A 57,671-nucleotide genomic window follows, 5' to 3' on the forward strand; every position below is an offset into this window, starting at 1 on the left:
CATCAACCGCCAGCAGCAGCAGTCCGGCAATCTGGCCCTGTTCATCGTGGTAGGGCTGCACCGATAAGTCGTAGCAATGTTCCGGGCCACAGGCCAAGGCTTTGGCCAGATACTGTTCACCATCACTATAGATACGCGGCAGCACATCGAGCAATACAGCAGGTAGCGCCCCAGGGTGGTCGGCAACGCGCTGGCCCAGTGGCCCCTGCCCCACCAACTCACGCATCCGGTCGTTGACGAAAGCGTACCGCAACTCAGGCCCCGACAGGGTAGCAACCCCTGCGGGCAGCTGATGCAGCATCTGCTCAAATGGAAGAGTAGGTATCAAGCAATGGTGGCAAGTGCCCCCGCCAGCCCTGAAGCCAGCATGAGCCGATAAAACATAGGACTTGGCATCCTAAGCGCGCGCAGGCGGGAGCTTAGTTTGACGAAGCCAGCTTGTGCGAATACGGCTGCGACGGATCGGGCCCGAATACGGCGAGCCGCACCAGTTCCAGCAGCATGGCATCGGCAATGGGCAACGACTCGGGCGCAGGTGGTACGTAGTGCGGCATCAAAAACCCCTGCAGCTTTTGGAAACTGGCAGCGGCCAGCGGATGAAAGGCCATTGACCACTCTGCAAAGCTGCGGGCAGCAATGGGCCGGTCTATCAGCTTGCGCACATGCGAGTGGCGGCCATCCGAAGCAATACGCTCAAATAAGCTGTCAACAATAGCCTCCTCGCCCTCAAACAACTGGGCAATGTTGCCATGACTGTAAAATAACACCCCCGTGATGCCGTGGCGGGCATTGTCGTGGCGGCTTTGGTCAAGCAGGTGCTGTAGTTCACTGTCGGTTAGCGCATGCACTGCGCGGCTCATGTACACGATATGCTTCATGCTGCTAAAATAGTATGCTCCTGACTTTATTGTTGAGCTCCTATTATCTTTAACCTATAGAATCCAGACCAGGTTTCAGCTGGGTGTTAGTAAGCTCCTGCCATGGAGCGCAGCACTCCAGCAAGGCCGCAGCCGCTCTTCGGTTGGCGAACAGCTTACTTGGTCAGCTGCATGTTGGTTGATCCTATAGCCGGATACTGAACGCCAGCGGCTCGAATACCAGTTCATTGGTGTACGTATTCACTACCAGACGTACGCCAACTTCCAGTGGGGTACGCAGCCGCAGCACGTTAAACAGCGCTGCCACGTCAAGCCCTGCATTGCGGTAGTTGCCTGCCCTCGATACGCCGGTACTGCGGCCCTGCGCCACATCCAGAAACCCAGTGGCCCTCAGCCGCTGCACATACAGCAGCCGCCCCACCGACCAGTGCGGAAACGCCAGCGGCAGATAGTAGTCCAGCGAAGCGGCACGCAGCCTATCGAAGCTCACGTAGTTTTCGCCGCGCGGGAAGCTGACAGCCGAAGCAAACTGATACTGCCGCTGCTGCTGGCTTTGGTAGCCGGCGCGCAACCGCAAGCTGTGGTGCTTGCCCAGGCCGGGCACGTACACACTACCCTGCGCGCCCCACTGCTGCGCCGCCAGTCCGGCTCCAAATGGCGTGGCGCGCGAGGTGAGCAGCAGCGTGGCACCCCAGCGCGGCGCCACGTCGCGGGCACTCATCTTGAGCTGGCGCACGTAGCTGAGCGTGGTTTGCAGCGCATGCACGGGCTGGTCGGGGCCGGGCTCGGAGCGGAACCGCACCGGCAGATCGTAGCCGCTGACCTGCTCCAGCAGATAGTAGCTGCTCAAGCTCAGCGCCGACAGGTATTTCGAGCGGGTGAGGGTGAGCGGCAGCCGAAGGCCGGCCGTGAGGCGCGTGGTCTGCCACCGGTCGGCGCGGAGGCTGTCGAGCGGCTGGTTCCGAGCTCGGTCGATGTAGCGTGCAGCGTTGCGGCCGCCGTGGCTGATTTCGGCATCGAACACCGGATACTTACCCTGGTAGCTAAGCCCGCCGAATACGGCGCCGGTGCGCTCGTTCTGGTCGTAGCTGACGCCGGCTAAGGCCTGGGTGGTGCTCAACAAATCCTGCGAACGAAGCCCCAGGCTGACGCTGTTGCCGGTGGGGCTTTGCACCACGCCCCAGCTGAACACATTAAAGGCATGCCGCAGCACCGAGTAAGGCCGCACCGGGTAGCGCGCCGCTGAATCTTGGCGGGAGGCAACTCCCAACAACGGAACTATGGTAGCTGCCCCCGGCTCCTGCGCCGCCAGTGCGGCAACGTAAGGCTGGCCGGCATCGGCGGCTTCGGGCGGTACGGCCGGCACAGGGCGCCAGGTGGCCGGCTGCAGTGGCATCTGCACAATACGCGCCCCGGTGGCCCGGAAATCATGAAACGCCAGCTGCTGCCCGTCCGGCGACACGGCGGCCTGATAGGCGCCGAGCGGCCGCGAAGTCACTTGGAAAACCTGGCCGGTGGTGGTATGCACCGCATATACATTATCAATTCCCGACTGCGGCGAATTGTAGAGCACATAGTCGGACCAGGGCTGGGGGTTGGTCAGGTTGATATTGGCGACGGGCAGCAGCGCCCGCACTGCGCCGGTAGTCAGGCTGAATTCTTCCAGGGTTTTGCCAGCCGGTTTCAGCGTGACGGCCACAATACGTTGCCCATCAGCCGTGAAGCGGGGCTGTAAGTATAGGTCGTTCTGAGGGTTGGGCAGGGTTTGAAGCACGGTGCCGGTGCGGGCATCAAGCAGGTGCAGGGCGTGGTGATAGGCAGAGTCGGTTTCCACGGCTACCAGCCGGGTGCCATCGGGCGAGAGGGCGGCGGCCGTGTAGCGGTGGTGGCGGCCCAGGCGGGAGAGTTTGCCGGAAGCCAGGTCCAGCACTTTCAGCTCGGAATAAATGCGCTGGCCCCAGCGGGCATCGGGCTGGAGTTCGGGCCACACCGCTTTGCCGCCGCCCACGCTCAGCTGCTCGGGCAAATTCAGCAAACCAGGCACAAACAGCTTCTGTTCCTGGCCTTTCCGGCTTAGCAGCACCAGTTGCGCAATGTCGCCGAGGCCACTTTTCAGGGCCAGCACCGTGCTGTCGTTGAGGTACTGCGGGTACTGATATTCGGTGAGCACCTTGCCTTGATATTGACCGGCCAGCTCCCGCGCTTCAGTAGGCTGCAGGGCGCGCTGCTGAGCGCGCCACACAGAATCCAGCTCCTGCATGGTGCGCTGGTAGAGCTGCTCTACGCGCAGGCCAGTGGTGCGCTTCAGGCCTTGGGAAAACGAAAACGGGTAGAACGGAAACCGATAGTAGGCGGTCAGGGCCCGGTCCCAAACGTCGGGGCCGTAGTGGGTTTTAGCGTACGACGTGAGGTAGTAGCCCAGTATGTACCAATTAGGCACCTGGTCACGCAGGGAGCCATTTACGGCCTTTTGGTAGCTATAGCGGCGGTCAGCAAGCAGGTTGGCACGCAGGCCGGCTCCAAACTCCGGCATCCGGCCCCGGCCGCTGCGCGTCAGGGCGGTTTCAATACCCACGGCATCACCCTCGAAAAACCATTGCGGCACGCCCACGGCCGCCACACCCAGGGCACCATCCCCGAGCAGCGGCCCCAGCACACGCCCAATTCCCTGGCGGCCTTTCTCGAACTGCACCACGTGGCGGTATTCGTGCACCACCAGCCCATCCAGCCAATCGACGGTGCCCAGGCCCATGCCCTGCTGCGGGGTGCTGAAAAACTCGGCGTGGCGCGGCAGAAACGTAACGAAGCCGTTGCTGACGCTGGTGCGCGTCTGCATTACCACGGCAATAGGCCGCGGGCTGACCCCCAGCGTGGCCGAGCCCGGGCCGTGTATCTGCTCCAGCCGGCGGGCCGTACGCTGGGCAGCTTCCTGGAAGCCCAGCGGGTACAGCACCCGAAAATGCGGCGTACGCACTTCCTGCCAGCGCAGGGCTGGTGGGTTCTGGTCGAGAATGGGCAGGCTTTGGGCATAGCCGGCCAGGGCCGGAGCAGCCAAAAGGGCCGCAATAAAGAAGACAGAGCGCATAGCGGAAAGATAGAATGTAATGCCCCTAACTGCGGCATCAATTCCAAGCATTCCCGGCACCCTAGTCTTGCCACAGCAGACTTACTTTACCCTATCAACTAGGTTATAGAACAGCAAAACCCTTCCCGAAACGCGGAAAGGGCTTTGGAGGCAGGCTTTAGCTGTCAAACAGCTACTTGGTCAGCTTGATGGCTACTACGCGTGGGCCACTAACCGTGAACTTGCACTCATTGAAATCGGGTGGGGCCAGAGTAGGGCGCACGTTATTGGAAAAAGCAAACGGCTCAGTTGGGATGCCCACAAAGTTTTTATCCAGCTTGTCGTTGTTGTTCATATCCTGCGTGATGGCCACGGCCCACTCCCCATTTGGCAAGTCTACGGGCAGCGTAATCTGGTTATGGCCGGCGGGCAGCACCACTTTCTTGAACACGTAGCCTTGCGGCTTCAGAAACTGGTCGCGCAGGTTGTAGAAATACAGCTTCACAACCGACTGCGTGGAGGCCAGTGCCGAAACAACCACTGTAATTGAGGAAGTACCTACCGGGTTTCCGGCCGAAGCCGGAGCGGCAGCCAGCAACCCACTGGCAGCAAACAGGATAGCGCGCGTCGAAATTATCATAGACCAGGCAGGACACTTGTGAAACAATGCAGGCCCAACACGCAGCACTTCTAAAAAAGTGCCACAACCAGTATTCCGGTCAGTTGCGCGCAAGGGGCCATCAATATAGCCAGAAACCCTGGGTTTGCGTGCCTATGCCTGCGCTATATGTCCCATCCTTCCAGATCTTCAGCTTGCGCCGCGTGGCAAATTTCGTCGAAGAGCATTTCTATCTGATACGGGTCGGTATTAGGATTGAGCACCCAGTTGCTGAGTGCGTGGCAGTATACTTTCAGCATTTCCACCTGGCCAATTCTGCCGACCACTTCTTTATGAAATTTGCGCATACGCGCTGCCATTTCTTCCCGCACCCGCGGGTTGAAGGAAGCACTGCCAGCAGGGAAATGAGCGTCATTAAGATTTGACATAAAGGCTATTTTTTTGAATAAAATCACGATACGTCAACAGTAAGGAAGAGGTTGGCAGCAACTCGTGTACAAACATGATTTGCATCTATTGGCAACAGTTTTGTGCCGAATCGAGGTGGTATAGCAGCCTGCTGCAACCATGCATTTTCATTCTGCTTGTGCTATTTGCTGGAACGCGTCATCCATTCCTTGTTGTTGAGCTTTCACCTGACAAGTCCGGTAGGGATGCAACTACGTATAGTAGCCCGTTCTTTTCCTTTCTCCACTGTTTTGCTATGCTTCCATTTCTGAAAAAGAATCCATACCTGCTGGGTTTGCTACTGCTCACAATGGCCTGCTCTCAGCAGCGCCCTGCTGATGCTCAGGCCCTGAGTCGTTCCACGGCCGGCGGCCTGCCCACGGCCGCTCAGGCCAAAGGCTTGGCTGTAGCTACATTTGCGGGCGGCTGCTTCTGGTGCACCGAAGAAGTGTTCGAAGAACTGAAAGGGGTGCAGTACGTGGTGTCGGGCTATGCCGGAGGCAAAGAGGCCAACCCCACCTACGAGCAGGTAGGCAGTGGCCGCACCGACCACGCCGAGAGCTTCCAGGTGTACTACAACCCCGCACAGATCAGCTACCAGCAGCTGCTCGACGTGTTTTTCCTGGCCGCCCACGACCCCACAACCCTCAACCGCCAGGGCCCCGATGCTGGCGCGCAGTACCGCTCAGTAGCCTTCTTCCGCACCCCGCAGGAAAAGCAGCTTATTGAGACCACCATCAAACGGGTGAATGCCTCCAAGCACTACGCCAGCCCTATTGTGACGCAGGTGACGCCTTTCACCAAGTTCTGGCCGGCCGAAGACTACCACCAAGGTTACTTCCGTCTCCACGGCGACAATCCGTATGTGCAGTCGGTGTCGGTGCCTAAGGTGCAGAAGTTTCGCAAGGCTTTCCCACAGCTTCTGAAAAACCCACTGTAAGCAGGGTCCCAGCCAATCGCCCCTGTCGGCAGCGGCCATGTACCTCGTGCGTGGCCGCTGCCTGGTTTAAAGCAGTGTCCAGGCCAGCCATAGCCAAACCACTATGTTCTGTAAGTCGCTGTATCTTGCACCACCGCTCCGCTTGCTCTTCCCACACCTATGCTCTGGTCTGATATCACTGAAACTGCTGCTGCCCGAACCCTGATGCGGGATCTGCAGCCAGTGCCTATGCTGGATGCCTTGCCGCATCTGGCGTGGCTTTCCACCCCCGATGGCACCGTTATTCACTGCAACCGGCGGTGGCACAGCTACACAGGCGCCCCGGCCGATGCCCTGGCTGATGGAGGATTTGTGGACTATCTGCACCCCGACGACCGTGCCGAAGCAGCTGATGCCCAGTTGCGCCACCTGCCCAGCGGCAAAACCATGGAACTGCACCTGCGCTGGCGTGGCCACGATGGCCGCTACCGCTGGTACCTCGACCGGGTAGTGCCCCTGTATGGCGATGATACCAGACTGCTGGGCTGGCTGGGCACTTCTACAGACATTGATGAGCAAAAGCGGGCCGAAATTCAGGAGCGCCGGGGCCGGGAGCTGTTTGAGTTGATGGCCCGCGCCACCAACGACCTGATGTGGGACTGGGACATGACCTCGGGCCGGATGTGGTATAGTGAGGCCTTCTGGCAGATGGTAGGCTACCCGCCCCGCCCCGATACCGAAACGGTGGCGTTCTGGCTGAGCCTGATCCATCCCGACGACTTGGAGCGGGTACAGAACGGCGTGCAGGACGACCTGACCACCAGCGCCAAGCTGTTGGAGTCCGAGTTTCGTCTGCGCCGCTCTGATGGCCACTACCTGACCATCCAGGACCGCGCCTGCGTGATTCATGACGCGGCGGGCCTGCCAGTGAGGATGGTGGGAGCCATGCGCGACGTAACCGAGGAAGCAGCACTGCGCGAGTAGTGGCGTATGAGTTGACATCGAACGTCATGCAGCGCAAAGCGAAGCATCTCGCTAGTATAGTGATTGTACCACACTAGCGAGATGCTTCGCTTTGGGCTGCATGACGTTCTATTATATTACAGCTCATATTCTACCCTGCATGCCGTTTTCTCTACCTGCTTCCAAGCTACCCGACATCGGGACCAGCATTTTCTCCGTGATGACGCAGCTGGCCCAGGAGTGCGGGGCCATCAATCTGGCGCAGGGCTTCCCCGATTACGACCCGCCGCTGGCGTTGCAGCAGGCGCTGGCCCGCCACGCCACCCTGCCAGGCCACCATCAGTACGCCCCCATGCCAGGCTTGCCGCGCCTGCGCGAAGCAATTGCCCGCAAAACAGCCCGTGTCTATGGCATAGATGCGCCCGATCCGGCCACGGAAATTACGGTTACGTGTGGAGCTACGGAGGCCTTATATGCGGTGCTGGCTGCAGTGGTGCATCCCGGCGACGAAGTGCTGGTGCTGGAGCCTGCCTACGACCTCTACGGCCCGGCCATTCGGCTGCAGGGCGGCGTGCCGGTATACGTGCCGCTGCCTGCCCCCCACTTTCGCCCCGATTGGGAACAGGTGCGGGTAGCTCTCTCGCCGCGCACGCGGCTGGTTATGCTCAACTCGCCCCACAACCCCAGCGGTGCTGTACTAACTGCTGCCGATCTGGATGCGCTGGCTGCTATTCTGCGCGACACCGGCACGATGCTGCTCAGCGACGAGGTGTATGAACATATGGTGTTTGATGGGGAACTGCACCGCAGCGCCCTACAACATCCGGAATTGCGGGAGCGGGCATTTGTGCTGTCGTCGTTCGGCAAAACGTATCACGCCACTGGCTGGAAAATGGGCTACTGCATTGCGCCGCCAGCCCTCACGGCCGAAGTGCGCCGGGTGCATCAGTTCCTGACCTTTGCCGTGAGCACGCCCACCCAACACGCCCTGGCCGATGTGCTGGAATCCGGCACCCCCCACGATCAGCACCTGCCCGGCTTTTATCAGCACAAGCGCAACCTGTTTCGGGAGCTGCTGGCTGGTTCGCGCTTCGACCTGCTGCCGGTGGCCGGCGGGTACTTTCAGCTGGCCCGTTACGGCCGTATCTCTACGCTGCCTGATGTCGAATTCGCCCGGCATCTTACGCGGGAGGCAGGTGTAGCCGTGGTACCTGTGTCGGCCTTCTACCACAACAGCCACGATGAAGGCCTGATTCGCTTCTGCTTTGCCAAACAGGATGCTACGCTACAGGCTGCCGCTGAGCGGCTGTGTGCGTTGTAAAAAGAGCAGCCTAGAATACTATCCGGCTTCCCGCCACCTACAATCTGGCAAGTGAATTTTTACGTATGTAAAGAAGAATGGCATGTTAATTATGCAAGGATATATTAGATAAAGCAAAGTATTTACTATATATTTCATATTATGTGTTTGGTGTTATATATGCAAAACCACACCTGATATCTGGCCTGCCGTACTGCTTCCTACTACACCTTTATTGCACCGTTTCTCATGGCCGATCTGACCGTTTCTTTTATCCAGACCTCTTTGCAATGGCATGACCCGGCAGCAAACTGGAAAGAGCTTCAACGCCATATCGATGAAATATCGGTATCCACTGACCTGATAGTGCTACCGGAGATGTTTACAACAGGCTTCAGCATGGACGCCGAACATCTGGCAGAGAGTATGGATGGCCCTACCGTGGCTTGGATGCGCCAGGTGGCTGCAGCTCGCAACGCCATTATTACGGGCAGTATTATTGTCCGCGACGAGGCAAGCCACTACTACAACCGCCTGCTGTGGGTGCGGCCCGACGGCACCCTCAGCTACTACAATAAACGGCACTTGTTTTCGATGGCTGGCGAGCACACCGTGTATTCGGCCGGCAACGAGCGCCTGATTGAAGAGTGGCGCGGCTGGCGCATCTGTCCGTTGGTATGCTACGATCTGCGCTTTCCGGTCTGGAGCCGCAACCCGATGCACGAACCCTACGACCTGCTGCTATATGTGGCTAATTGGCCCGCTGCCCGCCGTACAGCCTGGATGACGCTGCTACGGGCCCGTGCTATGGAAAACCTGGCTTACACCATGGGTGTGAACTGCGTGGGCATCGACGGCAATAGCCTGGCCTACGCCGGCGACTCGGCCTTGCTGGATATGCGTGGCGAGTATTTGGTAGAAGTCGGCAACCAGGAAACCGGTATTACCCGCACACTGCGCCGCGCTGATCTGCAAGCTTTCCGGGAGCGTTTTCCGGCTCTGCAGGACGCAGACCCTTTTGAGTTGCTGCAACCGTCAGCCGAAATAATTCGGCGCTGAATTGTCTTCTGAAAAGGCTGGGCGCAATAACAGCATAGCTGCTCGGTGCTGGCTGCAAAAACGAATGACATTCTGCGTATCCAATTGAAGCAGGCTTCGTGCCTATAAGAGAAGAGCATAAGTTTGCAGCCAGGCCAGCTTGCTTCGCCAAACCTGTGATGACAACTCATCTATTCAGTTACCACCAGCCGTTGCACGCCCGCTTGGCCAGCAGGCGTCTCACAGCGCACCACATACACACCAGCGGCCAATCCGCGCAAATCCAGCTGATGGCGGCGGCTGGGCATGACCATAGCGCGTACCACACGGCCCGTAAGGTCGAGCAGCGTGAGGCGGGCCGCGTAAGTGGTTTCAACAACAGTGGACGCCGTAGCCGGGTTAGGATACACGCGTAGTGGCAGAGCCTGCGCCGCGGCAGTCCGGGCGCTCAGCACCCGGTTGCGGGTGGCGGCTGCCAGCACGCCCCCGGCCTCCATCCCGATAAATAGTTCGGGGCTGCCGTCGGCATTTACGTCGGCGGTAGCCAGGGCAAAATGGTTGGGAGTGTGCGCGCCAAGGTAGCCATCATCGTAACGGCCCTGGGTGGCGTTGTAGAACAGGCTGGACCGGTCGAGAAAAGTGTTGGACTGACTCCGCAGATTAGCAAACAGCCGCACCTGGCCGCTGGCATCAGCTGTCAGCAGATCGGGCGTACCATCGCCATCGAAGTCGGCTACTACCGGCGAAAGGTTGATGGGGCGCGCACCAGCAGCCGTACGAATCTGGCCGTAATCGGCATTTGCCAGCACAAAAGCTGTTTCGGGTGTGTTGCTGCCGTTGTGGCGGTAGTAGCGCAGCGCCTGGCCGGGCATATCGGCGCGCGTGGAGTTGGTAGCGTAGAGCAGGTCGAGGAAACCGTCGTTGTCTACATCAAAGAAGCAGGCGTTATCGTCGAGGGCATTGGGCAGGCCGCTGATCAGGCGTAGGTCGTTGGTATCGAAGCTGGCAGGCTGCCCGGCGAGGGCACGGTTGGGGTAGTAGCCCAAAAATGCCCGCCGCCCAACGGCCGCATAGCCTGCACACACCAGATCAGGCCGGCCGTCGCGGTTGAGGTCGGCCACTGTCGGCCGTAATGCCCCGAATTTGCGCGCCGACAAGTTCAGATAATCTTCGGTGATGAGCTGATACACAGGCCGGGCGGTGGTGCCGGTGTTGCGGTAGTGCGCCACCGAAGCTACCAGCGGGCTCGTCGGCGTCAGGCGTTTCACACCAGCCACCAGCAAGTCCAGCCGGCCATCAGCATCTACATCCAGAAAAGCGGGGGCTGCCTGCGAGCTGACTTCCAGCATGTCCTGCTGCAGAAAACCGGCCGAACGCGGCTGTAGGTTGTAGGCTGGGCCAGTGCCGGCGTTTTCATACAGCAACACCGTGCGGCGCGTATCCACACTGTCGAGATTATCGAAAAGATTGGGAGCCGCCAACAAGTCGGGGCGGCCGTCGAAGGTCACATCCACTGCATAGCCAGCCGGGAAAAATGGAATCCGGATGGCCGTTGCCGCCGTGGGAAAATTGGCATTGGCCGTGGTCATGCGGGCCAGTTGGGGCGTGCCTTCATTCAGGGTTGCTACCAGTTCCGGGCAGTAGTCGCGCCCCATCAGGGCATCCTGGTCACCGTCGCCGTCGAGGTCGAGCACTGTAAAGCTGCTGCTGGATGAGTGCTGCGGCCGGGCCTCACGGCATAGCACCGGCGTAGCGCTGAATACATAAGAGCCACACTCACTCAGGCAGTTGCGAATATTTCCCCAGGCATCGGAAGCCTGCCCGAATGCCAGCCCCCCACAGGCGTCGGTGGCCGTATTCTGATACTGATAAATGGTGCGAAAATTCTCCCAGCTGGCCACTAGAATGTCGAGGCGGCCGTCGCCATCCAGGTCGGTAATGGCGGGCATGTTCGTCCCGACGTTGATATTAACAGTGCTACTGCTCCCGGGCAGTGTGGCCCGAACCTGGGACGTAATCAGCTGAAAAGCCGGCAGCCCGGCAGCGCCGGCCACGTTGCGGAACACGCGGATATCGGCGCCGTTTTCGGCGGCTGTGAACAGGTCGGGGCGGCCGTCGCAGTCGTAGTCGCGCAGCAAGGCCCAGTTGCGCAGGCCGGCCGGAAACAGCGTGGCCAGTTCGGGCGCGTGCTGCCAGCGGCGGGTGCCACCGGGCGCGGCAGCGCTGCGGTAGGTAAGCACCCGACGGGTGCGCCGATCAAATGCAAACAGGTCCTGCTGGCCATCCGCATCGAGGTCGATACTTGAAAACTGAGGCGAATCGAGTCCTCCGGCCCAGGCGTTGCGCAGCGTGTCGGGGCCCTGCACTACCTTTGCTACCTCTCGAAACTCAAAGCCAAAAGCCGTATTTTGCGCAATTGCCCGGCTAACTGAACCAGCCCAGGCAAAGCCCGTTAGGGTGAAAGCAGCGAGAATAAACCGTCGGAACATAGAAATACGTTTTTCTTGTAAGACACGAAAAGTAAGCTCCAAGTTACCACAAACCCCATGCAAGATATTGAGGCGCTCTACGACCGGTTTCGCGCCTGCACTGCCGTCAGCACCGACTCGCGGCAGCCGCAGAACGGAACATTGTTTTTCGCCCTGAATGGCCCCAGCTTCCGCGGTGCCGGCTTTGCGCCCGGTGCCATAGCGCAGGGTGCCCGCCATGCCGTCACGGACGACGCCACCCTGGCTGAGCAGGACCCCGAACACTACACTTATGCCCCCGACCCGCTATTGGCGCTGCAGGCATTGGCGCGCCACCACCGCCGCCAGCTTATTATTCCGGTGCTGGCCATCACGGGCTCAAACGGCAAAACCACCACCAAGGAGCTGGTGCACGCCGTGCTGAGCACCCGCTACAGCGTGCAGTACACGCGCGGCAACCTCAACAACCACATCGGCGTGCCGCTTACGCTGCTCAGCATCCGCAGCGGCGAGCATGAGCTGGCCATTGTGGAAATGGGCGCCAACCATCAGGGTGAAATTGAGCTGCTTTGCCAGTTGGCGGAACCCACGCATGGCCTCATCACTAATATTGGCAAGGCTCACTTGGAAGGCTTTGGTGGGCAGGATGGTATTCTGAAGGGCAAAACGGAATTGTTTCGGTTTCTGGCCTCAGTGGGGGGCACGGCTTTCATCAACACGCTCGACCACCGCCTGGCCGGCCTCACCGACCTCGTACCGCAGCACGTTACGTATCCTGGCCCTGCAGACACTTATCCGGCCACTATGCTTAGTGCAGCCCCACAGGTGGTACTCCGGCTCGCCGACGGAACCGTAGCCGAGGCCCATATCACCGGCGACTACAACTTCCCGAATCTGGCCGCTGCTGCCGCAGTCGGAGCATATTTTGAAGTTTCCACACAGGAAGTGGCTACCGCGCTGGCCGCCTATGCTCCTGCCAACAACCGCTCGCAAATGGTGCAAACCGGCCGCAACGAGGTGGTGCTGGATGCCTACAATGCCAATCCGAGCAGCATGGCTGCCGCCCTGCGCAGCTTTGCCACCCGGCCTGGCGTCTCGAATGCCGCCAAAGTGGCTATCCTGGGGGATATGTTTGAGTTAGGCGACGAAAGCCCAGGTGAACACCAGGTGTTGGGCCATTTGCTGGCCGAACTGCCTTTGGGAACCGTTGTGCTTATCGGCCCCGATATGGCCCGGGCCGCCGCCGTCGATCCGTCGTTCCGGTACTTTGCTTCCAAGCCCGAAGCTGCTGCCTGGCTGCAACAGCAGTCTTTGCAGGGCCGTCAGATACTTATTAAGGGTTCCCGCGGCATGGGCCTGGAGAGTTTGTTGAATTTGGTCTGAATCGCAGATTTTAGCGACAGTTCGTGTACCAGCCACTCCGTTGCGCTGATTGTGTGTGCAAACAAAAGAGGCTTGCCGTTTGGCAAGCCTTTTTTGTCTTCAAGCGTTTAGTCTTCACTTAAGTCCGACCAATCCTTCAAATCCGCATTCTAGAAAGGGCTCTGAAACTCAGCTAATGTGGGCAGCACCTGGTCTTTGGCAGAGATAGTAGGGTTCTGCACGCCCCAGTCGATGCCCAGCGCGGGGTCGTTCCAGAGCAACCCACCCTCCGACTCCGGCGCGTAGTAATTGGTGCACTTGTAGAGAAACAGTGTATTGTCTTCGAGAGCCGTAAAGCCATGCGCAAACCCAACTGGCACATACAGCATATTGAAACGCTGCGAGTCCAGCTCTACCGACAAATGCTGGCCATAGGTGGGCGAGTCGCGGCGGATGTCCACTACCACATCGAGGGCGCGGCCGGCAGCTACCCGCACCAGCTTGCCCTGGGCAAAAGGAGGCTTCTGGAAGTGCAGGCCCCGCACCACGCCCCGGTCGGAGCGCGACTGATTGTCTTGCACCCATTGGCCACTAATGCCGGCTTCAGCCAGCCTCCGCTCACTGAATGACTCAAAGAATGCGCCCCGTATATCCCCGAATACGCGCGGCAGAATTTCCACTACTCCGGGAATGTCAAAGTACTTAAACTCCATATAACTACGCTTAATCTGATAACGGGGCAGGTTTTAGGGCGCAAGTTAGGCAGATTTTGCGGCCCCTGAATCGTTATATCCTTTCTGGTTTGCCACGGCCGCTACTTCGCGCAGGTATTTGTCGAGCACAATTCGCTCATCAAATTTGGTTTCGGCGAGCTGGCGGCCGGCGCGGCCCATCTGCTCTAGTTCGGCGGCGGGCAGGCGCAGAATCTGCAGCATTTTGGCGGCCAGGTCGGCGGCGTTGCGCACCTCGCAGAGCAGGCCGTTCTGGCCGTCCACCACGGTTTCGCGGCAGCCAGGCACGTCGGTCGTAACAATGGGTTTGGCCATGGCGGCGGCTTCGAGCAGGGTTTTGGGCGTGCCTTCGCGGTAGCTGGGCAGCACCACGCAGTCGGCTCCCTGTATCTGGGCGGCCACGTTATCGGAGGTGCCCAGGTACTCGACGTGGCCGGCCTGCAGCCACTGCTCAAACACCACCCGCTTCACGCCCACGCCACCGCTTTCGTCTACGCCACCCAGCAGCTGCACCCGCGTGCCGGGCACGGCCTCGCGCACCAGTCGGGCCGCCTCGAAATATTCCTCCACGCCTTTCTCATAGAGCACGCGCGCAATCATCAGAAACACGAACGGCGTGTTGCGCTGGAACGTGGCAGCGGGCTGGAACTTGTCGGTGGCCACGCCGGAGCCGGGTAGCAGGTCGGTAATGGCGGGGCGCACCAGCTGGTGCTGCAGGAACAGCTGCCGGTCGTCGTCGTTCTGGAAAAACACCTTGCGCGGAAACTTGAACGCAAAGCGGTAGAGGCCCAGCGCCACTTGGCTCACCAGGTTTTTCACGATGAACACCGTGCCCAGCCCGCTTACGTTGTTCACGCTCGGGATGCCGGCCAGTTTGGCGGCCAGCGTGCCGTAGATATTAGGCTTGATGGTGTAGTGCAGCACTACATCCGGCTTTTCGCGCTTATAAATGGTGTAGAAGCGGCGCGTGAGCTGGGCATCCTTTACGGGGTTGGTTCCTTTGTTCTCCATCAGGATGGGCACGTAGCGGCAGCCCAACTCGGTTTCGAGGCGCTCGGAATAGGCATCGGGCGGGGCAATGGCCAGCACCTCGTGCCCGGCGTCCTGCAGGGCCTTTACCAGGCTGCGGCGGAAGTTCCAGATGTTCCAGCTTGTATTGATGACCAGGGCAACGCGCATTCTTCGAAGTGACAGGTGAAAAGCAAACAGACCGGGCGGGCCGGCAAAGGTACGGCAGCAAAGCAGGCCAGCCGCAGCTGCCGGAAGTTTCTGCCCGACTCGCCCGCCCCCGTACCTTTGCAACGGCGCCAAAGTTGCGGCTGGCGCCGTTGCAGCCAGTCGTAGTGCTGGGCCTGTTCGTCTTTTACTTCGCCATCTGTCACTCTCCCCAATGCCTGTCTTCTCGTTGCTGCTGCGCTTGCACCTTGTGGTGGTGCTTGTGTTCCTGTTGTTTTTTGCGCTGAAAGCCGGCCTGCTGTTTTTCAATAAGCATGATGCGCTGCGCCAGCTACGGGCCCGCACCCGCATCGTCGATTCGATGCTGGGGCTGCTGATACTGGTGTCGGGTGGCACACTGCTGGCCCAGTATCCGGGCGCGGCACCGGGTTGGCTCTGGACCAAGCTGGCGCTGGTGCTGCTGCTACTGCCGCTGGGTATTGCAGCCATGCGCCGCCAGCATAAAGCAGGTGTGGCGCTGGCACTGGCTGGCTTCCTGTATGTGTATGGTATGGCCGAAACCGGCAGCCTGACCCTGCGCCGCTCCACCGCCATATTGCCGCCCACCGCCGCTGGCCTACCCGAAACCACCGCTACTCCCGACGCCGACGCCCCTGTAGAAGATGCTCCGGCTGGCCTTTCCGACGCCGACGCAGCTACCATTGCCAGTGCCACCACCGAGGCTTCTGCGGCCACTTCCAGTCCGGAACTGGCCGCCGGACAGGTCTTGTTTACAAAGAACTGCGTAGTATGCCACGGGCCCGATGGCCAGCGGGGCCTCAACGGCGCCCACGACCTCACCAAAAGCAACCTTAACACCGCGGGCCGCGTGTACCTGGTTACCAACGGGCTCGGCAAAATGCCGGCCTTCCAGGGCCAGCTCACCGACGAGCAGATTCAGCAAGTGGTAGCCTATTCGCTCACGCTGCGGTAGACCTCCCGCGCCGTTGCCTGCTTTTTCATTTACCTGCCCCCCTCCTACCCACCTCTGATATGGCCAAAGAAGCTAAACGCCGCCAAAACAGCACCCGCCATCCCGGCGCCATCGACAGCGCCAAGGGACGCGCCGGCCGCATCCTGGCTAAAGGCAACAAAGAAGCCACCTACGAAACCGCCACGGAGGAAGAAACCGCCGTGCTGGTAGCCGTGCCCGATAAGCGCCAGGCCGACGCCCGCACCCAGGAATACTTGGATGAACTAGCATTTCTGGCCGAAACGGCCGGCGTGACGGTCACGCGCCGCTTTGTACAGCGCCTCGACAAGCCCGATATCCGCACGTTTGTGGGCGAAGGCAAGCTCGAGGAAATCAAGGCCTACGTGCAGCACAGCAACACCAACGTCGTCATCTTCGACGACGACCTTTCGCCCTCGCAGCTGCGCAACCTGGAGGCCGAGCTGAAGGTAAAAATCGTGGACCGCTCCCTGCTGATCATCGACATTTTTGCGCGGCGGGCTAAGTCGGCCACGGCACGCACGCAGGTGGAACTGGCGCAGTACCAGTACCTGCTGCCCCGCCTCACCGGCCTCTGGACTCACTTAGACAAGCAACGCGGTGGTGGCGTAAGCCAGCGGGGCCCGGGCGAAACCGAAATCGAAACCGACCGCCGCGTGGTGCGGGAGCGGATCGACTTCCTGAAAGAAAAGCTTAAGGACCTCGACAAGCAGAGCCACACCCAGCGCAAGAGCCGCGGCGGCGTGGTGCGGGCAGCGCTGGTGGGCTACACCAACGTGGGCAAAAGCACCATCATGAACCTGCTGAGCCGCTCCGACGTGTTTGCCGAAAACAAGCTGTTTGCCACCGTCGACTCTACGGTGCGCAAAATTGTGTTCGACAATGTGCCATTTTTGCTGTCTGATACCGTAGGGTTCATCCGCAAGTTGCCCACCCGCCTGATTGAGAGCTTTAAGAGCACCCTCGACGAAATCCGGGAAGCCGATTTACTGATTCACGTCGTGGACATCTCGCACCCCACCTTTGAGGAGCAGATGGAAGTGGTGAATGCCACGCTCAAGGACATTGAGGCCGCCGACAAGCCCATGCTGCTCGTCTTCAACAAGATTGACCAGTACCGCGCCGACGCCCCCGCCGATGCCGTGCCCGACTTTGAGGGCATGAACCTCGACGAGGACCTGCCTGTGCGCCCCTCGCTGGCCCAACTCCAGGACACTTACATGGCTAAGCTCCACGACCCGGTGATTTTTATTTCGGCGCAGGAGCGCGAAAATATCGATGAGTTGCGTGCCCTCATCACGCGGCACATCAGCAAAATTCACATGGAGCGCTACCCCAATTTCATCCCCGGCTTCAGCGTAGAAGAATAATCATATCTGAGCGGTAAAATATAAGCCCTGGCGTATTTGCCGGGGCTTTTTTGTGTTCTGGTGCCGCCATATTAGACCGTTGCCAGGCTGCTCTTCTGCTCACTCAGCAAGTAAAATGAGCTGCCGTGCACAACTTATATTTTATGATTTCGTAACGGGTCCTGCACTTTTATTGAGGATTTATCAATAAATTGGGCATAATCCCCATCACACCACCAGTAAAATCAGTTAACATGAAGAAAAACGTTTACTCTCTTGCCCTTGCATTTCTGGGTCTTACTTCGGCTGCTTTCGCACAGGATTTCCGTCAAGGCAACCTGGATCTGGCACCAGCCGGCCGCTCGTGTGCTGCCATGGAAGTATTGGCTGCTCAAATGAAAGCCGACCCAAGCCTGGCTCAGCGCATGGCCAACGTAGAAGCTCAGACTCGGGCCTTCGAGGTTTCGCCAGTGTTCAGCCGTGCCACTGCAGGTGTGGTCACGATTCCGGTAGTGGTACACGTGGTGTACAAAACAGCTGCCGAGAACGTATCAACGGCGCAGGTGCAAGCCCAGATTGATGTACTGAATCAGGATTTTGCAAAGATGAACGCCGATGCTAGCCTCGTGCCAGCTGCCTACGCCGGACTGGCAGCCAACACCAACATTCAGTTTGTGCTGGCCAAGCGTGACCCAAATGGCAACCCTACCACAGGCATCATACGCAAGCTCACCAAAACCATTTCCTGGAGCAGCAACGACGCGGTGAAGAATTCCAAGCGCGGCGGCTCTGATGCCTGGCCGGCCAGCTCTTACCTCAACTTTTGGGTGTGCAACCTGGGCCAGGGCCTGCTCGGCTATGCGCAGTTTCCGGGCGGTGCGGCCAGCACCGACGGCGTAGTAGTGCTGTATTCGTCGCTGCCCGGCGGCACTTCCCGCCCTTACGATAAAGGCCGCACGGCCACGCACGAAGTAGGCCACTGGCTGAACCTGCGCCACATCTGGGGAGATGCCAGCTGTGGCAACGACCTCGTGAGCGACACGCCTACCCAGCAAGGAGCCAACTACGGCTGCCCCAGCTTCCCGAAGGTGACCTGCTCCAACCAAGGCGACATGAGCATGAACTACATGGACTACACCGACGACGCCTGCATGTACATGTTCTCCACGGGCCAGAGCACGCGCATGAATGCCTTGTTCGCGGCCGGTGGAGCCCGGGCTTCGCTTGCCACGTCGCTGGGCGGCACCGCGCTGCGCCAGTCGGCTAGCACGGCAGAAGCTCAGAGCAAGGTGTCTCTGTTCCCGAACCCCGCCACCCAGACACTGAACGTATCGGTACCAGCCGAGCAGTTTGGCAGCTGGAGCGTGAAGGTATACGACCTGCGCGGCTACGAAATGAAGCAAGTGAGCTACGACAACCAAGGCCACATTGGGGTAGCTGGGTTGCCGCAGGGTTTGTATCAGGCAGTCCTCACGGATGGCAACCAAACGATTCGTCAGCGTTTTGAGAAAGAATAGCGTACTTAGCGCTGCTTCCGCTAGGTGTTGCAGCGCCCCGGTAGTATAGCCCTTCTGATTTCCATTTGCTCACCAGCACGAAAAGCCCACCTTATGGTGGGCTTTTCCTATTTAGGCCACCCGCTATTGCAGTGTGCAACAGCAACATGCTGATAGTACAAAAACAAACGCTTGTTTGGTTTTACCGACCCAGTGCTGCAACTGACTTGATTAACACCACAGAGGCTTTTTCACTTATTATTTGAAATTCATCCGACAAACGCCTTAGTATTTTGACATATTTTTAATAAGTTAGCCAAACCGTTCCCTTTTCCACAACCAAACTCATTTTCTTATGAAGAAAAATCTTTACGCAGTCCTGTTGGCGGCCCTTGGGCTGAGCTTCAGCACGGAAGCAGTGGCCCAGCGGCAGTGCGCCTCGATGGAAGTGCTGGAACGCCAGATGGCTGCTGACCCTGGCATGGCCCAGCGCATGCAGAATATTGAGAATGCAACCCGGCAGCTAGAGGCCAACCCTTTGTCTCAGCGCGGAGCAGCCCTGCTCGGCACCATTCCGGTGGTCGTGCACGTGCTTTACAGCAACGCCAATGAGAATATCTCCGACGCGCAGATTGCCTCGCAGATTGCCGTCCTCAACGAAGACTTTCGCAAAACGAATTCGGATGTAAGCAAGACGCCGGCCGCTTTTGCCGGCCTTGCCGCCGACGCCGGCCTGCAGTTTGTGCTGGCCAAGCGCGACCCGAACGGCAACGCCACCACAGGCATCGAGCGTAAGTCGAGCACCAAGACCTCCTGGGGCACCGCCGACGCCATGAAGAGCACCAGCACGGGCGGCCTCAACGCCTGGCCTGCTGGCCAATACATGAACATTTGGGTGTGCAACATCGGCGGCGGTATTCTGGGCTACGCGCAGTTTCCGGGCGGCGCAGCCAGCACCGACGGTGTGGTAATCGGGCCGAACTATTTCGGGCGTACCGGCTACCTCTCAGCTCCTTTCGACTTGGGCCGGACGGCCACGCACGAAGTGGGCCACTATCTGAATCTGCGCCACATCTGGGGGGATGCCAACTGCGGCAATGACCTCGTGAGCGACACGCCTACCCAGCAGGCCGACAACTCGGGCTGCCCCACGTTCCCGCGCCGCACCTGCGGCAACACCACCAACGGCGACATGTTCATGAACTACATGGACTACACCAATGATGCCTGCATGTACATGTTCTCCACGGGCCAGAGCACCCGTATGAGCGCCTTGTTCGGCACCGGTGGCAGCCGGGCTTCGCTGCTCACCTCGCTGGGCGGTACGGCCCCGGGCGGCGGCACCACGCCTCCTCCTACCACCGTTACGTACTGCGCCAGCAAAGGCAACAGCGTAGCCTACGAGTTTATCGACTACGTGAAGCTGGGCACCATCACCCGCACTTCGGGCGCCGATGGCGGTTATTACAATGGCACTGCCCTGAGCACCACGCTGGCGGCTGGCTCGTCGCAGACCATCAGCTACAGCGCTGGTTTCGCTGGCACGGCCTACACCGAGTACTTCAAGGTGTATATCGACTACAACCAAAACGGTTTGTTCACGGATGCTGGCGAACTGGTAGTGAATGCCGCTGGCAGTACCGCTACCACTACCCGCTCCAGCACGTTCACGGTACCAACCACGGCCAAAACCGGCAGCACCCGCATGCGCGTAGTGATGAGCGACGCTTCGGCTACTACCAGCTGCAACAGCTACAGCTACGGCGAAACCGAAGACTACACCGTAACCATCTCGGGTGGTACAGCCCGCACTTCGGCCCGTCTGGCTTCCACTGAGTACAGCGTATATCCGAACCCAGCTACCAGCGTGCTAAACATTGCCCTGCCCGCCGACCGCGACCTGAGCGCCGTGCGCGTGAAAGTGTACGACGTGCGCGGTGCCGAGCAGCGCCAGGCTACCTACAGCACCGAAGGTCAGCTCGACGTATCGGGCCTGAGCAAGGGCGTCTACATGCTCACCATCACCGATGGCCAGCAGGTGTCGCACCAGCGCTTCGTGAAGGAATAGCGCAAGCAACTTTTCACCGGCCACCGTTGGGGGCTGGGTGCTTTTTCAGAAAGTCCGCCGGATTGGCGGGCTTTCTTTTTTAGTGACCAGCCGATTGGCGGGTGCTATCTTGCACAGGTGGCCGATCATCGGGTCCGACTGCACAGTAACTTTTTTCAAGCACCACAGTAAAGAGGCCTGCTCTGGTCTGCGACTTTCCCATCTCGCTCCTTCTGCCCTATGAAAATCCTGTACCTGATGCGCCACGCTAAATCCAGCTGGAGCTTCGACGACCTTTCCGACGAGCAACGCCCCCTCAACGAGCGGGGCCGCACTGATGCCCCGCGTATGGGCCAGGCGCTGGCAGAGCGCAACATCAAACTCGACCTGCTGCTGGCGTCCACGGCTGTACGCTCCCTTACTACGGCGGCACTGGTGGCCAAAGAAGTTGAGTATCAGCACGAGAAAATTGTGGTGCGCCCCGACATCTACCACGCCGACCCCATGACGCTGCTCCGGGTAATCCGGGAGTCGCCGGATGCGGCACAGAGCGTACTGCTGGTAGGCCACAACCCCGGTATTACGGAGCTGGCCAACTTGCTTTCACCCAGCCCCCTGAGCGAGGAAATGCCCACTTCGGCCATCGTGTGCCTGCACTTTCAGGTGGAGCGCTGGGCTGACGCCGACACGCAGAACGCCGAGTTTTACTTTTTCGACTGCCCGCGCAACAACGAGTAACTGCTAGTCTTGGCCGTTGTGTGCTGCCAAGGCCACAGCCTCTTACCTGTACGGCAATCCTACTACTCCTGCCAAGAAGTCTTTGGCTCCGCTTTGGACAACAGGCTACCATCTCCTACTCATGGAAAAGATTGAAAAGAAGCCGGCAACGGCGAAACCGGAACTATTGAACCGGGAACTGAGCTGGCTGGCCTTCAACCGGCGTGTGCTGCAGGAAGCCCAGAACCCGCAGGTGCCGCTCCTGGAACGCCTCAAGTTCATGGCCATTTTCAGCTCCAACCTCGATGAGTATTTCAAGGTGCGGGTAGCTACTTTGCGGCGCCTTGTGAAGCTCAAGAAAAAGACCCGTGCCAAGCTGGGCGAAGACCCGGCTGAGCAGCTTAAAAACCTACTGGAAGAAGTGGGCCGCCAGCAGCAGGAGTTCGGCGAAACGTTCCGCACCGGGCTGCTGCCCGCCCTGCGTGAGCAGCACATCCATCTGGTATCAGAGCACGACCTGAGCGAGGAGCAGCAGCAGTGGGTGCAGCAGTATTTCGAGCAGAATGTGCAGGATTTGCTTTCGCCGGTGATTCTCGACGAAAACCTGCACCACCTGTTTCTGAAAGACCAAACGGTATACCTCACCTTTCACCTTACCGAGCCTGAAGCCGGCAGCAAAAAGAAAAAACACGACGCCGACGAGCGCATGATGGTGATGGAGCTGCCCGCCAAGCGCCACGGCGGCCGTTTTGTGCAGCTGCCTGCACAGGGCGCCGAGCGGTATGTAATGTTCCTTGACGACGTGATTCGGTGCTGCGCGCACACGCTGTTCCCTAAGTTTGGGAAGGTGCAGGTACACGCCGTAAAACTCTCGCGCGACGCCGAACTCGACATCCAGGAAGAAGTATCGGGCAACCTGATGCTCAAGATCAAGAGCAGCCTGCAGAAGCGTGAAACCGGCTACCCTGCCCGCCTGCTCTACGACCCGGCCATGCCCAAGGCCGTGCTGAAGGCCATGATGCACAAAACCGGCATCAGCAAGGAAGAGCTGGTGGAAGGCAGCCGCTACCACAACTTCCGCGACTTCTTCGGCTTCCCCGACCTGGGCCTTTCGCACCTTGTGTATGAGCCGCACCCGCCGCTGCCGCACCCCACGCTGCCGCGCACCGGCAAGATGCTGCCCGCCATTGCCGAGCGTGACCACCTGCTGAACCTACCCTACCAGTCGTTTGATTACGTGACGCGCCTGCTTACGGAGGCCGCCCTCGATCCGCAGGTGAGTGGCATCAGCATCACGCTCTACCGCGTGTCCAGCAAGAGCGAAGTGGCCAAGGCGCTGTTGAAAGCCGTGAAAAACGGCAAGCAAGTGACGGTGGTGGTAGAGCTGAAGGCCCGGTTCGACGAGGAAAGCAATATGTACTGGGCCGAGAAGCTTCAGAAAGCCGGCGCCAACGTCATCTATGGCATTCCGGAGTTGAAAGTGCACAGCAAGCTGCTGCTTATTACGCGGGCCGAGGAAGGCCAGAACCGCCTCTACGCCTACCTGAGTACCGGCAACTTCAATGAAGTAACCAGCAACATCTACGCCGACCACGGCCTGTTCACCAGCGACCCGCGCCTGACCAGCGAGGTGGGCGAGGTGTTCCGCTACTTCAACGACCGCCTCGACAAAACCGGGCAGTTCGAGCACCTGCTGGTGGCTCCGTTTGAACTGCGCGAGAAGCTGAACGCCCTGATTGATGCCGAAATAGCGCGGGCTCGCAACGGCGAGGACGCCTACATCATTCTGAAGCTGAATGCCCTGCAGGACGAACGCATGATTCTGAAGCTCTACGAAGCCAGCACAGCCGGTGTGCGGGTGGAGCTCCTGATCCGCGGTATTTCGTGTTTGATTCCGGGCCGCGTGGGCCAGAGTGAGAACATCACCCAGCGCGGTATTGTGGACCGTTATCTGGAGCACGCCCGCCTTTACGTGTTCGGCAACGGCGGCGACGAGAAGCTGTATGTGGCCTCCTCCGACTGGATGGCCCGCAACCTCGACCGCCGGGTAGAAGTGGCTTTCCCCATTCTGGATGCCAAATTGCGGACTGAGGTGCGCCATATGCTGGACTTGCAGCGCCAAGACAGCGTGAAGTCGCGCGACTGGCAGAACAACTTCGTGGGGCCCACCACTGAGGTGGCCGCCAACGCTGCCGTAGTGCGCGCTCAGTTCGACACGTATGCCTGGCTGAAGAAGAACAGCCGCCGCCGCAAAACCGTGTAACTGGCATTTGATTGGAAGAACGTCATGCGGAGGCGGCGCCTCTGCATGACGTTCTTTTGCTTTATCATAGCACCTGCTAAACACAACCTTCACACGGAAGTAACACAGGAACAGTACCTTTGTGCTGCCCGCTGCCCTGTGCCGGCCGGCGGGCCCGCGGCAACCAACGCCGCACGCATCAGGTAAAATGCCCTGATAGCCACCCTTCGGCAGCTTGCCAGAACGGTTTCTGTTTCACCTTAGCACTTCCACATCATGTTGTATTCTTCCTCCGCCACCCGTTTTGCCACGGCTCTTACACCTACCTTCCACGAGCTGAAAGTTTGGCCCGCGTGCTTCGCTGCCGTCCTCGATGGCCGCAAGGCCTTCGATGTGCGCTTCAATGACCGGGACTACCAGATCGGGGATGCGGTGCTGCTGCGCGAGTACGAGCCCGAAAGCGAACAATACAGTGGCCGAAGTACCGAGCGCTGGATCAGCTACCTGCTGCAGGGTGGCGCTTTCGGCCTGGAAAATGGCTGGTGCGTGCTGGGCCTTGCCGAGCATCCGCCCTTGCCAGCCGGCGTGAGCGACACGCGCCTCTGGTAAAATAACAGCCTGGATGCCGCTTTCGTTGGCAAAGTCTTCTTTACACCGCCCTCTGCCCGACAGCAGCGGGCGGTGTTGTTTTGCAGCGGCGTGAATTCAGGTCAGCTGTTCCGAGCTGCTATGCACGGAGCGCAGCCATTCTTCCGCCGATTCCACTGTATCAAAAAGCTGAAGGGTTAGCTGAGGGCCAAAGGCAGTGTCGGCCAGCGTAGCCGCTTCGTCCAGGAGGTCGTGCGGCTGCACCACGTGGGCAATGTAGCGCAAGCCCAGCCGCACGGCCTGCGGAGCCCACACACTGCGCAGCCACTCCATCGAATCAAACCAGGGGCCGGAAAGCTGGCTGTTGTCGTTGAGCAGATACGGGCAGTGCAGTTGCTGCATGGCATCCAGGAAGCGGGCTGCCCCATTGTAGGCTTCGTGCGGATCGATGTAGCCTAACCAAGTAGCCCGCAACCAACCGTCGGCTTCGTCATAGTCAAGCGTGCAGCTGCTGCCGTCAACCTGGTCGAGATGCTTAGAAATACGCATAATACAGGGAGATTAGAAGGGAGAAGTCCATTAACGCAAGATGCCTGATGCAGGGTTGCTGGGCCAGGCAATCAATCTGGCAACTCGGCGGAGCCAGTTGGCGCCTGCCTACAGGCTGCCATGAACCTAGACCGGGGCTACGACGTGGCATTTTTCAACGACGAAGGCGTGGCTACCAATTGGCCGCTGGCGCACTAGCCTTAGGCTGGCTGACAGGCCGCGGTGGGCATTTTAGATGCCAAAATGGGTTGGACTGGAGGACGCCATTTTACTATCTTGTTGGCATGTCAACTCCCACCTGCCAGATTCTGCACCGCCCCGACTTGCACCTTACGGTAGCCCGCTGGCTTTCTGATGCACCGCTGCCCACGCTGCAGAACGATTTCGAGGAAGTGCTGCGCGAAGCCCGGCAGCAGCCCGCAGGCAAGTGGCTGCTGGACGTCCGGCGCCGCGACGACGTACCGCTGGGGCTGGTGCACTGGACAACTAATGATTTTTTTTCCGCGGGCAGCCAGCTTGCTGCCAGTGCCACTGCGTGTTGCCGCGTTGGCGTCGCCGGCCCGCATGAGCCGCTACGACGAGTCGGGCCCGCTGCAGGCCGGGTTGGTGTATGGCCTCGACCCCGCACGCCCCTACCGGATGCGTCTTTTCGTGGATGAAGGCGAGGCCATGCTCTGGCTGACAGAAGAAGATTGACCATTGCTGCCGGACGAGCCCTACGCCACTACCAGCTGTGTGCCGGTGTCTCTTTCACGAATATACCGAGGCCCCAACCTGCTACCAGACTGGCAGTAGGTTGGGGCCTCAGTATATTCGTTTAGCCGATAAGCTACTTCTTCAGGAGCTTGCGTGGGGGCACAATGAACAGCTCCAGCGAAGCGTAGGGCGCGCCGGCGAATTTGCTGTCGATGATTTTTTCCCGGTCGGCATTGGTACGGTCGAAAGCGTCGAAAGCGTAGTTGTAGCGGTAGCCGGCTTCGGCCCCAAACCAGATAAAATCATAGATTTCCCGCTCCCAGCGGCCCCGGAATTTCACTTCTGTTTCGCGTAGCTCCAGTGTGCGCAGCGGCTGCTTGTCGGGCTGGCTTTGGCGCACCAGCGGGTTGTTCAGCTTCACAATGTAGTTGAAGCCATCGACGGAGTAGCCGGCAAAGAACAACGACTTAGGCGAAGCATTGTAGCGCGCTGTAATGCGGGCCGGAAACAAGGCCTCTACACCCCAGCGGCTGTTGAAAGTGCGGTTGTAGAGTACGGCCGGGTATACGCTCTGCCGCCCAAACGTGTAGCCCAGCTGCAGACCTACGCCCCAGGAGAAAGTGGGGCTGCGCTTCCAGCCGTACAGAAACTCCGACGACACCCGCAGGTAGTCGCTCACACTCAGCGCCGACGAGGTATAGTCGCCGCTCAGCTCGCCCTTTACCCGGAAAATGTACCAGTTTACCTCGTTCACGGGCCGGATAACGGCCAGTTGGGCACCCAGGGTTTTAAGGGCTTTGTTTTCGATGTTGTCGTATAGCTCGTAGCGGGTAGGCGTGCTGCGAAACTGAAATTCTTCCCGCTCGTAGTTCACGCCCATAATCAGCTTGAGGTGAGGGTGGTTGAGCATCGGGATATAGCCCTTAATCACCAGCCGGGCGTTTTTCTTGGCATCCGCCGAAAAGTCGCTGAGGCCTACCACCTGCGCGTTGGATGTCACCCCGAACGTGGGCATCCGCTCATAATGGAAAATCAGGCCCTTACTGGGGCCCATGCCCACCACCGAAGGCGTGGCAAACTCCTGTCGGCGCACGTCGCCGGTGGCAGTGGTGTCGCCAGGGCCGGGGGCCGGGCGCGGAAATACCGGTGTCGGCGATACAGGAGGCGTCTGCTGGGCCAGGGCCGGAACGGCACCCAGCAACGCGAGTAGCGGCAACGTGCGGCGGATGGATGAAAGCATTATAAAAAGTAATAGCGTGTGGGCAGGCGTAGGGAGCAGGTAGTGTCAACAGCTGGCAGAGCTTTCAGCGAGGCCGAAAGCACTGGCATATGCTGCTAGAACAGAAAGTCGAAGCCCACAAACACCAGGTTTTCTTCCCCTACGGAATAGGTGGCATTAATGACGGCCTGCTTGAGCACATCCACCCAAACTCCACCACCAAATGCCGTGTGGAAGGCCTTCAAACCGGTTTTCACATCGTACGGTGAATACACGCGGGCAGCATCGGTGAGGCCCAGGATACCGAACTTGCCGGGCACGAGGTAGGCGTTGAACTCGAAGAGCTGTATGCGCACCTCAGCGTTGGCGAATACGGAGCTGCGGCCGGCATAACGGGTGCGGCGGTAGCCGCGCAGGTTGGAAGTGCCGCCCAGCGTGTTGGCCTGGTAGAAGCGGTAGTCGCCGAAGTTGCGCGAGCCCCCGATGCGGCCCGCCCAGGTCAGCTGGAACGGAAAGTTGGGCGAGAGGTAGAACCGGAATTCCGAGCTGGCGCGGCCGTACTTGAGCTGCTCGGCATTAAGCTGGTAGTTGTACTCGATGGCGTTGTACCAGCGCAGGCCAATGCGCGGGTTCTTCGGCGACGAAGCCGCGTCGATGTTGAGGTAGGCGCGGCCACCGAGGTAGCGGTTCATCTGGAAGTCGGAGCTACGGATACCCAAGCCGGCATCCTGGAAGCCGTTGTTGTTTTCATCAAGGCCGCGAGCAATTTCGCTGCCGATGGGCAAGCGGCTCACCCGAAACTGGTCGTACTGCGGGCCCACACCGAACTTCATGAAGCTGAATACGTCGCGCTCCAGCATGGGGCTAATGTAGAAGCGCGAGAATCGCACTCGGTATGTTTCGTTGATTTCGCGGTTGCGCGTGCGGCCGGCGCCGTTGCGGTCCAGGATATTGCGTGAGTCGTTGCCTTCGCCAAAGTAGTTGTAAAGCAGCTGCGGGCCATACACCTGAGCATTCACGCGCAAGTCATACTTGCCTACCACATCCACGAAATGCCCAAGGTAGCGCACGTTGTAAGCTTGCTGCGAAGGCGAGTAGTTGGCGGCCAGGCTTTGCTCGGTGGCATAGGGCTCTTTGCGGAAGCCATAGGTGCGGTACACGGCCCCGCCCCCAAAGAACAGCCGGTCGTCGATGTTGTAGCCGAAATACAGCGTTGGGCCGAAGTAGTTGAGCGTGTAGTCTTTGCGGTTGGAACGGTTGTGTACATCGTAGCGGCTCACGTCGATGCCGGGCTCGGTGCGCAGGCGCGTGTCGCGGCCCGGAGTTATTACGTTGCCACTGTCGGCGTCGTAGATGTGGGTGTAGCGGCGGAAGCCTGCCACATTGGACCGGTCCGTAATGGAGTCCTTATCGGTGCCAGCAATGATGCGCAAGCGGGGGCCGCTCTGCACATCGCCCTTCACGTCGTAGATATCCTCGCCTTCGAAGCCGTAGAGGCGCAGCTCCTTGGTGACGTCGTTCTCAAAGGTGCGGTCGAACAGCGTCTTGGTCAGTTCACCTTCCTTGTTGATCTTCTGCACCGTCACGCGGGTTTTGTCGTCGGGGAGGCGCTCCACCACAAACTTCTCCCGCTTCTTGGAGCCTTTCACTTCAGCCACCTTGTTGAGCATGGTGTAATAGTCGGCGGCCACTTCGGGCAGCAGGTCGCGGCGGCTTTTCAGCTTGCCGATGATTTCCTGGGCGTGCAAATCGTAAATCTGCTTGGGCCACCGCTCCCGGAAGGCCTTCTCGATTACCTCGTCAGTGAGGGCCGCTTTCATTTCTTCGGCTTCCTTCACCCACTGCTCACGGCTCACGGAGGCCAAGTACACCCGGTCGTTGCTGAGGGCGGTCAGGTTGAGGCCTTTCCAGTCATCGTAGTCTTTGCCGAAGTTCTGGAAGTTGCGGATGGCCCACTTGCGCGAGGCTAGGTACGGAAACAGGCCGTCGCCCTTGAAGAAAGCCACGTCCCGGTCTTCGGGCACGGCCGTAAACTTCCGGTCGCCGTCTTTGTCTTTTTTCTCGGCCCAGCGCCACTGGTCTTCGTGCCGGTCCCAGTCGCCGATCCACATATCAAAGAGGCGCGAACGGGCAAAGGCCTTTTCGTTGACGCGGTTGTCGTTGTCGTCGGTGATGCGCTCAAACACTTTGTCGGTGCCCACCAGATTTTTGGCGTTGCCGAGCGAGGCTACGTTGTCCTGGTTTTCGTTGGCATCTTCCTCGATAGCGCCGGGCTTATTGGCAAACTGCTCCAGGTACTGGCCCAGCAGTGGGTCTTGCGGAATAAAGCGCAGCTCGGGGTTGGTGTGCAGGATGCCCGCGGCCGAGGCCAGCGGCGGCACAGGCAACGACGAATACGGGTGCTGCGCCGAAATCTGGTCCTGCAGAATATCGGCGGCCGCGCCGGAGCGCAACGCCTCCGGCAGCACTGCCGAAGGGTCTTTGTTGAGGCTGCGAATCGTGAACAGGCGGCCTTCCTCGTTGCGTACTTTCAGCGAGGCCGTCTGCTTGCCCCCACCGATTTTGTAGGGTGTCAGGCCGCCTTTCTCGGTGGCCAGATCCAGCACCGGGAAGGTTACGGGCGTGGCCCACTCCTGGCGGTAATGCTCCCCGAACAGAAACTTATGGAAGCTGCTGCGGTCGGCGTAGCGCGGGTTTACTGCCACCGTCACGGTAGAGTCGCGGAAGTCGGGGCGTGGGGCGGCGGGGGCGGCAGCTGGGCCATTTTCAGCTACCATAGGCTGCGCATACAGCGGCGTACGGAACACCAGGCGGCCGGTTTCGCCGGCTCCTTCCGGAATCCAGAACTCCACCCAGGCCTGGCCATCTTCGTAGTAGTTGACACGCGCAAAGCCTTTCTCCTTGTCCGAGAAGTTGGCATCGGCGTCGCGACCGGCGCGCACGTGCTGGGTTTTGCAGCCCGAGCCGCTCACAATGTGGTGATACGTGCTGGCCTTGAAGTACTGCAGGTTGTGCTCGTGCCCGGCTGCGTAGACGATGTTGGGGTGCTTGGCGAAAATATCCTCCAACCCTTTCTTATACGCCTGGTAGAGCGGGTGCGGAATGTCCTGCGAGATGCCGCCGTATTTGCGCGCAAACGGATACACCGACCCAATGATGGGCATTGGCAGAAACGCGTACTTGTAGACGATGCTCAGCGGAAACAGATGGTCGCCCAGGGTGAAGAATCCTCCATGGATGCCATCAGACAAGAGTGGATGGTGCGCAATCACCATGATGTTCTTGTCCTTATTCTGCGTGATAATATCTTCAAGCTGGGTGAAAAAGTCGGTTTCGTTGGCTACACCGCAGCCGCTATTAGAACCGTAGGGGCGCTCAGACTCGCCCTGCAAAAACCACTGCGAGTTGATGGCAATCAGCACCACATTGTCTTGCAGGCGCACCTCAAACGGACCCGGGCAAGCGTTGCGCGGGATGAAGAAGTCGCCGGTATAGGAAAACGCCGCCGAGTCGTTGGTCATAAAGTCCTCTACAAACCGCTGCTGGCGGTTTACCTGGTCTACAGCGCCCGCGCGGCCTTGCTTCCAGTCGTGGTTTCCCGGAATCATGTATTTCTCGCCCTGGTAGCCACGCAGCACATTCAGCTGGTCTACAATCCGGCGTTCTGATTCTTTGCGGTCGTAGGCGCCTTCTTCGGGCATGCCATACTCGTAGATATTGTCGCCGAGGTAGATGGCCGTGCTTTTAGGGCCCGCCGCCATAATCTGTTTGCGCAGGTAGTTCAGCGAAGGTTCTCCGCCCTTATCGGCCGCAATGGGCTTGCCCACGTCACCAATCAGAAATACAGAGTATTTGATTTTGGCGCTGTCGGGCGGCGTGCTGGCTTCCCACTTTTCACTGCCGTGGTTGTAGTTGGGGCGAGTAGGGTGCGGGCTTTGATCTGGTTTTTGTGCCCAGGCCGGAGCACTACACGCAGCCAGCAGTAAGCCACAGGAAATTAAAAAATGCTTCATAAAGAGCCAGTAGAGAAAAAGAGCGGGGGCGGGTTGCGGCCGGGAGCTGTAGCGCGCCGCTGGTAGTTAGCGGAAATACGAGTAACTTACCCAAACGGCTGCTGCAGTCCGGTCAGTTTAGGTGGCCGGGTGCCTGCCGTACGAAAACTCTTGGTGTACGGTTGAGCCTCCTTCCAAAAACCCCACCGGCCGATTCGCGTTGAAAGGCGGTTGGGAGGCGGAATCCGTCCCTGTTGCACCCCCTTTTCTCTTCCATGGAACCCACGGAAACGCTCCGGCCTGCCAAGGCTGAAAAGTCAGAACTTCTGAAACAGGCCAAGGCCTATATCACGCAGCTTTTCGAAGAGAAGCTGCCCAAACAACTGGTATACCATTCGCTGGACCATACGGTGGCCGTGGTGAAGGAAGCACGTAAGCTCGGCGAAGATACGGGCCTTAGTGCGCCCGATCAGGAAACCTTGCTACTGGCTGCCTGGTTTCACGACGCGGGCTACACAGAAGTGTATGATGGCCACGAGTACCGCAGCATGGAGCTGGCCAAAGACTGGCTGACCCAGCAGCAGTACGCCCCCGAGCGTATTGCGCTGGTGCAGGACCTGATCCGGACCACCCACCGCAATGAGCCCGCCGAAACCGAGCTACAGCAGCTATTGGCCGATGCCGACATGAGCGGAATGGGGCGCGAAGACTTTTTTGCCAACGCCGAGCTGCTGCGGGCCGAGTGGGAAACCACACTAGGCAAAACCTACTCCAGCACCGAGTGGGCCGAGTCGCAGCTGGACTATTTGCATGCGGCCAAGTTCCACACCGATGTAGCTAAAAGCCGCTACGGAGAGCAATTCAAGGCCAACCTCAAAGAGCAGCGCGACCTGCTGAAGAAAACCGAGAAGAAGAAAAAGAAAAGAGACGAAGAAGAAAACGGCACGTTTGCGGAGCCCAAGCGGGGCATCGAAACGATGTTCCGAACTATGTACAGCAACCACATGAAGCTCTCAGACATGGCCGATAAGAAGGCCAATATGATGATTAGCCTCAATGCCGTGCTGCTGTCGGTGATTATTACGTACCTGGGGGCTAAGGCCGGTACCAAGTCCGGGGTGCTGAGCCCGACCATCATGAACAACCCGGTGCTGACCATTCCTATCGGGCTGCTGCTGGCTACGGCGCTGGGCTCGGTGGTATCGGCTATTCTGTGCGCGCAGCCCGATGTCACGAGTTTTAAATGGCTCAAGAAAAGTCCGCAGATTGCCACCAACCGCCGTGTGAACCTGCTGTTCTTCGGCAATTTCAGCAAACTCAGCCTCGACGACTTCCAGAGCGGCATGACCGAGTTGATGGGCAAAAAGGATGCGCTTTACACCAATATGGTCACCGACATTTATTATCTCGGCGACGTACTGACGCGCAAATACCGCCTGCTTCGCATCAGCTACACCATTTTCATGGTTGGCCTGATCCTGACGGCTCTCTCGTTTGGCATTGCGCTTCTGTACAAGATGTAGCCGAACTACTGGGTATACCGCCACTTTGCGGGTACATCAACCCATCAGTTCCTACCTTTGCGCTACGGCTGCGTAGTTCAACGGATAGAATAGGCGTTTCCTAAACGCTTGATATGGGTTCGATTCCCGTCGCGGCTACTCCAACTCCTTTCTGCACAAAGTGCAGGAAGGAGTTTTTGTTTGCACCTGTAGCATACCCTGAATTATTATCAGAAAATAGGAATTATTGACGACCATATTGCAACAAGCAACCCATTATTCCAGATATTTACGTATAGTTCTGCGCTCCGAGTACCCTGCTTATACACCTTTTGCCTAGTACCTTTTAGTAGTTCCGCTCGATGGAATCCTTGCTCTTATCAACTTCCGGCCCAGACCGGCAGGTTTATCTGTATGCCGTATCCGACGGCGTACCGCTGTACTTCAAACACAACGAACTACTGCAGACTGAAGGCTACCGCTTGCTGTGGTGGGGAGTTCCGGAGAGCGTTACGGAACAGGAGGCCTCGCAGTGGGTGGCCAGTTGCCAGCCAGCCCCGACACAATACGTCAACTACGAGCACACCGGCCCATGCCTGCCCACTGCACTGGAGTCCTTTTGGTCGGCGGTAGCACATATGTGCCACAAGCTGGAATACGCTGCCGGCACAATGCCCCGCGAAGTCCTGATTGGTGAAATACCAGCTTAGGCTGCGTTGGAAAAACGCAAGACGGCCTTACCAAGCGTCAAACTATTGTTCGGCTGCTGTGTGGCTACTGAGGAAGCAGGCCATTGGAAACCGCAAATTTGATTAGGGCTGCGGTATTCTTGGTTTGCGTTTTTTCGATGATGTTCTGCCGGTGCGTTTCGATGGTCCGCTTGCTGGTAAAAAGCCGATCGGCAATTTCGGCGTTGGTAAGGCCCTCCGCAATCAGGTGCAATACCTCTAGTTCCCGTTTCGATAAATCCCCCGGCGTCATGCGGTTGCCTGCTGGCGGCACCGTAGTGCGCACCAGTTTGTTGAGCATATCCAGGCCCAATTCGGTACAGAGAAATGGGCGGCCGGCAGCCACCGTCCTGATAGCATGGGATATTTCGGTGATGTCGGCATTTTTAAGCACATAGCCATGAGCGCCGGCCTCCAGCATGCGGTACACATGGTTTTCGTGGTCGAGCATAGAAAGTACCAGCACGCGCAGGTTGGGATACTTTTCCCGTAGATGCCCCATAGTCGTGAATCCATCCATCACGGGCATATTGATGTCGATTAGCACAACATCAGCCGGGGTGGATTCCAGCAGCTCCAAAAGCTGCTGTCCGTTGCCGGCTTCGCCTACTACATCCAGATCAGGCTGCAAACTAAGTAGCGCCCTGATTCCGTTGCGCAGAATTTTATGGTCGTCGGTCAGCAACACTCGAATCATGGCGGCAGGAAATACACAGGTCTGTGTGAAAGCAGTAGCCGAAACCACTAACCATCATTCGAATCACCTAATTGTCAATTTATTACACAATCAAAAAAGCAAACACATCTGCTCCGAGCAATAAAATTACCGAAGCAGCCCCACGGTGATACTTAACTGTTTACGGAATTGTGGAGTGGCGAGACACAGCTTTTCGGAATTCCCTACCGCTTTACGTACTCATACGGTGCATCTGTGGGAAATACGCATCAAATAATTCCTATAAAATCCGTATTTAACTCTTTCACAACCGCTTTCTAGGTAATACTTTTACAATATCAAGTAGCATCGTGCGCACTTGTCATTGCAGGGCCTGTATCAGTACAACAGGTTCTATAACGGCCTGCCCACGGTTTGATCTGAATGTTGGGCGCTTTGCACGCGGCAGCACCCGTTAAAGTGGTTGAGATGTGATGAACGTGTACCGGGAAATTTTACCAGACAGCTATCTGCTGATTCTCAGTGGCTCTGCTACCTCCGATGATTTACCAAGCCTGCAACAGGCGCTAAACCGGGCAGCCTCCAGCGGAAAAACCAGCGTCTGGCTTGACTGTAGCGCATTAGCCAGCTTTCCGACGGCAGCGCTCCGGTTGCTGAGCGACTATTACCTGCGGTTTCAGAGTCGGCGGCTTTCACTGGTGCTGTGCCACCTGACGGATAATGTTGCCGCCATGCTGCAGATGCTGCCGTGGGCGCAGCGCCCTCCCGTAGTGGCTACTTTGCTGGAAGCCGCCATGTACTGCCGCTCGCAGCCCCGCCAGGCTATATAACACTTGCCAGCCCGCTGATGGTCAGGGCTACTACGGCAGTATTGAGCCCGAAGGAAAGCACGCCGTGCAGCAGCGCCAGCCGCCGAATGCTGCGGTCCGTGATACTGACATCGGCAGTTTGGGCAGTCATCCCCACCACAAACGAGAAATAGGCAAAATCCAGGTAATCGGGCTCCTTTTCGTCGCCGGGAAAGGCCAGTCCGCCTTCCTGCCGGTTGGTGTTATCGTAATACAAATGGGCGTAGCGCAGCGTGAAGAGCGTGTGTACCAGTAGCCACGCCGTGAGCACACCCACCACGCCCATCAGCACCTGAGCCAGCTGCAACGGTCCCGGCCCCTGCCGCACCGAGGCCAGCAGTTCCACCACCGCCAGCATACTGGCACTGCACGCTACCAGCACCACCACAAACGACAGCACCCGCCCCGGATCTTCGCGGGTAGCTACGCGGCGAATATGGCTTACCTCGGCGGTCAGCATGATGCCCCAGGTAAGCAGCAGGGTACAGAGGGCAAACGCGTCCCAGGCCAGAAATAGGCGCATCATACGTGGCCAGTCGGCAGGGGTACCGGCGTAGAGCAACGCTGCCGGCAACAGCCCGGTAGACAGCCGTTTCCAGGCTGGCAGCAACTCCAGACGCTGAAACACAAGTTGGCCGAAACGGGGAGCAGAATAGGCCATAGCACCGACAGATTGGAATATTCTGCGTAAGCTACGGCATCTCAACTGTTGCTCACATGAATTCAGCTCCGCTTTCCGGCCTATACGCGCCTTCTCTGAGTTTGCTCACCGACCTCTACCAGGTTACCATGGCCTACGGCTACTGGCAGCAGGGTTTGCAGGATCGGGAGGCTGTGTTTCACTTGTATTTTCGCAAGGCTCCGTTTGGCGGGGGCTACGCTGTGGCAGCGGGCCTGGCCTACGCCGTCGACTATCTGCAGAACCTGCGGTTTTCGGAGGACGACTTGGCTTATCTGGGTGGTCTGAAAAGCAGCAAGGGCGCGGCCATGTTCCCGTCGGAGTTTTTGCAGTATTTGCGGGAGCTGAAGTTTACCTGCGACGTGGATGCTGTTGCGGAGGGCACCGTGGTGTTCGGCAACGAGCCATTGATTCGGGTGCAGGGGCCCTTGCTACAGGCCCAGCTAGTAGAAACGGCCCTGCTTACGCTCGTCAATTTCCAAACCCTGATTGCTACCAAAGCGTCCCGCATCCGGGAGGCTGCCGGCTCCGATATGGTGCTGGAATTTGGGTTGCGCCGGGCCCAGGGCGTAGATGGCGGCCTGAGTGCCAGCCGCGCCGCCTACCTTGGCGGGGCCGATGCTACCAGCAACGTGCTGGCCGGGCAGCGCTTCGGCATTCCGGTGAAGGGCACTCACGCCCACAGCTGGGTTATGGCTTTCAAAGACGAGGGAACTGCCTTCACGGCCTACGCCAAGGCCTTCCCCGACGACTCCGTATTTCTGGTGGACACCTACGACACGCTGGAAGGCGTGCGCCACGCCATTAAGGTGGCCCGCGAGATGCGCGCCCACGGCCACGAGCTGGGCGGCATCCGCCTCGATTCCGGCGACTTGGCCTACCTCAGCCGCGAGGCCCGCGCATTGCTGAATGAGGCCGGGTTCGAGAACGTGCGCATCGTGGCCAGCAACGACCTGGAGGAAAACCTCATCACCAGCCTCAAGCAGCAGGGCGCCAAAATCGACACCTGGGGCATCGGTACGCAGCTGGTCACGGCCTACGACCAACCGGCGCTGGGGGGCGTGTACAAGCTGGCCGCCCTGCGCAAACCCGACGATTCGGGCTGGGACTTCACCATCAAGCTCTCCGAGCAGCTGGCCAAAACCAGCATTCCCGGCATCCTGCAGGTGCGCCGCTACGAAACCGATAAAGGCCAGCCCCGCGCCGATATGCTCTACAACACCGCCGAACCGCTGCCCGCAGCCTTGACGCTTGTGGACCCACTGGATGCCACCCGCCGCCGCGCCGTGCGCCCCGATGCCCCGTTCCGGGAGCTGCTGGAGCCCATTTTCCGCCGCGGCGAGCTGGTGCATACGCTACCTACACTCCAGGAAAGCCGCGCCCGCGCCCAGCGGGAAGTGCTCAGCCTCGACCCCAGCATCCGCCGCTTCCTCAACCCGCATGTGTATCCGGTGGGGCTGGAAGAGTCGTTGAACACGTTCCGAACGAAGTTGATACTGGAGAAGCGGCCGGTGCGGCCGGCGTAGGGGCTCGACACTTTGCGTCTCGTCGTTGCAGATGTTATTTACTGCGCGGTTCCAGACCGTTCAATGGGGAGACGCGAAGTGTCACGTCTCTACACTCGACTAGGCTGCATGGGATTTACGCCAATCCAAACTTCTCCCACAGCTTAGGCAGCATCTTGGGCAGCTGGTTTTCGGTCCAGTCTTCTCCTTTTGTTTCGGAGCCGAAATCATAGCTGAGGCCGCGGGCGGCGGCTACTTGCCGGGGGAAGGTGTCGTCCTCCTCGGTTTTGCCCGTACACTGCTCGAAAGCAGTAGTAGCCACGTACAACAATTCTTCGAAATCCCGATACGGTTCTTCAATAACTGCCGCTAGGGTATTCGGGTGCTGGAAGGTGTTGGTGAATACAGCCTCTCCCTGCCCTATCAGCCAGCACCGGAAATACAGATACGGGTCGTCTGACACGTAGCCGTCGATAACCTTCTGCGCCGCCATGATGTTGAAAATGGTCGGCTTCCAGCAGACACTCGCGCAGAATGCACTCAAAATCAACAATCTGATCCGGCTCCAACTCTGCCAGGCTGCTGACCAACGCCTGCTCCTGCAGCTGCTGGTCGCCGTGGGCACTTGTTTTAGCCGCTTCCAGTAGCTGCCAGAAGGTTGTCTTATTCATGATAAGGAAGAATATAGCCTGAGCCGCGAAATACGACAAAACTCTACACTCCGTCAGCCAACGTGTGTACTACTGTGTTCTGCCGCTCCTGCTACTTTTGCCCCTGACGCCGTGTTACAGCCTCACCTGCTCCCAACTCCTGGTAGCCTAAACACATTCCACCTCATGCCTACCCTGAAATTCAAAACCAGCATCAACTGCGGCAACTGCCTGCGCGCTGTCACACCCTTCCTCGACGCCGAGCCCACCGTGCAGAAGTGGAGCGTGGACACAAATAATCCCGCCAAGATTCTCACCGTGGAAGGCGAAAACGTCATCCCGGAACAGGTGATGAAAGCTGTTGCGCAGGCCGGGTTTGATATCGAGCCGTTGGCGGCGTAGCACGCGGGACAGTACCCCATATAGCCCGTCATGCTGAGCTTGCCGAAGCATCTCTACCTCTGGCTAACTTTCTTAATTAGCACTGCGGTAGAGATGCTTCGGCAAGCTCAGCATGACGGGCTTTTTTTCTCTTATGTGAAGGCTATGCCTGGTAGCGCAGCTCGCCGGCGCCCACCCGCAGCACCACGTCAGTTTCCGGGGTGATGCGGCCGGCTACCTGGGCCTGGTAGCCACGGGCACGCAGGGTTTCGGCCACGGCTTCGGCTTGCTCGGGCTCCGTCACGAGGAGCATGCCGTTGCCCATGTTCCAGTAGAGGTACGCTTCCTGGGGGGTGATGCCGGCCAGCTCGGCCAGCTGCTGCATGGCAGGCAGGGGCGCAAACAGGTTATCGAGCACGGCCCCTACCCCGTTTTTGAGCACGCGCCGGAAGTTGTCGGCAATGCCGCCGCCGGTGATGTGCGCCGCCGCATGCAGCGGCAGGCCGGCATCGAGCACTGCCGCCACGCCCGGCGAGAAAATCAGCGAAGGGGCCAGCATCACCTCGCCCCAGGTCTGGCCTATTTCGGCGGCATCGGTGCCGGTGTAAGGAGCGTTGTGCCACTTCTCGCCGAAAGCTTTGGTAAGGGCGCGGCGGGCCAGGGAGTAGCCGTTGGAGCGGAACGAGGGCGAGCGGAGCGCCACCACGGCCTGCCCGGCGCGCACGTTAGCCCCACTCAGGGGGCGCTCCAGGCTCGGGTGCAGCACGCCCACGGCCGTGGAGCACCAGTTGAAGTTCATCTTGGCGCCGGGGTAGCCCCCGATGCGGTTGCCCAGCTCGGCAATTTCGCCGCCCGTTACGGCAATCTGGCTGAACTGGGCCGCGTCGTGCAGGCCGCGCATCAGCTCATCTACCACCTCATAGTTGAGGGTGTTCACGTCAATGATGTTGGAGAGGTTGGTGGGCACGAAGCCGGCCACCACCAGGTCATCGGCTACCATGGCAATCAGGTCGTAGCCCAGCGTGTCGTAACGGTCCAAGCGTTCAGCCACCTCAATCTTGGTCCCGATGCCATCGGAGCCGATGCCCAGCCGCTCGGCCCCGAACCGGATTTCGTTGGAGAAGCCGCCCGCCAGGTCCTGGGCCGGCTCGCCGGGCTTGCCCGCACGGGTCGAGAAGGTTTTCTGGGCCCAGTGGTAAGCGTTTTTGGAGGCGGCGTTGCCTTCTTCGATGGAGTAGCCGGCGGTGGCTTTGAGGTTGGTATCGGCGGAAGTCTGGCTCATGGCAAAGGGGCGAATCAGGGAATAGGTCTGTCATCCTGAGCGGAGCGAAGGACCTTATCATACTGGAACGAGTTGTTCGATAGTGACTCAGGCGTGATAAGGTCCTTCGCTCCGCTCAGGATGACAGGCGGTTAGGTTAATGTTCCGTTGGCGCGGGGGCTTTGGCGCTGACGGAGGTGGGCGCGGGCTCGTCCTTTTTCTTGTCGCCCCGGTGGCTCTGGCGCTCCTCCTGAATGTGGCGCAGGTACTTGGTCACGTCGCCGGTGGGGTAGTGGCCGGTGAAGCAGGCGAAGCAACTGCCACCGTGGCCTTTCTCCTCAGAAAACAGTTCCTGCAAATCCTCCACCGATTGGTAAATCACCTTGTCAGCCTCGATGTAGCGGCAGATTTCTTCCTCGGTGTAGTTGGCCGCAATCAGCTCGGTGCTCATGGCCATGTCGATGCCGTAAATGCAGGGCGAAATGATGGGCGGGGCGCTGCTGATGAAGTATACCTCGGCGGCCCCGGCCTCGCGCAGGATGCGCACGATGCGCCGGGAAGTAGTGCCGCGCACGATGCTGTCGTCCACCACGGCCACCTTCTTACCCTCCACAAACTCGCGGATGGGGTTCAGCTTTTTCTTCACGATGTCCTCGCGGCCGGCCTGGCTGCTCACGATAAAGGAGCGGCCCATGTGGTTATTCTTCACCATGGCGCGGCGGTAGGGCACCCCAATAGCTTCGGCCAAACCAGAGGCTGAGAAGTAGCCTGACGAGGGCACGTCAATCACCATATCCGGCTGAATCCCCGACTCAATCACCTTCTTGGCCAGCATCTTGCCCAAGCGCACCCGTTCCCGGGCCACCAGGCGGCCGTGGATGGTGGAGTCTTCGCGGGCGAAGTAGATGTGCTCGAACACGCAGAAGTTTTTGGGCTGCTCCTGCTGGTTTTTGTGGTGCACCTTGAAATCCTTGTCGATGAACACCGCCTGGCCGGGGCCTACGTTTTCCACGAACTCGAAACCCAGGTAATCAAAGCAGGTGCTTTCCGAGGCGAAGGCGTACACCGGGCCGCGCTCCGTTTCGCGGCGGCCCAGCACCAATGGCCGGATACCCAGCGGATCGTTGAAGGCCAGCAGGCCGTGGCCGGCAATGATGGTGATGGTGGCGTAGGCCCCTTTCACCAACTCCTGCGTCGTCTCCACGGCGTCGAAAATGTCGATAACCGAGATGTTGTCGAGGTTTTTCAGGCGCAGCTCCGAGGCGAAGGTGTACATGATGAGCTCCAGGTCATTGCTGGTTTTGGGCAGCACGTGGTACTTCTCATGCAGGCGCTTGGCGGCCGAGCGGAAGTTGATGACGTTGCCGTTGTGCACCATCGACAGCCCAAACGGGTAGCTGGTGGTAAACGGCTGCGCCAGCTCGGCATCACCGGAACCCTGGGTGGTGTAGCGCGCGTGCCCGATGCCGATGTTGCCCTTCAGCTTCTTGAGCTGCTTGGGCTTGAACACGTCGGAGATGAGGCCGTTGCCCTTGCAGAGGTGGAAGTTCTCGTCGAAGGTGGCAATGCCGGCCGCGTCCTGGCCGCGGTGCTGAAGCGCGGTGAGGCCGAACACAATATCGTGCGCAACGTCATCAGGACCGTAAAAACCTACTATTCCGCACATGTTGGGTTGTCAGTTGCCAGTTGCTCGTTACCGGGCCGCTGTGGGTGGTGGGTGGTACTATAGCACGTCATGCTGAGCGAAGCCGAAGCATCTCTACCGCTTCGTTGCAACGCTATATGATTAGCCAGAGGTAGAGATGCTTCGGCTTCGCTCAGCAGGACGTTCTTGGTTGATGAGTTCAGCCAGCGTTTCGGCGTACATGCGGTGCTCCACGGCTAGGCCGCGGCGCTCTACTTCGGCTAGGGTGTCGGCCCCGCGTAAGTCAACAGCATGCTGGGCCAGAATAGGTCCGGTGTCGAGGCCTTCGTCCACCAGATGCACCGTGATTTTGGTTTCGGGCAGGCGGTTGTCGAAGGCCCACTCGTAGGCGTGCAGGCCTTGGTGCTGGTGCGTATCGGCGGGATGAATGTTGACGATGCGGCCCGCAAATGCGCGGATGAACGTGGGCGACAGAATACGCATGTAACCAGCCAGCACCACGTAATCGGGCTGATACTGTTGCAGCACTTCTACTACTTCGGCATCAAACTCGGCCCGCTTGCGGCCCTGGCTGCTGCGGCTGGCGGTGGGGCAACCCAGCGCGGCGGCCGTGGTCAGCCCGGGCGCGTCGGGCACGTTACTGAACACCACGGCTACTTCGGCCAGCTCCTGCAGCACACCGTGTTGCACGGCGTTTACCAGGGCCACCATGTTGGAGCCCCGGCCCGACAGCAGAATGGCCAGGCGCGCTTTGCGGGTGCTATGGTTACCAGTTGCCTGCAAGAGTCGGTTCCGGCCGCTGGCCGATGTCGGTGCGGATGTACACATCCTGGAAATTCACTTTTTCTGCTTCGCGGTACACGTGCTGCACGGCGTCCTCCAGCTCCTCGCCGTGGCCCACCAGCACCAGCACCCGGCCGCCGTTGGTCACCAGCTCGCCGGTTTCGGTGCGCTTGGTGGCCCCGTGGAAAGCCAGGATGCTGGGGTGCAGCTGGTCGAGGCCGGTAATGGGGAGGCCGGTGGGGAAACTGGCGGCGGGGTAGCCGCCCGAGGCCAGTACCACGCCCACGTAGTAGCCGCGCCGCTGGCGCACCACGGTTTGCTGCAGCTTGCCGTCGAGGGTGGCTTCAATCAGCTCCAGCAGGCTACTTTCCAGGCCGGGCAGCAGCACTTCGGCTTCGGGGTCGCCGAGGCGGGTGTTGTACTCGAGTAGCTTGGGGCCTTGGGGCGTGAGCATGATGCCGAAGTACAGGAAGCCGTTTAAATCGAACTGCTCATTTTGCAGGCCGCGCAGGGTAGGGTCTACAATGTCGGTGCGAATGGCGGCCAGCACGTTGTCGTCACAGAAGGGCACGGGGCAATAGGCGCCCATGCCGCCGGTGTTGGGGCCCTGGTCGCCGGCCAGCAACTGCTTGTGGTCCTGGGAGGGGCTGAGCAGGCGGATGCGGTTACCATCGGTGATGCCGATGATGCTGATTTCGGGGCCGGTGAGCTTTTCTTCGAGCAGGAAGCTGAACCAACCGCTGTGCAGGCGGGCTAAATCGTCGAGGGCGGCGTGGGCCTCTTCCACCGAGGAGCACACGTAGACACCTTTGCCGGCTGCCAGCCCGTCGAACTTCACTACCACGTCGCCGTTCAGCTCAGCAGCTTTGGCGCGGGCGGCGTCCATCTTGTCGCTGCGGAACTGCCAGGACAAGGCCGTGGCTACCCCGTGGCGGCGCATGAAATCCTTGCTCCACACCTTGGAGCTTTCCAACGTAGCCCCCGCCCGCCCCGGCCCAAACACGCGGATATCGGAACCCTTAAAGAAATCCGTGACGCCCGCCGCCAAAGGAGCCTCGGGCCCTACTACTATCAGTTTCACGCCCTGCGCTTCGCAGAAGGCTTTGATGGCCGGAAAATCGGTGGCGCTAATGTCAGGTTGACTGTTCGGAATGCCGGCATTGCCGGGCAGCACGTGCACGGTGGCGCCGTCACGGGTCAGCTTCCACGCCATGGCGTGTTCACGGGCCCCGCCGCCGAGGAGTACTATGGGTGTTGGATTCGTCACGGTGTCGTTCTAGTGTTGGTTCCCGCAGAGGGCGCAAAGGTTTTCGCAGAGGTGTGCAGAGTCGTTCTAACTGATATCGTCAATGGAAACAATCCGGTCCTCCGCAAACTGAAACACCGACCTACCCTGCAGTTGCAGCGCGTCGCCCGCTTTCAGGCCGTTGGGGAAATCTACGGCCGCCACGGCCGAGTAGTCAATGCGTACTTCAGCGCTGTTGTCGGCGAACTGCCAATCGGTAATACGCTGCTCGCGCTGCGAAAAATACGATTTGGCTTGCTCAGCCTGCTGGCGGAAGCTCTCCTTGCCAGTGGTGGTCAGGTTAACTTCCCCGCCGGAAATATTGCGAAATACTACCTCCTCGTGCAAATGGCGCAGCATGCCAGCTACGTCAAAGGCGTTGTACGCTTCGATGTAGTCGGTTACCAGCTTTTTTGCCTGCGAGGGTTCCATGCTACTTGGCGTCTTGAATGATACCAGCGCGCACCAGGTTGCTCACCATGCGGGCCTGCATATCGTTGTCGTTAGAAGATGCAGCGGGCAGCGGGGCGCCGGTGATACGCTCGTAGATGTCGAGGTAGCGGCGGGTGGCCTCGGCCGAAACTTCGGGCGTGAGGGCGCGGGGGTACTGGCCGTCCTGCTTGTGGGCAATCAGCCACTGGCGCACGTACTCCTTGTCCATCTGCTCGGCGGCCTCGGGGTTGCGGGCGTAGTTGTCGGCGCTCCAGAAGCGCGACGAATCGGGCGTGTGGATTTCGTCAATCAGCAGCAACTCCCCGTTGCGCAGCCCGAACTCATACTTGGTATCCACCAGAATGATGCCGCGCTCAGCCATCCACTGGGAGGCAAAATTGAACAACTCCAGCGCCTTCACCCGCATCTGCTCGTACAGCTCGGCCGTCACCCAGCCTTCGGCCACCAGGTTCTCGGGCGTAATCTCCCGGTCCGATTCTTCCTTGGTGGTAGGCGTTACGATGGGCTCGGGAAACTTCTGGTGCTTGGTCAGGCCATCGGGCACCGATACGCCCGAAAAGCTGCGCTGGCCCTGCTGGTAGCCTCGCCACATGGAGCCGGTGAGGTAGTTGCGCACCACCATCTCCACCCGGATGGGCTCGGCCTCTTGGGCCAGCGTAACGTTGGGGTCGGGCAGGCTGATGACGTGGTTGGGGATGATGTGCCGGGTTTTGTCGAACCAGAAAGCCGCCAGCCCGTTGAGTACGGCCCCTTTGTGCGCCACGGGCGTTTCCAGCACCGAGTCGAAGGCCGACAGCCGGTCAGTTACCACAATCAGCCGCTCCCCCGACGGGGCGCGGAACGAGTCACGAACCTTGCCACGGTGCAGGAGTTCGAGTTGGGGCGTTTCGAAGTGGTTGAGGGTGTTCATGCAGCGTGAGTTTATCAGGTCGTGCGGGCGAAGTGCCTCACCCCCCGGCCCCCTCTCCAGGGGGAGAGGGGGTGCCAGGCGTCCTTAATTCTTTACAGAGTGTTGGAATAGAGCAGCACTTATTTTTTGCAGCACGGTAGGCAGTTGGTGCAGTACCTGTCCATTGGTGAAACGAAGCACGTAATAGCCTACCCCTTCCAGCTCATAGGTGCGGCCCGAGTCGTACTCGGCTTGCCCCGCTTCATCGTGTACCTCACCATCCACTTCCACAATCAGGTTGTGCTGGGTGCAGATGAAATCCACAATAAACTTACCAATGGCGTGCTGCCGACGGAACTTAGCATCGTCCAGCTGCCGGTTACGCAGAGCCTGCCATAACACATCTTCGGCCGGAGTAGGCTCGCGGCGCATCTGTCCGCTAAACGGCTTCAGACGTTCGTACCACAGAGTCTTGTCTGCCGTCAGTCGTGGCCTATTCCCGCCTTCCTGCTGCTCATCTGTACTTGCTTGCTCAACGCCAAGCTCCCCCTCTCCCCCTGGAGAGGGGGCCGGGGGGTGAGGCAACGACGCCACGTGCTCCACAATGTTGCGGAACAGCCATATCCCGTCGCCCTCCTCACTCAGGCCGGGGGTAGCGCGCTTGCGGCGGGCCCAGTCGGGGTGGTTGTAGAGCGAGAGGAAGGCTTCGGGGTGGGGCATCAGGCCGAACACGCGGCCGGTGGTATCGGTCAGGCCGGCGCAGTTAAGGTCGGCACCGTTGGGGTTGAAGGGGTACACGTCGGTGGGGGCCCCGTCGAAGTCGGCGTAGGTGAGGCAGTTCAGGCCGCGGGCCTCAATGGCGGCGCGAGTGGCCTCGTCCTGGATGATGAGGCGGCCTTCGCCGTGACGCACGGGTACTTCCAGCGTCGTGAGGCCCTTCAGGAAGGGCGTAGTGGCGCGGGGGTTAACGGTCAGCTTCACCCAGCGGTCCTCGTAGCGGCCCGAGGCGTTGTGCGTGAGGGTTACTTCGGGCGTTACGGTGCCGCTCAGGTCGGGTAGCAGGCCCAGCTTCACCAGCACCTGGAAGCCGTTGCAGATGCCCAGCACGTGCTTGCCGCCGGCCACAAATTCCTTGATGTCGTCAAGCAGCGTGCGGCCCTCGGCGTTGCGGCGGTAGCGCAGCTTGTTGGCCAGCACCACGCCCGAGCCCAGGTCGTCGCCGAAGGAGAAGCCGCCGGGGAAGTTCAGGATATCGAAGTCGTGGATGCTCACGTGACCGTGCAGCACCTGGTTCAGATGCACGATGGTGGCCTCGGCCCCTACCAGTCGGTAGGCGGCGGCAAATTCTTCCTCGCAGTTGATGCCAAAACCGGTCAGGATAAGCGCCCGAACTTTTGAGTTGTCAGTTGCCAGTTGTCGGTTGTCAGTTGGCTGTTCTTCCTTGGTTTTCAGGGGCTCGGTGGATTCGTGGCCGGGGTCTACGCTTTTGAAGCCGGGCAGCACGATTTCGCCTTCCCGAGTTACCACTTCGTGGCCGGGGTCGTCGTGCTGGGGGCGCGGGGGCGTGTGCTGGTCCGGCAGTTGGGGAGTCTGTTCCATGATTAATGCGCGGTTTCGGGGTGGCCGAAGCCGATAATGCGGTTTACCGGACCGTTGGTCCACTCGTGGCGCAGGGCCGCCGTGCTGGCCGAAATGACGGTGTTACCCGCCTGCCGCACCGTCAGCTGCCCGTTTGGCGTAACGCGGCCCAGGCGCGTGGCGCGGCTGCCAAAGTGCTGCTCGAAGGCCACCACATCCTCGGGGGCCACCGTGGCCACAAAGCGGGAGTGAGACTCCGAAAACAGCTGCACGTGCACCGGCAAGCCTTCCGGCAGCTCCACCTCGGCCCCAAAGCCGTGGCCAAACGTGGCCTCAGCCAGGGCCACCGCCAGCCCGCCATCCGACAGGTCGTGGCAGCTCTGAATCAGGCCCTGGTCGTTGGCCTCCCCCATCAGGACATAGAGGGCTTTGGCCTGCTCGAAGCGAACCTGGGGCACGTTGGCGCCCAGCTCACCGAAAAGCTGGTAGAACTCCGAGCCGCCCAGCTCGTCGTAGGTTTCGCCCAGCAGGTACACCACGTCGTCGGCCTGCTTGAAGTCGGAGGTGATGGTGCGGCGCACGTCGTCCAGCTTGGCCGTCATGGAGTATAGCACCGTGGGCGGCACCGAAATCTTCACGCCGTCGGCTTTGAAGTCGTTTTTCATCGAGTCCTTGCCCGAGGTGAGCGGGATGCAGTAGGCCGCCGTGGCGTCGCGCAGGGCCTGGCACATGCGCACCAGCTTGGCCAGCTTGTGCTTGCCATCGGGGTTGCCTACGGCATCGTACACCGAGTCGGGCACGCAGAAGTTGTCGTTCACGGACCAGAAGTTGCCGTCGCCGTAGCTGAGGTTGGGCAGCTTGCCGCCCACGGCCACAATCTGGCGCACGGCCTCATCAAACGCGCCGGCCGACATGTGGTAGGCGTCCAAATCACCGAAGCGGGGCAGAATGCCGTTGCTCACGGCCACACCTTCCCAGCTCTCGAAGTTGAAGCGCACCACGGCCGCATCCTGCGGGGCCTGGCCGGTAGCGCCCATGAGGGGCTTAATGATGGTACGGCCTTTCACCTCGTGGTCGTACTGCCGAATCACCGACTCGCGGGAGCAGATGTTGAGGCTGCTCAGCAGGCGGGTCAGGGCGTCGGTGTAGTCGGTGGCAGGAGCCAGCGCGGGCTCCTGCGCCGTGGGCTTGCGCCACTCGGCTTCCAGCACTTTGCGCGGCACGCCGTCGTGCAGGAAGTGCATGTCCAGGTGGGCCACCGGCTCACCGGCGAAGCGCACATCGAGGTAGCCGTCGGCGGTGAAGTAGCCGATGTCGGTCAGCTCCACTTCCATTTCCCGGCCCAGGGCCAGCAGCTCGTCCAGCTTGGCGGGCTCCACGGCCAGCGAAAACCGCTCCTGCGACTCCGACACAAAGATTTCCCAGGGCCGCAGACCGGGGTACTTCAGCGGCACGCGCTCCAGCTCCACCACGGCCCCGCCGCTGATGGTCGCCAGCTCGCCAATGCTCGACGACAAGCCGCCCGCGCCGTTGTCGGTGCTGCACTTGATGAGGCCGCGGCGCGTGGCCAGCAGCAGGAAATCCATGGCCAGCTTCTGGGTGATGGGCGAGCCAATCTGCACGGCCGTGGCGGGCGAGGTTTCGTCCAGCTCAATGCTGCTGAACGTCGCGCCATGGATGCCATCTTTGCCCACCCGGCCGCCGGCCATGATGATGCGGTCCTGCGGGTCGATGTTCTTCTCCCACGAATCGAGGCCGGCCAGCTGCATGGGCATCACGGCGCCGGTGCCGCAGTACACCAGCGGCTTGCCGGCGTACCGGTCATCAAACACGATGCTGCCGTTCACGGTGGGCACGCCCGACTTGTTGCCGCCGTCCTCGATGCCCTTGCGCACGCCCTCAAAAATGCGGCGCGGGTGCAGCTGGTTGCTCAGCAAAGTCCCATTGAACTCGGGGTTGCCAAAGCACAGCACGTTGGTGTTGAACAAGAGCCGCGCCCCCCCGATGCCAGTTGCCAGCGGGTCGCGGTTGTTGCCCAGAATGCCCGTAATGGCCCCGCCGTAAGGGTCGATGGCCGAGGGCGAGTTGTGCGTCTCCACCTTCCAGACGAACAGCGACTCGGGGTTGATGCGCACGGCCCCGGCGTTATCTGAGAACACCTTAATCAGCCAGTCGTTGCCGTTGGCGCGCAGCTGACGGTCTACTTCGGCGGTGGCGTCCTTGATGTAGGTTTTGAACAGGGAATCCACTTCGAACTTCTCGCCCGTATCGGCGTCCCGGTACTTGATCAGGGCTGAAAACTCCTTGTGCTTGCAGTGCTCCGACCACGTCTGGGCAATGATTTCCAGCTCGCAGTCCGTCGGATCCTGGGGCAGGCCGGCAGCCTGGCGCTCTTCCCGGATGCTGGTGTAATGGTCGCGCACGGCGCGCATTTCCTCCAGGTTCAGGGCGTAGAGGTTGTCTTTCGACAGCTTCTGCAGCTCCTCATCCGAGAGGCCCACCAGCCCTACTGTCTCCGTAACAGATTCGGCCCCACCGCCCGGCCGCGGCGTGTAGTCGCGGATCTGGGCAATGGGGCCGACTTCGAAGCGGTTGATGAGCTTGTTGCCCAGCAGCTCCTGCGCGAGCTGGCGCAGACTACTTTCGGGCAGGGCTTCTTCCAGGAAGTAAAGCCGTTTCGAGAAGATGTGCTGGGTATGGGTGTCGAGCGGCTCGTTGAGGAAGTCGCCGAGGGCGTTCTGGGCCGAAATACCTTCGTCGTCGGTGACGCCGGGCAGCTTGGCAACGAGGATGTAGCTCTGGTAGTGGGCGTTGTGGCGAAACTCGTCGAAGGCTACCTCATGCAGCACCGGGTCCTGGAGGCAGTGGGTGGCGAAGTCGCGCAGCTGCTGGTCGGTGAGGGGGTAGCGCACCGTGTAGAGGGCGGTGCTTTGCACGTGGCCGGTGTGCAGGCCGAGGTGGCGGTGGGCCGCTTCGGCTACGCGCTGGCCCTCGCCGTCGTGTTGGCCGGGCTTAAGCAGCAGCTGGATGGTTCTTTGGGGAGATTCCAAAAGAGGGAGGTTTGTCTATTTTTCGGGTTTCCCACGCCTGGCGAAATTGCCATCGTGAGGAAGCATACCCGCCCGGGGTACGCCGAAAATGCCTTGCCGCGGGGCCGGTTGCCGCCGTCGGTAGGTTTAAGAAAACGCTTTATCGGGCCGACTGCCCGGTTTTACCACCGGAATGTTTGCCCGGCACAGCGGGCACTCATCGGGTGCGTAGGTAGCCGCCGTGACCGGCAGCAGGGCAAAGTTCGGAAAAGAAAGGTCAGCTTTCCCACTGGTGCGGTCAATTAAACTGGCCACGGCCAAAACTTTTGCGCCCAGGCTCGTCAGTACCCGCGCTACCTCGTTGGTGCTCTTGCCGGTAGTCACCACGTCCTCGGCAATGATAATTTTCTGGCCGGGCTCGATGGTAAAGCCGCGCCGCAGCGTCATCTGGCCCGTGTCGTCGCGCTCCGTGAAAATGCCGGGCACGCCCAGTTGCCGGGCCAGCTCGTAGCCAATCACCACGCCGCCCATGGCCGGGCCCACTACCACATCGGGCTGCAACCCGGCCTCCTGAATCCGGCGGGCCAGCTCGGCCGCGGCCGGGGCAGCCAAGTCGGGCCGGCGCAGAAACCGGGCGCACTGCACATAAGTATCGGAGTGCAGGCCCGACGACAGCCGGAAGTGCCCGCGCAGCAGCGCATCTTCCTGCAACAGCTGCTGCTCCAGGGTTTCGGGGGTGAAGGTGGTGTGGGGGGAAGAAAGCGACATTACTGTATTACGTAGCTTGTTTTAGATGCGAGTGTGTAGGTTCAATCAACTCTTAATAGCTATTCTCAGTCAACAGAAGAATCCGATTAATGACTGACAATAGGTGTTGGACCGAGCTTAAAGTATGCTGCAGGAACAGTCCAAACTTCTATTCTACCTTTTACCTGCTCATACCCTGAGTCCCATCGTTTGGGATTGTTACCCCCAAACCAAACTGCAATGTGTTCTTCCGGCACTTCTTCGTCACCGAGGAGTTGACCGCTTAGCCCCACCACTACGCCGGGCTCATCATCCAACATCACAATGTCGCCTAGCTTGAACTGCATATAACTAGGCTACTACAGGCCGCAGCTGATTCATTTGCGCCACCAGCTCCCGGGCGGCAGCGGCGGCATCTTCAGCCTGCCAGAGGGCGCGGGAGGTGTTGATGAGCAGGCCGGTGCCATCGGGGCGCAGGCCGGCGCGTAGCGTGGCGGCCAGGTCGCCGCCCTGGGCGCCTACGCCAGGCACTAGGAACCATTGGTCGGGGCAGAGGGCGCGCAGGCGGGCCACGGCCTTGGGGTTGGTAGCACCTACCACCAGCCCAATGCCGCCGTGCTGCTCATCAAGCTGGCGGGCCACGCGGGCGGCACAATCGGCCAGGGAGCCGCCGCGGGTGAGGGCCACGTCCTGCAGGGAGTGGGTAGGCTTATTGGAGGTTTTGGCCAGCGCAAACACCAGCTTGCCGGGCCGGGCGAAGGGCACAATGGCGTCGTCGCCCATATAAGGGTTCACCGTCACGCCGTCGGCCCCGATGATGTCGTAGGCGAAGCGGGCGTAGTGGTCGGCGGTGTTGGCAATGTCGCCGAACTTCCCGTCCAGAATCACCGGAATACCATCCGGCACGCGCTGCACGGTGTCGCGCAGTAGCTGCACCCCGTTTTCCCGGCTCAGGAAGAAAGCCAGGTTGGGTTTGAAGGCAGCGGCGTATTCGCTGGTCTGGTCAATCACCTCGGCCAACCGGCGGGTCACCTGGGCATCGTCGCCCACGGGGTCGAGGCCCACGCAAAGCAGTGAATTAGCGTGCTGAACTCGTTGAATTAGCTTTTCCATTCGGAGGAAACGGTTTCAGGGTGAAGATGGGCGCACTCGGCAGCTAGGCGGGCCGTGAGGCCGGGTTCCAGCCACTCCCCACTTGCAATCTGCACGGCAGACGCGCCGCAGCGCAGGTAATCCGTCACGTGGCTGGCCGTGAATACTCCGCCCGTCCCGAAGATAGGCAGGGTAATCCGCTCATCGTGGGCCAGTTCCCAGACGCAGCGCAGGGCCACCGGCCGCAGTGCTTCGCCGGAAAGGCCACCGGCCAACGGAGCAGCTGTAGCATCGTCGGGCAGGTGGAGGGCTTTAAGCAGGTTGGTAGCGGCTAGGGCGGTGGCTCCGCCTTCCTGTGCCCCCAGCGCCAAGCCCCGGATATGTTCGGGCCACGGCGGCAGCTTCACAATGACGGCGGCCTCGGGGCTCAGCTCATTGCGCACGGCCTGGGTGGCTTCGCGGACAAATCGGGCGCTGAGTTCTTCCCCCTTTCCGGTATCAGGCTGGGCAATGTAGACTTCTACGCCGGCAATCAGGCTGCCAGCTTCGCGGGCCAGGAAGCGCGCAATCTTGCGGAAGCCGGGAATGCCAGGGGCCGTGATGCTCACGAATACCGGCACGCCGTAGCGCCGCAGATTGGGCAAGTGCTCCTGCACCAGAATTTCGGCGCTTTCGGTGCGCATGTTGGTGGCATTGAGCAGGGTTTGCTCGTTCACCTGCCAGATGCCTTCTTCGTAGAGTCCGGGCTTGGGCTCCATCGTGACGGTGCGGGTGAAAATAGCCCCCAGACGCTCGTAGCCCGTTCCATCCAGCTGCCATGAGGCCGCCGCGAGGCACACGGGGTTCCGTAGCGTGAGTTGTCCGAGTTGCATAGGTTCTGGAAAATAGAAAAATCCATCGGTTGGCAAGAGAAACGCTCCTGCTGTTCGTCAGGACTGGGTTCAAACAAAACATACCGCCCGAAACGGGGTGGTCAACCACGGGCCGACTTGCGCCAGAATCCCCTCTGATCTTCTATCACCCCGTTGGTCGAGCCACCCCTACCCGGCCTCCGGAGCCAGGTTTTGCCGGGTTTGTATTAATGAAGTCTGGCCGTGCACCTAGAGTCCGTGCTCGGATTCACGTTGCTGGTGGCAACAAGAGCGGCGGCAACCATTTGCTGAGTGAGCGTGGTGGGGTCGTTCATAGTGGAAACCAGCTATGGAGTGAAAAATTAGAAAATGTTAAGATGGGAGTTGCTTTGCCTGAGCCTAGCTAAGCCGGCCGGGCACAAAAAAACCGCTTCGAAAACCGAAGCGGTGAAAGTAGCAAAGCCAATAAAAACGAAAGAGTCAGCAGGGACAACGACCTTCCGGTCATCTCGCAGGACAGCGTTTCGCTCGGCCCCGCGCTTCAGCAAGTGGTATTGATTTAGTTGAAGCACGTCACAAAAGTACCAGTGCACTTTATCGCCACCAAACAGAACTGCAAAATAATTTTCCGATAACTACTCTATGGTTTTGGGTTTGCACCGCTCTGACGCTAGAAAATAATGACCTGCACTCCTATTTATTTTTCTGACTATCAGCACTTTTCATATATCACCAATAAAACCACTATAAACATGCACATGGCGTAGAACAGCCAATCAACGTAATAGAAGGGTCAGCGCTTAGCATCTCAACCAAGACGACAAGATGGGAATTGTCATATTTTCGAGCAAGCTTTCTGTTGTTATAGATTTCTACGTGATCTTCAATTATGGTTTCCTGTCCATACACAATGTTCAGTTGGAGTAGTTATTCCACTTCACTTGTTGTGTTCTTAACAAAACCACAATCATAATTACGTACTTCAATCTGGAAGACAAGTTGTATTTTTGCAGCATCCGTCACTTTATCTACAAACTACTTCATGAAAAAATTGGTACTCATGTTTGTCTTGGGCAGCTTACTGGGAATAAGCCAAAACGCGCAAGCACAAGACGGCCAGGTAGGATACAGTGAGCGGGTTCCGGATGACAGTTCAAACAAAGCGGTTTTGTATAAACGGGCCACTGATTGGGTGGAAAACCACTTTACCTACGTTCCCAAAGCTGTAACGCGCACAGATTCTGCCAAAGGCGAAATGCGGGTGGAAGGCACAGCGCTGGTGAAAACGACCACCCCATCTGGCCAGTTGAAAGAGCGGCCCGTGCGCTTCGAGTTTATTTTCCATGCGCTACCCACTGGCTACGATTACAGTGTAGGCGGCTTCCAGGTGGTACCCGACGCCGGCAAGCCCAATGACACGGTCCCCTTCGACGATTTTGTGGCGCAATTAGCCACCGAGCGCACCAACGACCGTACTCACAATGACCGTCGTGTGACGGCGCAGGCCAACTCTCTGGCCAGTGAAATTGCCATGTCGTTCCGCTCGTTTATGAACAGCCGGCCCGCCGAGGGCGCAGTGGAATAGCACCGCAGAAATGCGGTTGTCTGTGGTAGGCAGGCGTAGTGCAAGTTATGCTGGCAGTGCCCGCCCTTAGGTTGCTACCACTCACTTATGTGGCTGCCTTGCCATGGTTTCATTGATGGCGAAACCGTGGCAAGGCAGCCATTTTTATACTTTTCCGGTAGCGCACCTGATTATCTAACCAAGAAAGCAGCCGGCTATATCCTGCCATTTTCCTATGTATGCCGGCCATAGCGGCCAAGCAGCCGGTGGGTGCGTGCGGGCAAGGCGCGGGCATCGAGCAGCAGCAGCCCATCCAGGGTATTGCTGAAACCGGGGTCGAGGTTGAAGCCAAGCAGCCGGGCGTTCTGCTTGAGGTACTGCCGCAGTAACACCGGCACACCATTGCCGCCGGGCTCCAGTCCACAAATAAGCTGTTGCAGGTGTTGCACACCTTCTACGCCGGCCTGAAGCAGTGAGGGGGCAGCGGCATCGTTGTGAAGGGCACGGTAACGAAACTGCTTTCGGGGGCGCACGTGCGCTGCCAACTCCGCATCAAAAAAGTGCCGCTGCAGATATTCCACCATCACGGCCTTGGACATCATGGAAAACCGGTTGCTGATGCTGACGGGCCCCATCAAATACTGATATTCGGGATGGGTGGCAAGATACTCGGCAATGCCCTTCCAGAGCAGTGCCAACGGCAACGGCTGCCGCTGATACTCGGCGCGCACGAATGCCCGGCCCAGCTCCAAGGATTGCCGTAGCACCGGCACAAGCTCCTTCTTCAGTCGGAATAAAGAGTGTAGATAGAAACCCCGCCGGCCATGCTGCCGCAGGATAGCGCGGCCTAACCCCAGGCGGTAAGCACCTACCACTTGTCTTTTTTCGCGGTCATACAAAAACAAGTGCCGGTAGTAGTCATCATACTGATCCAGGTCAGTGGGCTGCTGCGTGCCTTCTCCTTCCCCCCGAAACGTTAGCTCCCGCAGCCGCCCTATTTCCTGAAGCACATGGGGCAGCTCGGCCTTCTTTGCCAAATACACTTCCCAGCGGCCGTGGTGCACCAGGCAGCGGCTGGGGCGCAGGGCAGCAATATCGGCTTCCAGCAGCGCAGGCGGCGTTTCGGCCTGCACGGGTGGTGTCGGCAACTGGGGCAGCATTGTCGCCCAGCGCCGTTCGGGGTCGGCCCCTAAGGCATACACCCGAGCCCGCAGATAGGGCAATTGCTCGGCAACGGGCAGGCGGCTAAGCTCGGTAGCGGCTACTGGCTGACCGATACGCACCTGAATAGTTTGCCCCCGCTTGTTGAGCAGTTCGGCCGGCAGCCGAACCGTACGCAGCATAGGATGGAGCAAACCCAATAGGCTGAAGGCAACGCTGTTCTGCCCGCTTAGCCACAGTGGCACCACTGGCACGCGTGCCGCCGCCAGTAGCCGCCCGGCTGTAGGGTTCCAGGCAGAGTCGTGCGCTGGCCGGAACCATGGAGAGCGGTGTGCCACTTCACCGGCCGGAAACAGCAGCAACGGCACGTCGTTGTGCAGATGGCGCAACAACTGGCGCACGCCGGGCACATTGCGGCCGGCCGCCTGCCGCTCTGCACTAACCAGCACCAGCTGCCGGGCCAGTTGCGGCAGCAGCGGCGCCAGTAGCTCGCTGGCTACTGCCCGCAACTCAGGCCGGGCTTGCCCCAACACGTGCAGCAGCACCAACCCATCGAGCAAGCCACACGGATGATTAGCAACCGCAACAAAGGCGGTGGCCGGCAGCCGGCGCAGCTCGGCCGAATCATAGCTGACATTGATCTTCAGGTGGCGCAGCAGCTGCTCCACAAAATCCAGCCCACTCAAATGGCTGCTATGCGCAAATAGCTCCTGCAGCTTACGCAGTTGCGCCAGCTGCTCCCACACCGGGCGCAGAAACTCGTGCGAGCGGCGTGCAGGAAGCGGAAAAGAGAAAAACGGGGGCTGCAGTTCCATGACCAACCAAGTAGCGCCTGGCACTCCAGGACATAGCCCCCAAACCTCCGAAACGCAGATTAGCCGCCCGTTACTCTCGCATTATCAAACTATTAAGCTTGCCAACTAGCCGTAAAAAGCAGAGAGCCGCGTTGCAGCGCGGCTCTCCATCTCCTTCACATTTTCCACTTACTTCACTCACTGCAAATGTACGGCAGGAAAGCGGGTGATGTTGGGTTAATCCACAGAATAACGAAATGTTAATATGCTGGCTAACTCGCTGATGCTCAAAATTTGTCCTGAAAGCAAATACCCCGGCTAACGCCTGTTAGCCGGGGTACGAAACATCCAAAACCGGATGGTTAACTAGTTGGTCGGGCCGGTATCGACGCGGGACTCGATAGTAGCTTGCACGGTGCTGCTCACGGCCGATAACAGGTTGTAGCCGGTAGCCTGCTCGATGGCATCTACCGAGGTGCGGTATGAGCCCCAGGTGGAAGCCACTGACTGATCGTTGGGGGTGTTGATAGCAATAACGCGGGTGCTGGTGGTTACCCGGCTGGCATCCGACGTGCCATTGGGCATCACCACTACCACTTTCCAGCAGCGGTTAGGCACCGTAATCTTGCCGCCGGCAATGGTAGTGGTATAGCCATTGAGGCCGGTACCACCGGTGCCGTAGCTACCGCAGATGATGTACAGCTCGTTGCCGGCATCCACCAGCGTGCGGCAGTAGTTTTCGAGGCCGGCCCAGGTGCGCTGGTTGTTGTTAGCGGCCTGCGGCATCATATTGGTCATCAGAAAAGTAGCCGAGTTGTCGGCTACCGAGCCCGTACGGTCGGCGCTGGGGCAGTTGTGGCCACGGTCGAAGCCGGAGCCGGTGTAGCTGCTGCTGGTAGCTTTGAACCAAGTGCTGGGCAGGCTGTTGTCGGCCGCAAAATTGTCTTGGCGGGGTGTGCTGCCCAGCCAGGCGCTGCTCAGGTGCCAGCTCACCCAGTTCGGCACTCCCCGGTCGCGGTGATACGACATCGAAAACTGGGGTTTCACGAGCAGGTAGTTCCAGTATTGCGCGGCGTCCGTAACGGCTCCGCTGGGGTTGCCCATGGCTAAGTGGCTGTCACGCGTGGCAGTGGCATCGGCAGAAGCCTGAACGGCCGTCGGTGCTTGCGGTGAAACTAACTCTTCTTTCGAACAGGCGGCAGCCAACGTTAGCAGGGTGCCCCATGTGAGCAAACGAATACCAGTACGCTTCATAAAACAGGGTGTGGAGAAAAGAGAGGAAGGAAGAGCAGTAGCAGCAGACATCCAGTGAAGGCCCACTGATGATAAAACAAAGGTTATGCTTTGTTCTTCGGCTAATGTTAATGAAACGTTATCATTTTACTTATTTTTACAGCTATATATTGAAAAATAATCAAAATTGTGTCAATCTAATAGTGATTGTTTTTTCCTGCGTTCTGGTTTTCTCTATCAATCAATCCAGCGCTTACTACCTGGTCGAATACAAAAAAGCCGTCGGCAACGCCGACGGCTTTTCCTACCAAATTTTACACACCAATTACTGCTTAAAAGAACTGTCGATAGTCGCTATTGCCCTGTTACTACCAGCCGCTCACTGCCTAGAGTACGGCCCTCAGTGTCTGTCACGACGACATAGTAGAGGCCAGCAGGCAGGTTGTCGCCTTGTAGCATGAGCTTGCCAGCTGGCACCTGGCGCATCAGCACGCCACGCATGTCGTAGATTGTGAAGGTGGCAGCGTTGGTGTCGCTGCTGTTGGCAAAACTCACCCGCACCGTGCTGGATTGTGTGGCTGGATTAGGGTACAAAGAAATAGCGGCTTGCTTGGCCTTTTTCCAGGACACAGCTACCACCGGCGAATATTCCGGCGTGCCGTCTATGTCCACTTGGCGCAGGCGGTAGTAAAGCGTTGGCGCTTGCGTGGCTGCCGCCGTTTCGTCGCGGAAAGTATAGCTGCGGCCATTGCTGGTGCCGCTGCCTGCCACACGTCCAACTGAGGTAAACCCAGTGCTTGGGGTTAGGGCCCGCTCTATCTCGAAATATTGGTTGTTGCGCTCTGAGGCAGTCCGCCACGCCACCAGTACGGCCGGGCCCGAAGCCTGCGCCGTGAAGGCCACCAACTCTACCGGCAGCGGCCCCGCAGCCGTAATAGTAGCTGGGAAGCCCGACATCTTGTCTTCTGCAAATACCTGGTACACCAAGGTGCGGGCTAGTACCGCTGCTGTGGAGGCTACTTCCACTTCCACGCGGGCAAAATCCTGCGTGGTATTGAAATACACTTCTACCTGGCCGTTAGGCAACAACGCCTGAGAAAGCAGTGTACTGCCACTGGCCGTTTCAAGTAGCTGGCCGGCAGCATTGTAGGTCCGCAGCGTAATGTTGTTGAGTGCCTCGGTGTTGAGCAGCCCCGTGCCCTGCCGGATAACAGCGCCGGCTGCGTTGCCAGCCTGCCCGGCTCCATTGAGGTTGACTTGCAATGCCGTACGCGAAAGGACACCTGCCAACCCCGTGCGAATAACAGCGAAATTGTTCAGGTTGGCGTCGGCCGCCCGCTCCCCGTTCACAATAGAAGTGGTGTCGTTGAGGTCTACCAGCACCACCCCATCGCGGCGGCCCTGAAACTGCCCGCTGCCACTGGCAAAGTCTGACCGCACAGGATCCTGGTCGCGGAAGGCAGAAGGCTCAATTCCAAAACCGTAA

The 57,671-nt window shown here is 59.4% G+C and carries 48 protein-coding genes, 1 tRNA gene and 1 pseudogene (2 of these 50 cut by a window edge); 20 read left to right on the plus strand and 30 right to left on the minus strand.

Annotated elements, in window-relative coordinates; genetic code table 11:
* The 5 genes from H8B14_RS03685 to H8B14_RS03705 form a co-directional block, all read right to left on the minus strand.
* Window positions 1-328 carry the 5' portion of a PAS domain-containing sensor histidine kinase gene (locus H8B14_RS03685; RefSeq protein WP_187314227.1) on the minus strand. The gene continues 1,517 nt to the left of window position 1, outside the view, so only the first 328 of its 1,845 coding nucleotides appear in the window; it begins with the start codon at window positions 326-328; its stop codon lies off the left edge, out of view.
* 91 nt (window positions 329-419) lie between these two features.
* Window positions 420-878 (minus strand): BLUF domain-containing protein, encoded by a 459-nt coding sequence (locus H8B14_RS03690; RefSeq protein WP_187314228.1) that lies wholly within the window; start codon window positions 876-878, stop codon window positions 420-422.
* Between the two features lie 184 nt (window positions 879-1,062).
* Complete coding sequence (locus H8B14_RS03695; protein WP_187314229.1) at window positions 1,063-3,963, minus strand: TolB family protein; 2,901 nt, start codon at window positions 3,961-3,963, stop codon at window positions 1,063-1,065.
* A gap of 172 nt (window positions 3,964-4,135) precedes the next feature.
* On the minus strand, window positions 4,136-4,582 hold the full coding sequence (locus H8B14_RS03700; RefSeq protein WP_187314230.1) for a DUF2141 domain-containing protein: 447 nt from the start codon (window positions 4,580-4,582) through the stop codon (window positions 4,136-4,138).
* Window positions 4,583-4,725: 143 nt separating this feature from the next.
* Window positions 4,726-5,016, minus strand: coding sequence for a hypothetical protein (locus H8B14_RS03705; RefSeq protein ID WP_187314231.1), 291 nt, complete (start codon window positions 5,014-5,016; stop codon window positions 4,726-4,728).
* Between the two features lie 248 nt (window positions 5,017-5,264).
* Here H8B14_RS03705 and msrA point away from each other — a divergent pair, with 248 nt between their 5' ends.
* The 4 genes from msrA to H8B14_RS03725 all read left to right on the plus strand — a co-directional run bounded on the left by msrA (window position 5,265) and on the right by H8B14_RS03725 (window position 9,249).
* On the plus strand, window positions 5,265-5,948 hold the full coding sequence (gene msrA, locus H8B14_RS03710; protein WP_261989861.1) for a peptide-methionine (S)-S-oxide reductase MsrA: 684 nt from the start codon (window positions 5,265-5,267) through the stop codon (window positions 5,946-5,948).
* Between the two features lie 159 nt (window positions 5,949-6,107).
* Window positions 6,108-6,911: a PAS domain-containing protein gene (locus H8B14_RS03715; protein ID WP_187314232.1), complete on the plus strand. Its 804-nt coding sequence runs from the start codon at window positions 6,108-6,110 to the stop codon at window positions 6,909-6,911.
* 139 nt (window positions 6,912-7,050) lie between these two features.
* On the plus strand, window positions 7,051-8,211 hold the full coding sequence (locus H8B14_RS03720; RefSeq protein WP_187314233.1) for a methionine aminotransferase: 1,161 nt from the start codon (window positions 7,051-7,053) through the stop codon (window positions 8,209-8,211).
* Window positions 8,212-8,439: 228 nt separating this feature from the next.
* Window positions 8,440-9,249: an amidohydrolase gene (locus H8B14_RS03725; protein ID WP_187314234.1), complete on the plus strand. Its 810-nt coding sequence runs from the start codon at window positions 8,440-8,442 to the stop codon at window positions 9,247-9,249.
* A gap of 170 nt (window positions 9,250-9,419) precedes the next feature.
* Here the strand turns inward: H8B14_RS03725 and H8B14_RS03730 are convergent, their stop codons facing one another.
* The gene (locus tag H8B14_RS03730; RefSeq protein WP_187314235.1) at window positions 9,420-11,717 is read right to left on the minus strand and encodes a T9SS type A sorting domain-containing protein; all 2,298 of its coding nucleotides are present in this window, start codon (window positions 11,715-11,717) and stop codon (window positions 9,420-9,422) included.
* A gap of 57 nt (window positions 11,718-11,774) precedes the next feature.
* Here H8B14_RS03730 and H8B14_RS03735 point away from each other — a divergent pair, with 57 nt between their 5' ends.
* A complete protein-coding gene (locus H8B14_RS03735; RefSeq protein ID WP_187314236.1) occupies window positions 11,775-13,079 on the plus strand; it encodes a UDP-N-acetylmuramoyl-tripeptide--D-alanyl-D-alanine ligase in 1,305 nt (434 codons plus the stop codon).
* A 149-nt stretch (window positions 13,080-13,228) separates the two neighbouring features.
* Here the strand turns inward: H8B14_RS03735 and rfbC are convergent, their stop codons facing one another.
* Both rfbC and H8B14_RS03745 read right to left on the minus strand, forming a co-directional pair.
* Entirely contained in the window at window positions 13,229-13,771 is a 543-nt protein-coding gene (gene rfbC / locus H8B14_RS03740) for a dTDP-4-dehydrorhamnose 3,5-epimerase (protein WP_187314237.1), read from the minus strand.
* 45 nt (window positions 13,772-13,816) lie between these two features.
* Window positions 13,817-14,968: a glycosyltransferase family 4 protein gene (locus H8B14_RS03745; protein WP_187314238.1), complete on the minus strand. Its 1,152-nt coding sequence runs from the start codon at window positions 14,966-14,968 to the stop codon at window positions 13,817-13,819.
* Between the two features lie 211 nt (window positions 14,969-15,179).
* On the opposite strand from H8B14_RS03745, the gene H8B14_RS03750 reads away from it, so the two are divergent.
* The 7 genes from H8B14_RS03750 (at window position 15,180) to H8B14_RS03780 (ending at window position 24,416) form a co-directional block, all read left to right on the plus strand.
* A complete protein-coding gene (locus H8B14_RS03750) occupies window positions 15,180-15,938 on the plus strand; it encodes a c-type cytochrome (protein ID WP_187314239.1) in 759 nt (252 codons plus the stop codon).
* Window positions 15,939-15,997: 59 nt separating this feature from the next.
* The gene (hflX, locus tag H8B14_RS03755) at window positions 15,998-17,326 is read left to right on the plus strand and encodes a GTPase HflX (protein WP_187314240.1); all 1,329 of its coding nucleotides are present in this window, start codon (window positions 15,998-16,000) and stop codon (window positions 17,324-17,326) included.
* 233 nt (window positions 17,327-17,559) lie between these two features.
* A complete protein-coding gene (locus H8B14_RS21285) occupies window positions 17,560-18,822 on the plus strand; it encodes a M43 family zinc metalloprotease (protein WP_187314241.1) in 1,263 nt (420 codons plus the stop codon).
* Window positions 18,823-19,156: 334 nt separating this feature from the next.
* A complete protein-coding gene (locus tag H8B14_RS03765) occupies window positions 19,157-20,869 on the plus strand; it encodes a GEVED domain-containing protein (RefSeq protein ID WP_187314242.1) in 1,713 nt (570 codons plus the stop codon).
* Between the two features lie 219 nt (window positions 20,870-21,088).
* Window positions 21,089-21,586, plus strand: a complete 498-nt coding sequence (locus H8B14_RS03770) for a SixA phosphatase family protein (RefSeq protein WP_187314243.1) — start codon at window positions 21,089-21,091, stop codon at window positions 21,584-21,586.
* 121 nt (window positions 21,587-21,707) lie between these two features.
* Window positions 21,708-23,828, plus strand: a complete 2,121-nt coding sequence (gene ppk1, locus H8B14_RS03775) for a polyphosphate kinase 1 (protein ID WP_187314244.1) — start codon at window positions 21,708-21,710, stop codon at window positions 23,826-23,828.
* A gap of 255 nt (window positions 23,829-24,083) precedes the next feature.
* Complete coding sequence (locus H8B14_RS03780) at window positions 24,084-24,416, plus strand: ASCH/PUA domain-containing protein (protein WP_187314245.1); 333 nt, start codon at window positions 24,084-24,086, stop codon at window positions 24,414-24,416.
* Between the two features lie 96 nt (window positions 24,417-24,512).
* On the opposite strand, the gene H8B14_RS03785 is transcribed toward H8B14_RS03780, so the two are convergent.
* Entirely contained in the window at window positions 24,513-24,944 is a 432-nt protein-coding gene (locus tag H8B14_RS03785) for a hypothetical protein (protein ID WP_187314246.1), read from the minus strand.
* Window positions 24,945-25,433: 489 nt separating this feature from the next.
* Between H8B14_RS03785 and H8B14_RS03790 the strand changes: the two genes are divergently transcribed.
* Window positions 25,434-25,640 (plus strand): hypothetical protein, encoded by a 207-nt coding sequence (locus H8B14_RS03790; RefSeq protein ID WP_187314247.1) that lies wholly within the window; start codon window positions 25,434-25,436, stop codon window positions 25,638-25,640.
* Between the two features lie 133 nt (window positions 25,641-25,773).
* On the opposite strand, the gene H8B14_RS03795 is transcribed toward H8B14_RS03790, so the two are convergent.
* Window positions 25,774-26,880, minus strand: a complete 1,107-nt coding sequence (locus H8B14_RS03795; RefSeq protein WP_187314248.1) for a DUF6268 family outer membrane beta-barrel protein — start codon at window positions 26,878-26,880, stop codon at window positions 25,774-25,776.
* Window positions 26,881-26,975: 95 nt separating this feature from the next.
* Window positions 26,976-30,872 carry a metallophosphoesterase family protein gene (locus H8B14_RS03800; RefSeq protein ID WP_187314249.1) on the minus strand — a complete coding sequence of 1,299 codons (3,897 nt, stop codon included), beginning with the start codon at window positions 30,870-30,872 and terminating at the stop codon, window positions 26,976-26,978.
* 254 nt (window positions 30,873-31,126) lie between these two features.
* On the opposite strand from H8B14_RS03800, the gene H8B14_RS03805 reads away from it, so the two are divergent.
* The 3 genes from H8B14_RS03805 (at window position 31,127) to H8B14_RS03815 (ending at window position 33,063) form a co-directional block, all read left to right on the plus strand.
* Window positions 31,127-32,374, plus strand: a complete 1,248-nt coding sequence (locus H8B14_RS03805; RefSeq protein ID WP_187314250.1) for a Pycsar system effector family protein — start codon at window positions 31,127-31,129, stop codon at window positions 32,372-32,374.
* A gap of 66 nt (window positions 32,375-32,440) precedes the next feature.
* Window positions 32,441-32,512 (plus strand) — tRNA-Arg (locus tag H8B14_RS03810).
* Window positions 32,513-32,715: 203 nt separating this feature from the next.
* Window positions 32,716-33,063 carry a hypothetical protein gene (locus H8B14_RS03815; RefSeq protein WP_187314251.1) on the plus strand — a complete coding sequence of 116 codons (348 nt, stop codon included), beginning with the start codon at window positions 32,716-32,718 and terminating at the stop codon, window positions 33,061-33,063.
* Between the two features lie 64 nt (window positions 33,064-33,127).
* Here H8B14_RS03815 and H8B14_RS03820 read toward each other — a convergent pair whose 3' ends face one another.
* Complete coding sequence (locus H8B14_RS03820) at window positions 33,128-33,778, minus strand: response regulator transcription factor (RefSeq protein ID WP_187314252.1); 651 nt, start codon at window positions 33,776-33,778, stop codon at window positions 33,128-33,130.
* Between the two features lie 452 nt (window positions 33,779-34,230).
* Between H8B14_RS03820 and H8B14_RS03825 the strand changes: the two genes are divergently transcribed.
* Window positions 34,231-34,587, plus strand: a complete 357-nt coding sequence (locus tag H8B14_RS03825; protein ID WP_261989901.1) for an STAS domain-containing protein — start codon at window positions 34,231-34,233, stop codon at window positions 34,585-34,587.
* On the opposite strand, the gene H8B14_RS03830 is transcribed toward H8B14_RS03825, so the two are convergent.
* Window positions 34,580-35,266 carry a DUF1345 domain-containing protein gene (locus H8B14_RS03830; protein WP_187314254.1) on the minus strand — a complete coding sequence of 229 codons (687 nt, stop codon included), beginning with the start codon at window positions 35,264-35,266 and terminating at the stop codon, window positions 34,580-34,582. The two genes, H8B14_RS03825 and H8B14_RS03830, sit on opposite strands and share 8 nt — an antisense overlap.
* A gap of 56 nt (window positions 35,267-35,322) precedes the next feature.
* Between H8B14_RS03830 and H8B14_RS03835 the strand changes: the two genes are divergently transcribed.
* Window positions 35,323-36,810 carry a nicotinate phosphoribosyltransferase gene (locus H8B14_RS03835; protein ID WP_187314255.1) on the plus strand — a complete coding sequence of 496 codons (1,488 nt, stop codon included), beginning with the start codon at window positions 35,323-35,325 and terminating at the stop codon, window positions 36,808-36,810.
* Window positions 36,811-36,925: 115 nt separating this feature from the next.
* On the opposite strand, the gene H8B14_RS03840 is transcribed toward H8B14_RS03835, so the two are convergent.
* Together H8B14_RS03840 and H8B14_RS21400 are read right to left on the minus strand one after the other, a co-directional pair.
* The gene (locus H8B14_RS03840) at window positions 36,926-37,282 is read right to left on the minus strand and encodes a DUF4240 domain-containing protein (RefSeq protein ID WP_187314256.1); all 357 of its coding nucleotides are present in this window, start codon (window positions 37,280-37,282) and stop codon (window positions 36,926-36,928) included.
* 52 nt (window positions 37,283-37,334) lie between these two features.
* Window positions 37,335-37,460 (minus strand): annotated as a pseudogene (locus tag H8B14_RS21400) (DUF4240 domain-containing protein); the annotation flags it as partial.
* Between the two features lie 165 nt (window positions 37,461-37,625).
* Here H8B14_RS21400 and H8B14_RS03850 point away from each other — a divergent pair.
* Window positions 37,626-37,841, plus strand: a complete 216-nt coding sequence (locus H8B14_RS03850) for a heavy-metal-associated domain-containing protein (protein ID WP_187314257.1) — start codon at window positions 37,626-37,628, stop codon at window positions 37,839-37,841.
* Window positions 37,842-37,983: 142 nt separating this feature from the next.
* Here the strand turns inward: H8B14_RS03850 and H8B14_RS03855 are convergent, their stop codons facing one another.
* The 12 genes from H8B14_RS03855 to H8B14_RS03910 all read right to left on the minus strand — a co-directional run bounded on the left by H8B14_RS03855 (window position 37,984) and on the right by H8B14_RS03910 (window position 51,454).
* Complete coding sequence (locus H8B14_RS03855; protein ID WP_187314258.1) at window positions 37,984-39,102, minus strand: AIR synthase-related protein; 1,119 nt, start codon at window positions 39,100-39,102, stop codon at window positions 37,984-37,986.
* A 136-nt stretch (window positions 39,103-39,238) separates the two neighbouring features.
* On the minus strand, window positions 39,239-40,747 hold the full coding sequence (purF, locus tag H8B14_RS03860; protein WP_187314259.1) for an amidophosphoribosyltransferase: 1,509 nt from the start codon (window positions 40,745-40,747) through the stop codon (window positions 39,239-39,241).
* A 120-nt stretch (window positions 40,748-40,867) separates the two neighbouring features.
* The gene (gene purN / locus H8B14_RS03865; RefSeq protein WP_261989862.1) at window positions 40,868-41,509 is read right to left on the minus strand and encodes a phosphoribosylglycinamide formyltransferase; all 642 of its coding nucleotides are present in this window, start codon (window positions 41,507-41,509) and stop codon (window positions 40,868-40,870) included.
* Window positions 41,493-42,776, minus strand: coding sequence for a phosphoribosylamine--glycine ligase (gene purD, locus H8B14_RS03870; RefSeq protein WP_222840531.1), 1,284 nt, complete (start codon window positions 42,774-42,776; stop codon window positions 41,493-41,495). Before purD ends, purN begins: the two co-directional genes overlap by 17 nt.
* Window positions 42,777-42,842: 66 nt before the next feature.
* Window positions 42,843-43,226: a nuclear transport factor 2 family protein gene (locus H8B14_RS03875; RefSeq protein ID WP_187314261.1), complete on the minus strand. Its 384-nt coding sequence runs from the start codon at window positions 43,224-43,226 to the stop codon at window positions 42,843-42,845.
* A 1-nt stretch (window position 43,227) separates the two neighbouring features.
* A complete protein-coding gene (locus H8B14_RS03880; RefSeq protein WP_187314262.1) occupies window positions 43,228-44,157 on the minus strand; it encodes a phosphoribosylaminoimidazolesuccinocarboxamide synthase in 930 nt (309 codons plus the stop codon).
* An 84-nt stretch (window positions 44,158-44,241) separates the two neighbouring features.
* Window positions 44,242-45,735 (minus strand): phosphoribosylformylglycinamidine synthase subunit PurQ, encoded by a 1,494-nt coding sequence (locus H8B14_RS03885; RefSeq protein ID WP_187314263.1) that lies wholly within the window; start codon window positions 45,733-45,735, stop codon window positions 44,242-44,244.
* A gap of 2 nt (window positions 45,736-45,737) precedes the next feature.
* Window positions 45,738-48,764 carry a phosphoribosylformylglycinamidine synthase subunit PurL gene (locus tag H8B14_RS03890; RefSeq protein WP_187314264.1) on the minus strand — a complete coding sequence of 1,009 codons (3,027 nt, stop codon included), beginning with the start codon at window positions 48,762-48,764 and terminating at the stop codon, window positions 45,738-45,740.
* Window positions 48,765-48,890: 126 nt separating this feature from the next.
* On the minus strand, window positions 48,891-49,511 hold the full coding sequence (gene pyrE, locus H8B14_RS03895) for an orotate phosphoribosyltransferase (protein WP_187314265.1): 621 nt from the start codon (window positions 49,509-49,511) through the stop codon (window positions 48,891-48,893).
* Between the two features lie 86 nt (window positions 49,512-49,597).
* Window positions 49,598-49,837 (minus strand): hypothetical protein, encoded by a 240-nt coding sequence (locus tag H8B14_RS03900; protein ID WP_187314266.1) that lies wholly within the window; start codon window positions 49,835-49,837, stop codon window positions 49,598-49,600.
* 4 nt (window positions 49,838-49,841) lie between these two features.
* On the minus strand, window positions 49,842-50,603 hold the full coding sequence (gene pyrF, locus H8B14_RS03905) for an orotidine-5'-phosphate decarboxylase (RefSeq protein ID WP_187314267.1): 762 nt from the start codon (window positions 50,601-50,603) through the stop codon (window positions 49,842-49,844).
* Window positions 50,591-51,454 carry a dihydroorotate dehydrogenase gene (locus tag H8B14_RS03910; RefSeq protein ID WP_187314268.1) on the minus strand — a complete coding sequence of 288 codons (864 nt, stop codon included), beginning with the start codon at window positions 51,452-51,454 and terminating at the stop codon, window positions 50,591-50,593. The genes pyrF and H8B14_RS03910 overlap by 13 nt, the downstream gene beginning before the upstream one ends.
* Window positions 51,455-52,493: 1,039 nt before the next feature.
* Here H8B14_RS03910 and H8B14_RS03915 point away from each other — a divergent pair.
* The gene (locus H8B14_RS03915; protein ID WP_261989902.1) at window positions 52,494-53,018 is read left to right on the plus strand and encodes a DUF4468 domain-containing protein; all 525 of its coding nucleotides are present in this window, start codon (window positions 52,494-52,496) and stop codon (window positions 53,016-53,018) included.
* Window positions 53,019-53,230: 212 nt separating this feature from the next.
* Here the strand turns inward: H8B14_RS03915 and H8B14_RS03920 are convergent, their stop codons facing one another.
* The 3 genes from H8B14_RS03920 to H8B14_RS03930 all read right to left on the minus strand — a co-directional run.
* Window positions 53,231-54,973 (minus strand): lysophospholipid acyltransferase family protein, encoded by a 1,743-nt coding sequence (locus tag H8B14_RS03920; RefSeq protein WP_187314270.1) that lies wholly within the window; start codon window positions 54,971-54,973, stop codon window positions 53,231-53,233.
* A 345-nt stretch (window positions 54,974-55,318) separates the two neighbouring features.
* Window positions 55,319-56,206, minus strand: a complete 888-nt coding sequence (locus tag H8B14_RS03925; RefSeq protein WP_187314271.1) for a DNA/RNA non-specific endonuclease — start codon at window positions 56,204-56,206, stop codon at window positions 55,319-55,321.
* Between the two features lie 333 nt (window positions 56,207-56,539).
* On the minus strand, window positions 56,540-57,671 hold the 3' portion of the coding sequence (locus tag H8B14_RS03930; RefSeq protein ID WP_187314272.1) for a T9SS type A sorting domain-containing protein. It continues 1,049 nt past the right edge of the window; only the last 1,132 of its 2,181 coding nucleotides appear in the window; its start codon lies off the right edge, out of view — the gene reads right to left on this strand; it ends in the stop codon at window positions 56,540-56,542.

The organism is Hymenobacter puniceus (assembly GCF_014333525.1).
Taxonomy (GTDB): Bacteria; Bacteroidota; Bacteroidia; order Cytophagales; family Hymenobacteraceae; genus Hymenobacter.

Coding starts and splice junctions, on each gene's coding strand:
- pyrE (WP_187314265.1), bottom strand. CDS start 49,511: ATGTCGCTTTCTTCCCCCCACACCACCTTCACCCCCGAAACCCTGGAG.
- H8B14_RS03765 (WP_187314242.1), top strand. CDS start 19,157: ATGAAGAAAAATCTTTACGCAGTCCTGTTGGCGGCCCTTGGGCTGAGC.
- rfbC (WP_187314237.1), bottom strand. CDS start 13,771: ATGGAGTTTAAGTACTTTGACATTCCCGGAGTAGTGGAAATTCTGCCG.
- H8B14_RS03920 (WP_187314270.1), bottom strand. CDS start 54,973: ATGGAACTGCAGCCCCCGTTTTTCTCTTTTCCGCTTCCTGCACGCCGC.
- H8B14_RS03725 (WP_187314234.1), top strand. CDS start 8,440: ATGGCCGATCTGACCGTTTCTTTTATCCAGACCTCTTTGCAATGGCAT.
- H8B14_RS03730 (WP_187314235.1), bottom strand. CDS start 11,717: ATGTTCCGACGGTTTATTCTCGCTGCTTTCACCCTAACGGGCTTTGCC.
- H8B14_RS03805 (WP_187314250.1), top strand. CDS start 31,127: ATGGAACCCACGGAAACGCTCCGGCCTGCCAAGGCTGAAAAGTCAGAA.
- H8B14_RS03915 (WP_261989902.1), top strand. CDS start 52,494: ATGTTTGTCTTGGGCAGCTTACTGGGAATAAGCCAAAACGCGCAAGCA.
- H8B14_RS03840 (WP_187314256.1), bottom strand. CDS start 37,282: ATGGCGGCGCAGAAGGTTATCGACGGCTACGTGTCAGACGACCCGTAT.
- H8B14_RS03875 (WP_187314261.1), bottom strand. CDS start 43,226: ATGGAACCCTCGCAGGCAAAAAAGCTGGTAACCGACTACATCGAAGCG.
- H8B14_RS03780 (WP_187314245.1), top strand. CDS start 24,084: ATGTTGTATTCTTCCTCCGCCACCCGTTTTGCCACGGCTCTTACACCT.
- H8B14_RS03695 (WP_187314229.1), bottom strand. CDS start 3,963: ATGCGCTCTGTCTTCTTTATTGCGGCCCTTTTGGCTGCTCCGGCCCTG.
- H8B14_RS03835 (WP_187314255.1), top strand. CDS start 35,323: ATGAATTCAGCTCCGCTTTCCGGCCTATACGCGCCTTCTCTGAGTTTG.
- H8B14_RS03790 (WP_187314247.1), top strand. CDS start 25,434: ATGATTTTTTTTCCGCGGGCAGCCAGCTTGCTGCCAGTGCCACTGCGT.
- H8B14_RS03735 (WP_187314236.1), top strand. CDS start 11,775: ATGCAAGATATTGAGGCGCTCTACGACCGGTTTCGCGCCTGCACTGCC.
- msrA (WP_261989861.1), top strand. CDS start 5,265: ATGCTTCCATTTCTGAAAAAGAATCCATACCTGCTGGGTTTGCTACTG.
- H8B14_RS03785 (WP_187314246.1), bottom strand. CDS start 24,944: ATGCGTATTTCTAAGCATCTCGACCAGGTTGACGGCAGCAGCTGCACG.
- hflX (WP_187314240.1), top strand. CDS start 15,998: ATGGCCAAAGAAGCTAAACGCCGCCAAAACAGCACCCGCCATCCCGGC.
- H8B14_RS03815 (WP_187314251.1), top strand. CDS start 32,716: ATGGAATCCTTGCTCTTATCAACTTCCGGCCCAGACCGGCAGGTTTAT.
- H8B14_RS03750 (WP_187314239.1), top strand. CDS start 15,180: ATGCCTGTCTTCTCGTTGCTGCTGCGCTTGCACCTTGTGGTGGTGCTT.
- H8B14_RS03830 (WP_187314254.1), bottom strand. CDS start 35,266: ATGGCCTATTCTGCTCCCCGTTTCGGCCAACTTGTGTTTCAGCGTCTG.
- H8B14_RS03825 (WP_261989901.1), top strand. CDS start 34,231: ATGAACGTGTACCGGGAAATTTTACCAGACAGCTATCTGCTGATTCTC.
- H8B14_RS03690 (WP_187314228.1), bottom strand. CDS start 878: ATGAAGCATATCGTGTACATGAGCCGCGCAGTGCATGCGCTAACCGAC.
- ppk1 (WP_187314244.1), top strand. CDS start 21,708: ATGGAAAAGATTGAAAAGAAGCCGGCAACGGCGAAACCGGAACTATTG.
- H8B14_RS03855 (WP_187314258.1), bottom strand. CDS start 39,102: ATGAGCCAGACTTCCGCCGATACCAACCTCAAAGCCACCGCCGGCTAC.
- purF (WP_187314259.1), bottom strand. CDS start 40,747: ATGTGCGGAATAGTAGGTTTTTACGGTCCTGATGACGTTGCGCACGAT.
- H8B14_RS03745 (WP_187314238.1), bottom strand. CDS start 14,968: ATGCGCGTTGCCCTGGTCATCAATACAAGCTGGAACATCTGGAACTTC.
- H8B14_RS03715 (WP_187314232.1), top strand. CDS start 6,108: ATGCTCTGGTCTGATATCACTGAAACTGCTGCTGCCCGAACCCTGATG.
- H8B14_RS21285 (WP_187314241.1), top strand. CDS start 17,560: ATGAAGAAAAACGTTTACTCTCTTGCCCTTGCATTTCTGGGTCTTACT.
- H8B14_RS03885 (WP_187314263.1), bottom strand. CDS start 45,735: ATGGAACAGACTCCCCAACTGCCGGACCAGCACACGCCCCCGCGCCCC.
- H8B14_RS03820 (WP_187314252.1), bottom strand. CDS start 33,778: ATGATTCGAGTGTTGCTGACCGACGACCATAAAATTCTGCGCAACGGA.
- H8B14_RS03900 (WP_187314266.1), bottom strand. CDS start 49,837: ATGCAGTTCAAGCTAGGCGACATTGTGATGTTGGATGATGAGCCCGGC.
- H8B14_RS03700 (WP_187314230.1), bottom strand. CDS start 4,582: ATGATAATTTCGACGCGCGCTATCCTGTTTGCTGCCAGTGGGTTGCTG.
- pyrF (WP_187314267.1), bottom strand. CDS start 50,603: ATGGAAAAGCTAATTCAACGAGTTCAGCACGCTAATTCACTGCTTTGC.
- H8B14_RS03850 (WP_187314257.1), top strand. CDS start 37,626: ATGCCTACCCTGAAATTCAAAACCAGCATCAACTGCGGCAACTGCCTG.
- H8B14_RS03720 (WP_187314233.1), top strand. CDS start 7,051: ATGCCGTTTTCTCTACCTGCTTCCAAGCTACCCGACATCGGGACCAGC.
- H8B14_RS03770 (WP_187314243.1), top strand. CDS start 21,089: ATGAAAATCCTGTACCTGATGCGCCACGCTAAATCCAGCTGGAGCTTC.
- H8B14_RS03925 (WP_187314271.1), bottom strand. CDS start 56,206: ATGAAGCGTACTGGTATTCGTTTGCTCACATGGGGCACCCTGCTAACG.
- H8B14_RS03795 (WP_187314248.1), bottom strand. CDS start 26,880: ATGCTTTCATCCATCCGCCGCACGTTGCCGCTACTCGCGTTGCTGGGT.
- H8B14_RS03910 (WP_187314268.1), bottom strand. CDS start 51,454: ATGCAACTCGGACAACTCACGCTACGGAACCCCGTGTGCCTCGCGGCG.
- H8B14_RS03880 (WP_187314262.1), bottom strand. CDS start 44,157: ATGAACACCCTCAACCACTTCGAAACGCCCCAACTCGAACTCCTGCAC.
- H8B14_RS03800 (WP_187314249.1), bottom strand. CDS start 30,872: ATGAAGCATTTTTTAATTTCCTGTGGCTTACTGCTGGCTGCGTGTAGT.